This is a genomic window from Mycobacterium sp. 3519A, from assembly GCF_900240945.1.
Taxonomy (GTDB): Bacteria; Actinomycetota; Actinomycetes; order Mycobacteriales; family Mycobacteriaceae; genus Mycobacterium.
This window is the reverse complement of sequence record NZ_OESG01000014.1, coordinates 574,094-631,153: the sequence shown is the minus strand read 5'-3', so window position 1 is coordinate 631,153 and position 57,060 is coordinate 574,094. Positions and strand designations below refer to the sequence as shown.

Here is a 57,060-nt window from a genome sequence, read left to right as displayed (position 1 = left end):
AGGTGGCCCGCGCGCAGATCGCCGACCAGGGCCCGCGGATCGTCGAGAAACTGCTCAGCTACGACGTCAACACGCTGCAGCAGGACTTCGCCAATGCGCAGTCGCTGACCACCGATGCGTACAAACCGCAGTTGATCGACCAGCAGCAGGCGGTGCAGAAGGCGGGCGCCACCAAGAACACCTACTACGCGGTCAGCAGCGCGGTGCTGTCCGCGACGCCCGACAAAGCGTCGATGCTGGTGGCGCTGCAGGGTCAGCGCGGCGCCGACCCCGCGACGTTGAAGTTCATCACCGCGACGCTGCGGGTCGATTTCGAGAAGTCGCGCGACGGGCAGTGGCGGGTCTCGAACCTGACGGTGCTGAAGAAGCCGCAACTGGGTCCTGGTGCCCCATGAGCCCACGGCGCAAGCTCGACGTCGACGAGCCCGACTACTTCTGGGCTTCTGGGGGCGGGGCCCCGGGCCGGCCGCGGCGCTGGGGTCTGCCCGTCGTCGCGACGCTGGCGGCGGTGCTGATCGCGGCGGCGCTCACCGGGGCCACGCTGATGCTGATCTCGCACGAGAAGGACCGCAGGCAGAACGTGAAGGAAGCCGCGGCGCTGGGCTATGTCCGGGAGTTCATGACCACCTACACCACACTGGATCCGTTCCACGCCAACGAATATGCCGACAAGATCATGGCGCAGGGCACCGGTGACTTCGTGAAGATGTTCAAGGAAAAGGAGAACGAGATCCTGGTGCAGGTCGCGCGGGCCGAACCGACCACGGGCGCGGTCGTCGACGCGGGCCTGCAGCGCTGGAATGACAACGGCAGCGTCGACGTGCTGGTGGCGACGAAGATCTCGTCGAAGTCGCCGGACGGAAAGACGACGATCGAGAGTGGAAACCGTTGGGTGGCAACGGCGATCAAGGAAGGGCAGCAGTGGAAGATCAGCAACCTGATCCAGGTGATCTGACCGACGCAGCCGATCAGCCCGCCGAGACCGCGAAGACGCCGACCGGCAAGGCCGCGCGTCGCCGCCATCGGATGCCGCTGCGCCAGGAGCTTGCCGCAAGCCAGGACGCTGCCGGTGAGCAGGACAGCGCCGCCGAAGAGCACACGGAGCTTCAGGCCGCGCAGGAAGCTGAAGCCCTCGCCGCGCCCCGCAGGCGCGGCCTGTTCCGCCGTCGCGCGAAAACTCCTGAGCCCGAACCAGATTCGACGGACACCGAGACGTCGGATGCGGTGGAGGACGTCGTTTTGGTGCCGCATCGGCCCGCGGGTAAGCGGTTGACCATCGCGGCGGTGGCCGCGGGGGTGGTGTTCGTCGGCGCCGCCGCATTCGCGGGCGCCACGCTGCAGCCGTATCTAGCCGACCGTGCGCTGGTGGACACCAAGCTGAACATCGCGAGGACCGCCGCCGAGGCGATCACCACGCTGTGGACCTACACCCCCGACAACATGGACAACCTGCCGGACCGCTCGGCCGGCTTCCTCGGCGGTGACTTCGCCAACGAGTACCGCAAGTACATCGACGCGATCGTTGCCTCCAACAAGCAGGCGCAGGTCACCAACACCACCCAGGTGATGGGGACGGCCGTCGAGTCGGTGACGCCAACCGAGGCAACCGCCCTGGTCTACACGAATTCCGTTGCCACCAGCCCGGTTTCGAAGAACATTCCGTCGCTGCGGTATCTGTCCTATCGGCTGACGCTGCAGCGCCATGACGCGAAATGGCTGATCACCCGCATGACGACGGTGACGTCCTTCGACCTGACCCCGCAGTTGTAGCCGACGGCCCCCGGCATGCCCGTCGTCTCACCCGTCACCGACCGGACGACGACCGTGTGCCTGCTGCTGTTGACATTCGCCACCGGTCTCGTCGACGCGGTCAGTGTGCTGGAGCTCGGCCACGTCTTCGTCGCCAACATGACCGGCAACATCATCTTCCTGGGCTTCTGGTTCGCGCCGCACACCGTCGTCGACATGACCGCGGTGGTCGTCGCGTTCGGCAGCTTCGTCACCGGCGCGATCGTCGGCGGACGGTTCTCGCGGCACCTCGACAGCGACGTCCGACGTTGGCTCACCGCCGCGCTCGGGTTCGAGGTGGTCATGCTCGCGACGCTGTCGGTTCTCGGCGGGACGGGGGTGCTCGACTATCACGACAACACCAAGCTGTACCTGATCGCCGGGCTGGCGGTGACGTTCGGCATCCAAGCCGCGACCGCGCGCCAGTTCGGCGTCCAGGAGTTGTCCACGACGGTGCTGACCACGACGATCGTCGGCATCGGCTTCGACAGTCGGCTCGCGGGCGGTCGAGGGCACCGAGAGCGACTGCGCTACTCCGTGGTGCTGACGATGTGCGCCGGCGCGTTGGTCGGCGCGACGCTGACCCGGTGGTTCGTCGCGCCGGTGATCGCCGTCGCCGCGGTCGTGGTAGCCGTCGCGGCGGTGGTGTTCCGGTTCGGGCCTGCCAGGACCGAGGCGGCGGCAGGCTAATCTCGTTTGATGCCATCAGTACTCGTCACCGGCGCAGGCCGGGGGATCGGTAAGTCGATCACGCGTCATCTCGCCGACCGTGGCTGGGACGTCATCGCAGGCGTGCGCAGTGAGGCGGACGCCGCGGCGGTGACCGCGATGAACAGCCAGCGCATCTCCTCGCTGATTCTCGACGTCACCAACGCGGACCACATCGCCGCGCTCGACACGTCGCTGCCGCCGCGGCTGGACGCGGTGGTCAACAACGCCGGAATCGTGGTGAGCGGTCCGATGGAGACAGTGACCTCGGACGAGTGGCGAAAACAGCTCGACGTCAACGTGATCGGCCAGCTGGCGGTCACCAGGGCGGTGCTGCCGCGACTGCGTGAATCCCGCGGCAGGGTGGTGTTCATCTCCAGTGTGAACGGCCGGTTGTCGTTCGCGCTGGTCGGCGCATACTGTGCCAGCAAGTTCGCCTTGGAAGCGGCTGCGGATGCGCTGCGAATGGAGTTGCGGCCGTGGCGCATTGCCGTCTCAGTCGTGGAGCCGGCCCAGACCGACACCGACATCTGGCGCTCCGCTGATGACATGGTCGAGCAGGCGGAGTCCACGATGACCGCCGAACACCGGCAGTTGTACGCCCGCCACATCTCAGGCTTCAAGAAGACGATTCCGCTGTCCCAGAAGCTGGCCGTGCCCTCGGAGAAGGTCTCCGCGGTCGTGGAGGAGGCGCTGACCGCGCGCAGGCCGCGCCCTCGTTACGTCGTCGGCGTCGGCCCCAAGCTGCAGGTGGCGCTGATGACCAAGCTGCCCGACCGCGCGCGCGACGCGGTGCTACGGCGAGTCGCCAGACAGCCGTAGTGTTCGTCAAGCGCAGCAGCACAGCACCGCCAGACTTCTTTGCCTGCGAAGCCGCTGGGCTGCAATGGCTTTCGTCCGCAGAGGGCGGTGTGCCCTGTGCGCCCGTGATCGCGTTCGACGGCACCAGCCTGACATTGCAGCGGCTGGCCGCCGCACAGCCGTCCGAAACGGCCGCCTATGAATTCGGCCGTCGGCTCGCCATCACCCACGACGCGGGCGCCGACGCGTTCGGGTCGCCGCCCGACGGTTGGACCGGTCCCGGATACTTCGGTCCGCTGCAGGAGCCGCTGCCGATGTCGTACTGCGCCGCCGACCGGTGGGGCAGCTTCTACGCCACCGAACGACTGGCGCCGATGGCCGCACGCGCCGCGAGCCTGCTGGACACCTCGACACGTACCGCCGTCGACGAGGTGATCGCCCGCTGCGAAGCAGGCGACTTCGACGATGACGACCCGCCCGCCCGGATCCACGGCGACCTGTGGAGCGGCAACGTGATGTGGACACCCGACGGCGCGGTGCTCATCGATCCGGCCGCGCACGGCGGACATGGGGAGACAGACCTCGCGATGCTGGCGCTGTTCGGCTGCCCGCATCTCGACGCGGTGCTCGCCGGCTACCAGTCCCGGCGACCGCTGCGGGACGCCTGGCAGGACCGTGTCGGACTGCATCAGCTCTACCCACTGCTGGCACACGTGGTGCTGTTCGGCGGCGGATACGTTCGGCGGACACACGCCGCGGCACACAGCGCATTGCGTACTGGCAAACACCGACATGCGTAGCCCGGCGGACTCGCAGGTATGACAGGTATGTCCCGAAGCTGGGACTTTTGACCCATTTCCACAGGTAGAGCGAACTGCGGATTTCGCAGCCTGCGATTGCTCTGCAATGGCCCAGCAACCTTCACTCAGCAACCGATCTGCGGCTCCAGCAACCTTTTCCGATGTTCACGATCGCAGTTGCGGAGCCCGGCGGCGGCGGTTCGGCCCCACCGCGACTGGCCTGGGACTTTGTCGGGCAACATTATTTACCCAGGCGTCAGTAAAAATTTGCGGCAGCGTTTGACCTGACGGCTGCGAAGATTCTTCAGCAATTTAGCTTCACGAGCCATATCGGATGCTACGGTCACCTTAGAAAAATCTAAGACGGGGGCGGGAAGGGCAGGTCGACGTTGCCGGGCAAGCATTTGAAGTCCGAGAGCCGCACCAAGAAGATCGCCGTCGTCGGCGTAGCGACCGCGACGGCGAGCGCATTGACCGTCGCCGCAGCACCGCCCCCACCGAAACCGGACCCGGCACCCGTCGCCGTCCACAAGGACGTCGATCTCGCCGCGGCGTTTCGGCCGTTCACCAATCCGGATCAGATCCCGGATCTCACCGGCGGTCTGGGCACCGCCGCGTACAACCTGTCCCAGACCGTCATCGACCAACTCCTGCGGGCAGTCGTCGAGCGGATCAACCTCAGCGCGCTCGGCGAGGCCGCGGGCCTGGATCTGCCCAATGTGCTTCAGCAGATCCCGGTTTCGCTGCTGACCGGCGTGCTCGGTGCGATCCCGATCAATCTCAACGGCATTCTCGAGGACGCGCTCGGCGGCCTGGTCGGTGGCTTGCTGAGCCAAGCGCTCGACCTGATCGGCGTCACTCACAACGGCAACACCACGATCATCGATCTGCTCGGGTTGCTCGGTCTCGATCTCAGCGACCCGCTGAACCTGGCCAACCTGGACCTGCCCGGTCTCAACGTCGTCACCGCCGGTCCGCCCTTCACGCTGGGCAAGCTGCTCGGCCTGGACCTGGGATGGGTTCCGGGACTGCCGAATTCGGTCGCGAGCGCAATCAACAACACCACCTATCTCGACGTCGGACTCAAAGGTCTGGTGACCACCGTCATCGACAGATTGGCCGATGAGGTGGGTCCGCTCAATCCGGTGCTGTTGGGCTTGCAGGGGCTGGTCGACACGTTGCCGATCGACGTCGACGTCACCCAGATTCGGGTCCCGATCGTGGCGGGCTTCGGTCTTGGTGCATTCGCCGCAGGCGCCGCCTACGACAAGGTGCGGGCGGACCTGGCGAACCAGCCGGGTGGCCTGAACTACCAGGGCACCGATCCGCTGCTGGGTAGCTTCACCGTGCTGCCAATGGTGTTGCTGCGCAACCCCGGTCGCGGTAACGGCGGCCTGTTCGCGCGGCTGTTCCCGCTGGCCGGCCTGTTCGGCATCGACACCGTCACCCCCGAGACAGAGGCGACGCACAGCGGCGGCATTCCGCTGCTGAACACCGGTTTGGCCCTTGGCGGCGCCAACCTGGTACCGGTCAAGATCGACGGCACCATCGAGTACGACATCCTGTCCGACTTCCCGGCATGGCCCAATCCGTTCTCACTGGCGAATTCGTTGGTGGGTGCGGTGCTTCCGACGTACCTGCTGCGCGGCATCGACACCTCGAACCTGACTCCGCAACTGTTGGATCAGGTGGAGGCGGCCGTCGCGCGAACCACCAACCTCAACGTGCCGCTGTCGCTGAACCTCTATCTGACGTTGCAGACGAACAGCTTGCCGATGCTGGAGCCGCTGTACCTGGCGGCCGATGTGGTGAACCTCGCGACGTTCGGCTCGGTGTTCAATCCCTTTGAGCGACTGGCGAATGCGCTCGCGCCCGCACTGACGAGCCTGACCAATCTCGGCTACACCGACGTGGTGCGAAACCCGGACGGCACGTACACCAGGACGCTCGACGAGGCAGGGGTGCCGACGCCGTTCATGTCCTTCCCGGGCGTCAACTGGAACCGGGTGCCTGGCGACATCATCAACTCGCTGATCAAGGGCTTCCAGAAGGAGTTCCTCAGCGGCCACCCGACCCCGGGCACGCCGAACGCGATCACCGGACTGCTCAAGCTGCTCACCGGCGCGCTGGATCCGCTTGGCGGTCTCGGCGGTGTCCTCAACGGACTGCCCGGCCTGATCACCGACACGATTTCGCCGTTGGCCGCCAACGCGGTGCCTGCGGCGGACAGCAAGAAGATGCTCACGTTGTCCACCGACCCCGACGGTGACACGTCGAAGGGCAGGCACGCCGCACCCGCAGATACGCCGGTGCCCGACGACACGGGTGCGACGCCGAAGCATGCTGCAGACGAAACCGCAACGCCGACAGTGGATTCCGCACAGGACGGCACGGCTGAGGAAAGCAAGCCGGTGACCAAGACGCCGAAGCCGAAGCCGCCGCGTAACCCGGTGGGCGACGTCGTCGGCGGGGCCGCCCACACGGTCGCGGGCGCGGTGGGGTCGGCGACGCACGAGGTCGCAACCGGCGTCGCGGGCGTCTTGAAGAGCCTGGCGCCGAAGAAGACCACCAAGAAGCCGACCACCGACAAGACCACCACGACCGAGAAGAAGGACGACGATAAGGACTCCGCGGCCGGCGGCACCGGCGGAGCGACGAAGACCGCCGCCAAACACGCTGCCTGAGGCGGCAAGTGAATAGCGACGGTGCACCATGTCACGCAAACACCGCAAGTCCGGGAATCGTCTGACACGGATCGCGGCGCTCGGCGTGGCTACGGCGACGGTGAGCGCGTTGACCGTCGCCGCCGCACCGCCGCCGCCGACGCCGGCGCCCGTGCCGGTGGTGCACCAGAACGTCGACCTGACCGCGGCGTTCCGGCCGTTCACGGATCCCGATCAGATCCCCGACCTGACCGGCGGCCTCGGCACCGCGGGCTACGACTTCGCGCAGCAGATCGGCGACATGCTGCTGCGCGCGCTGGTCACCCACCTCAACCTGCCTGCGCTGGGCAAGTCGGCGGGGCTTGATCTTCCGAGCCTGCTCGTGAAGATCCCGCCGGCGCTTCTCGAAGGTGTGCTCGGCGCGATCCCGATCAATCTCGGAGGCGTGCTGCTGGACAGCGTCGGGCCGATACTGACTCCTGTTCTGCTGTCGGCACTTTCGACGCTCGGTATCACCGATGCCGGTGGCAACACCACGCTGGTCAATTTGCTGGGGCTGCTCGGGCTCGACCTCAGTGATCCGCTCAACCTGTCGAATCTCGATCTCCCCGGCGTCAAGCTGATCACCTCCGGACCGCCGTTCACGCTGCTGAAGATGCTCGGCCTGGATCTGGGCTGGGTTCCGGGATTCCCGAATTCGGTCGCCAACGCCATCAACAGCACGACGTATCTGGATATCGGCCTCAAGGGTCTGGTCAACACGTTGATCGACCGCCTGGAAGGCAACGTCGACCTGCCGCTGGGCAACATCCTGGCCAACCCGCTGGGGTTGCCGATCGGGTTGCCGATCAACCTCCCGGTGAACGTTCCGGTCGGCGACCTGCTGTCCTCGCTGAAGAAGATCGTGAACAACCTGCCCGTCGATGTCGACGCGGCGAAGGTACGAGTACCGATCGTCGTCGGCTTCGGACTCGGCGCGTTCGCGGCCGGTTCCGCCTACCAGCAAGTCGTCGACCAACTGCCGTACCAACCGGGCGGCGCCAAGTCACCGACCAAGGCGACCGACCCGCTGCTCGGCAGCTACACGGTGTTGCCAATGATCTTGCTGCGCAACCCGGGTCGCGGCAACGGCGGGCTGTTCGCCCGGTTCTTCCCGATCGCAGGCCTGTTCGGCATCGACACCGTCACGCCCGACACCCACGTGCAGAGCAGCGGCGGCATCCCGATCCTGAACACCGGGCTGTCGTTGGGCGGCGCGAACCTGATTCCGGTGAAGGTCGACGCCACCGTCGAGTACGACATCATGTCCGACTTCCCTGCGTGGCCCAACCCGTTCTCGATGGCGAACTCGGTAGTGGGCGCCATGCTGCCGACGTATCTGCTGCGTGGCATCGACACCTCCAACATCAGTCCGCAACTGCTGGCGCAGGTGCAGGCGCTGCTGGCGGGCACGCTCAACCTGAACGACCCACTGGCGCTGAACCTGTACCTGACGCTGCCGACCAATAGCCTGCCGCTGCTGGAACCCCTTTATCTGGCAACGGATTTGACGAACTTGATGACGATGGGCGCGTTCGTCAACATGAATCCGCTCGGCATGCTGGCCAATGCGCTCGCCCCGGCGATGACCAGTCTGGTGAATCTCGGCTACACCGACGTGGTGCGCAACCCGGACGGCACGTACACTAGGACCCTGGACGAGGCGGGGGTACCGACTCCATTCATGTCCCTTCCCGACATCAACTGGGCCCAGGTGCCTGCCGACGTCGTCGGATCGTTGGTGCGGGGTTTCCAGAAGGAGTTCTTCAGCGGGCACCCGACGCCGGGGACGCCGAACGCGATCACCGGCCTGCTCAAGCTGCTGACCGGTGTGCTCGGCCCGCTCGGCGGCCTCGGCGATCTGCTCAACGGCCTGCCGGGCCTCATCACGCAACAGGTGGCGCCGGTGGCGGCCAACGCGTTGCCGGAGGCCGCCGCGAAGTCGGTGACGCTGTCGACCACGGCGGCCGCCGCGCCACCGCCGGCCGTCCCGGTCTGGCAGCCGCAGGCCGCCGCCGTCGAGCAGGCACCGGCCGAGGAGCCCGAGACCAAGACCACGTCGACGACGAAGCCGACCACCACCAGGAGCACCACCACGTCGGGTTCGACGAGTGCGACGGGCACCGTCAAGCCGGCAGGGCCGTCGGCGTCGCCGAAGCCGCCGAGCAATTCGGTGGGCAGTGTCGTCGGTGGCGTGACGAGACCAACGGGGTGGCTGGCACGGTCGGGGGTGTCACCGGCGGCGTGGCTGGCACCGTCGGCGGCGTCACCGGCGGGTTGACCGGCGCGCTCGGTGGGCTGACGAAGAAGCTGACCGGAGGCTAGTTGAACGCCAACCAGCTGGGTAGCGCACGTTCGCGGGAGTCGCACAACACCTGACGGGTGTCACAGTTGCCGTCCGGTACACCCGCGCCCGCCCACATGCCGCCGGTGTCGCGGCGCAGCACGATCGCCGATGACCCGCCGCCGTCCAGCAGGATCGCGGTATCGCTGCCGAGCCCGCGGAACAGATCCTGGATCTGGTCAGGCGTATAGCTGCCGCCCTGAAAGACGTACATCTCGTCTTTGGTTTTCGAATACGCCAGCGCCGTGCGCGCCGCGCTGGGACCACCGTCGTTGAGTTGCCCGGTGTCGCCGGGGGCGAGCAACCCGATGCCGCTGACCGCCACGAACCGGACACCCTTGTCGAGCAGACCCTGAATCACCGGCGTCGCGGCGTCGTAATCGCCAGGGCCCTTGGGCGGCACCACATATGGCGCGCCCGCCACCGGAAGGATCATGGTGGACAGCGCACTCCAGTGTTCGCCTCCCCCGGACAGACCCTGCTTGCCCGCGTAGGCGACGGTGCCCGTCACCGCGGTGTTGGCCCGGCCCTGGCCGCGGGTGTTGTCGACATATGCGCCGAGCGGGGAACTGCATCCGGTCGACTTCCACGAACCACCCTTCTGGCCGCGCACGTCGAAGAAGTTCGCGTTGATGGCGATCGTTGGTTGCCCGAGGGCTTGCCACGCCTGCAGTGGGGTGTAGATCTCCGACGCCTGCCACAGCCCCTCGCCGGTGCGGGCCCGCGGGTCGCGTTCACAGCGGCTCTGGTAGCCGGCGTGGGAGTCGACGAGCAGCCGCGGCGCGAGGCGTTGCGCGGCCGCCTTGATGATCATCAGGTGCCCGCCGTTGGTCATCTCGTACCAGCCGCCGCCGGCGTTGAGCATCGGCGCGGGCGCGCCGCCCCCGAAGTTGTAGACCAGGTAGGAGCCTCGGGTGGACGCGATCGCGTTGGCCAACAACGTGCGCCCATCGGCAGCGCGGGCGACGGGGGCCACCGTCGTCGCCACCGCGATGGCTACCGCCAGCGCGGCGGCACACGCGGCGAATAGCCGCAGGTATCCGGGTGCAGTCGGCACGGTCGCCCCTTTGCTGAAACCGCTACAACCCAGACAACATTAGTCACAGCTGACACACAGTCAACTTTGGTAACAGCTCAGCATCGGTTCGATCGCAGGTTTAGCTGAGTCAATTTCGCGAGATCGGGTAATCCGCGTTGGTCGGACTTCCAATGTGAGGAGCAGAAATGATCGGGACAATAATCAGCGCCATCGTGGTCGGATTGATCGTCGGCGCGCTCGCGCGGCTCATCATGCCGGGCAAGCAGAACATCGGCGTGATCATGACGATCGTGTTGGGCGTGCTCGGCTCCCTGATCGGGTCATGGGTGACCTATCAGATCGGCTACTCGAACTCCAACGGCGGGTTCGCGATTATCCCGTTCCTTGTCGGCGTCGTCGTCGCGATCGTGTTGATCGCGCTGTATCTCGCGATCACCGGCAAGCGCGGCGCGGGTCCCCGCACCGGGGCAGCGCACTAGCGCGGCGCAAGCCGGTAGACGGCGTCCGCGTAGTCGTCGGTGATGTAGACGGCGCCGTCCGGTCCCGCCACTGCGGCGACCGGGCGGCCCCAGCGCGTCCCGTCATCGGATTGGAATCCGCCGACCAACGTCTGCTTGTTGCCGAGTCTGCCGCCCTGCCAAGGGAAAAACGCCACCTCCGGTGCATACGGCGGTTGCCGGTTCCATGACCCGTGCACACCCATCAGCGCGCCGGAAGAGTACGGAGCGGGCAGGACGTTCTCGGTGAAGCTCATGCCGAGTGGCGCGGCGTGCGCGCCGAGGCTCTGCTCGATCGGCGGCAGCGATGCGCAGTCCAGTTTGGCCCCGTCGGCGTTGGTCTGGACGTCGCGGATCAGGGGCAAGTTAGCCGGGCCGCCGTCGGGATTGCAGTAGGGCCAACCCAATTCGCGTCCGGGCCTAAGCCGGGCGACAGCTTCCGGTGGGTGCTCGCTGACGTATCCGGCGTCCACCTGCCCGGTCGCGGGGTCTGCCACATTGTCGCGGTTGTTCACCGCCGTCCACACCGAACCGTCGGGAGCGACCGCCAGGCCGGTGCCGTTGCGCACGCCCGTCGCGAACGGCGCGGCGGGTCCGCCACCGGGCGGGATCCGCATGATGGTGGCGCGCGGTGGAGTGGCGGTGCGGTCGTCGGCGGTGATGTTGCCCGTCGAGCCGATGGAGAAGTACACCGCGCCGTCGCGCCCGACGGCGACGCTCTTCAGCGCATGGGCGTACGCGCCGCGCAGGTCGGGACTTTTGGCGTCGGGTAGCCCTGCTGCCACGGTGCGGCGGTTGCCGGCGGCGCCGTCGGTGTAGTCGTACGCGTCGACCTGATCGCTTTCCGCGACGTAGAGCGTGTTGCCCGCGAAGGCCATCCCGTGCGGTTGGTCGAGCCCGTCGAGTAGCACGGTGTCGCGGCCTGCGTCCAGCTTGACGATCTGCCCGCGGCTCGGCACCGAGATCAGCAGTTTGCCGTCGGGGGTCCACGCGGCCAGGCGGGCCTTGGGGATACGGGCGAACACCGACAGCGTCCAGCCCGGCGGCACAAGCGCCCGGCGCGGTTGGTCGAACGGGGCCTGGGCCAGACGGGGATCGACCTGCACGGCGACGGGCACCAATCCGGCGGCGGTCGGTGTCGAGGTCACGGCGGGCGGGCTGGGTGCCGGCTGCTCCGACGAGCACCCCGCGATCAGCGCGACACCGAGCAGCGCCGCGCCGATTCGCTTATGCCGCAGCCAAACTCGCATGCATCTCCCAGACGAGAATCTCGGCGGGGGCGGTGGCGGTGACGCGTTGGCCACCGGACGCGGTGAACCGCACCGCATCGCCCTCGTGCAACTGGCCCGCGCCTTCCAGGGTCACCTCACCGCGTGGCACGAACAGATGCAGATACGGCGCCTCGGGCAGCTCGACGGATTGCCCCGGTTGTAGGCGCGCGCCGTGCAGCGCGGCATAGCGGTTGCGGATGGTGATGGCGGTGTCGTCGCTATGCTCGGGCATGCCCGAGGCGATGGTGACGAGGCCGCCGCGCAGCAGTTCGTCGTCGATCTCGAGCTGTTGGTAGCCGGGCGTGATGCCGGATTCGTCGGGCACCACCCACATCTGCACGAAATGCACTGGCTCGTCGTGGGTTTCGGATCCGGTCAGCGTCCACGAGTCGTTCTTCTCCGAATGCAGGATGCCGCTACCTGCCGACATCCGTTGGGCCAGGCCGGGATAGATGACTCCGGAGTGGCCGGTGGAGTCCTGGTGCACCAGCGATCCGCGCAGCACCCACGTGACGATCTCCATATCGCGGTGGGGGTGGGTGTCAAACCCGGTGCCGGGCTTGACGATGTCGTCGTTGTTCACCAGCAGCAGGCCGTGATGGGTGTTGTCGGGCTCGTAGTGGCTGCCGAACGAGAACGAGTGCTTGGAGTCCAGCCAGGCGATCTTGGTCTTCGCGCGATCGTCGGCGCGCCGGATATCGATGGTCATGGCTTGCTCCTGTGGTCTCGGCCAGCCTAGGCGGCCGGCGTTGACTGCGACAACATAGATGATGTGTCATGTATTCCGTGTGGCTGACAGGTGAGCAACAGCGGATCTGGCGAGGGTATCTGGAGATGACCAGTCGCCTGCAAACCGCGATGCACCGCCAACTGCAGCAGGACTGCGAGCTGTCGCTGGCGGACTACGACGTCCTGGTGGCGTTGTCGGAGCGCGGGCCGCAACGGATCAACGAACTGGCCGAGGTGCTGGGCTGGGAGCAGAGCAGGCTGTCACATCAGCTGCGGCGGATGCGCGGGCGCGACCTGGTGGACCGCCACGGCAGCGGCGAGGATCGTCGCGGCGCAACGGTCTCGCTCACCGTCGCCGGAACTGCGGCGCTGGAGGCCGCGGCGCCCGGGCACGCCGAACTGGTGCGGTCGGTGGTGTTCGACGGCCTGACCGCCACGCAGTTGCGGGCGTTGGAGTCGGTGGTCGAGCTGGTTACCAGTCGGCTCGCTAGCCGAGCTACCAATCAGACTCCGTGAACTTGATGACGCCGCGGATGTTCTTGCCGTCCAGCATGTCCTGGTAGCCGTCGTTGATGTTCTCCAGCGAGTAGGTCTGGGTGATCATCTCGTCGATCTTCAGCTGCCCGGACTTGTAGAGGCCGACGAGCTTCGGCGTCTCGATGTGCGAGCTGCCGCCGCCGAAGATGTTGCCCTTCAACGTCTTCTGCAACATGGTGAACAGGAACAAGTTGAGCTTGACGTCGACGTCCATCATCGAGCCCATGCCCGTCACCACGCAGGTGCCGGTCTTGGCGGTCAGGATCATCGCCTCTTCGAGGTACTCGCCCTTCATCTCGCCGACCGCGATGATGGTCTTGTCGGCCATCAGCCCGTGGGTGACGTCGATCATCGGCGCGATGGCCTCCGCCATCGACGGGTAGACATGCGTCGCGCCGAACTTGATGGCCTGGTCGCGCTTCCACTCGTTCGGGTCGATGGCGATGACGTTGCGGGCGCCGGAGAGGACAGCGCCCTGCAGCGCGCTCATGCCGATGCCGCCGACACCGACGATCGCGACCGTCTCACCCGGCTGCACCTGGGCGACGTTGGTCGCCGAGCCGAAGCCCGTCGGCACCGCGCAGCCCATGATCGCGGCGGTCTCGAACGGGATGTCCTTGTCGATCTTGACGACGGAATCCTTGTGCACGGTCATGTACGGGGCGAAGGTGCCGAGCAGGTTCATCGGCGACACTTCGGTGCCGCCTGCGTGCACGCGGTTGGTGCCGTCGGCGATGGCCTTGCCGCCGAGCAGCACGGCGCCGCGGTCGCACAGCGAGCGGTAGCCCTTCAGGCATGGCGGGCATTCGCCGCAGGCCGGGATGAAGGCGAGGATGACGTGGTCGCCTTCCTCGATGCCGGTGACGTTGCGGCCGACCTTGGTGACGACGCCCGCGCCCTCGTGGCCGCCGAGCGCGGGCAGGCCGATCGGGGTGGCGCCGGTGGTCAGGTGGTAGTCCGAGTGGCACATGCCCGCGGCGTGCATCCGGATCTGCACCTCATCGGCGACCGGGTCGCCGAGCTCGATCTCGTCGATGCGGAACGGAGAGTTGAGCTCCCACAGCAGGGCCCCTTTGGTCTTCATGAGTCGCGATCATAGAACACGTTCCAAAACACGTGTCAATTAACCAGCTGGCCAGCGGTGATGGCAGCCTAGACAGAGTCATGCGCCGAGTGGCCAGTTATGGCACGGATTTTCGGCTCAGGTTCAAGGGGTGATTGCAACGGCTCCTAGCTGAGGAGTTGTTGATGCGTCCGTCGCGTTATGCCTGTGTTGGTCGTCAGTTCTGGGGTCATGTCGGCGATGGCACGTCGGTGGTGGAGGCGGCGCAGGCAGTCGGTGTGTCGGTGCGCACCGGCTGGCGCTGGTTTGCCGATGCTGGCGGGGTGAGACCCAAATTTCCTGATGAGACCGGTGTGCGGAAGTGGTCGCGGCTGGGCGAAGACGAACGTAACGAAATTCAAGACGGCATTGCCAGAGGGGAAAGCATTCGGCAGATCGGCAGGCGGCTGGGCCGCCCGGCCTCGACGGTCATGCGTGAGATCGACCGAAACGCGTTCTGCCGTGGACGATATCGTTCGCGGTACCGGTTCGGGGCGCAACGGCACGGCGGCTGGGATGCCACGCCGAGGTATCGGGCCGGCGTCGCACAGGCGCGTGCTCACGCGCGGGCTCGACGCCCGAAACCGCGCAAGCTGGCCACCAATGAACGGTTGCACCTTGAGGTGCAGAATCGGCTGCTAGACGACCACAGTCCTCAACAGATCGCCAACCGGCTGCCGATCGAATTTCCCGACGATGCGGAGATGCGGGTGTCCCACGAGACCATCTATCAGTCGATCTACGTGCAGGGTAAAGGAAATCTGCGCCGTGAGCTGCACAAATGTCTACGCACTGGGCGGGCGTTGCGCAAGCCTCAACGACGCGGTAACCAGCGCCGAGGGCAAATCCGCGACATGGTCAACATCAGCGAGCGTCCACCGGAGGTCGAAGACCGTGCCGTACCCGGCCACTGGGAAGGTGACCTGATCATGGGTAGCACCGCATCGGGTTCGGCGATCGGCACCGTGGTCGAACGCATGACTCGGTTCGTGCTGCTGCTGCATCTGCCTGACGACCACGGTGCCCTGGCAGTGCAAGAGGCCATCGTCGCGAAAATGGCTCAGCTGCCGGCGATTCTGCGTAAGACACTGACCTGGGATCAAGGCAAAGAGATGGCCAATCACGCCGCTATCGCCGCAGCGACGGAATTAGATATCTACTTCTGTGATCCGCACTCACCATGGCAGCGCGGGACCAACGAGAACACCAACGGACTGCTGCGCCAATACTTTGCTAAAGGCACCGACTTGTCGATCTTCCCGGCAGACTATCTGGACTACGTCGCCGCCAAGCTCAACAACCGGCCCCGGCAAACCCTGAGCTGGAAGACCCCAGCCGAAACCCTCGACGAACTACTCTCAAACCCGTCAAAACCACCCGCTGTTGCAATCACAGCGTGAAACCGCCCGGTCGAACGCGTGGCATAAGTGGCCACTGGGCGGGTCAGGGAGCGCGTTACCGGTGCGCCGCGTCCTACTTGCATGCCGGATGAGTGGCCTTTTCTCGGAACCGAAGCAGTTGCGCGCGGCATGGCGACACGGCGCACGCTGCGCAGTCGGCACCGTCAGGTCTACCGCAACGTCTACATCCCGAATGGTGCCGAGCTCACGCCGGTGACTCGCGCCGTGGCGGCGTGGCTCTGGTCTGGCCGACAGGCGACGGTCGCGGGGATCTCGGCCGCGGCGCTGTGGGGCACCAACGCGAAGTGGATCGATCCACTACTGCCTGCGGAGTTGTATCGCCGCAACGGAAAACCGGTCGAGGGCATCGTGATTCACCGGGACACGCTTTTGGACGACGAGACCGGCCTCGCTCGCGGCATTGAAGTGACCACTCCTGCGAGGACAGCGTTCGATCTCGGCCGGCGTGGCCATCGGGTTACTGCGCTCGTCGCTGTCGACGCCCTGGCGAACGCGACGATGCTCGAGCCGTCGGAGGTTTCGCCGTTGGTCGAGCGCCACCCCGGCGTACGCGGGCTGGTCCAACTGCGCGAAGTCGTCGGCCTGATGGACAACGGCGCCGAATCGCCGCAGGAAACCCGCACCCGGCTGGTGCTCGTCGATGCGGGGCTGCCGCGCCCGACGACGCAGATCCGCGTCTACGGAAACTTCGCGGGTCGTCGGTACGCGAAGGTCGACATGGGCTACGAGCAGTTCAAGGTCGGTGTCGAGTACGACGGCGAGCACCATTGGACCAACCCGTCGCAATATGCGTACGACATCGAGCGGCACGCGGAGTTGCTCGCGCGCGGCTGGGTGATCGTCCGCGTCAGCGCCGAGATGCTGCGATACCGGCCGCAGGTGATCGTGGCCCGGGTATGCGAAGCGCTCAGGGCCGCCGGCGCCGAGTGGCCAGTTATCGCACGGATTTTGGCCGGACGCGTTGCATAAGTGGCCATTGGACGCCTACAGCGACGCGGGCAGGCCGAACTTCTCGAACAGCGCGGTGTCGAGGAACGCCACCACATGCGACACCCCACCCGGCTTGATGTCGAGCACATGCAACTGGAATGCCTCGTGCTTGCCGGTCTCCTTGTTGCGCATGTACAGCGCCGCCGCCGGCTGACCATTGGCCGTCGTGCGGAGAAACCGCATATCGCCCGGCCCCTCCGCGGGGCAGTGCACCCGGGTGAGCGTGACGATCGACTCCGGCCCCTGATACCAGCCGTCGAACGGAGGCATCTCCCAGATCGCGTCGTCGGTGAACATCTTCACCAGCTCGTCGATGTCGTACGCCTCGAACGCCGCGATGTAGCGGTCGAGCAGATCCTTGCTCTCCGGCGACTCCGGCTCGGCGATCTGGTCGTCCTCGCTGGGCCCGACCTCATCGAGCTGGGCCCTGGCCCGCTGCAGCAGGCTGTTGACCGCCGCCGTCGACGAACCGATCGCCTCAGCCACCTCCGCCGCCCGCCACTGCAACACGTCGCGCAACACCAGCACCGCCCGCTGCCGCGGCGACAGATGCTGCAGCGCCGCCACGAACGCCAACCGCACCGACTCCCGCGAACCGACGATGTTCGACGGGTCAGCCGAGTCGTCCGGCAACGGTTCCAGCCACGGCACCTCATGCCGCTCGGTGAGTTCCGCGTTGGCATCCGAACTGGGCTGGCCCAACCCCGTCGGCAACGGGCGGCGTTGCCGCGAATCCAGCGCCGTCAGGCACGTGTTGGTGGCGATCCGGTACAGCCAGGTCCGCAACGACGACTGGCCCTTGAAGCCGCCGTAAGCCTTCCAGGCACGCAGATACGTCTCCTGGACCAGGTCCTCAGCGTCATGCAGCGAGCCGGTCATCCGGTAGCAGTGCGCGAGCAGTTCACGCCGGTGCGGCTCGGCTTTGAGCAGGAACTCGTCATCGGTTTCGTGCGCGAGGACGGTCACCTGGCCGAGCTTACGCAGCCCCAGGGACAAGGCGGGCCAGGCACTCATTAATCTTTCGCTGATGGCCACTACCCGCAAAGAACGCAGCTTCGACGGCGTCGGCGGCGTGCGCATCGTCTACGACGTATGGACGCCGGACACCGAACCCACCGGGGTCGTCGTGCTGGCCCACGGCTACGGCGAACACGCCCGCCGCTACGACCACGTCGCGCAGCGGTTCGGCGAATCGGGTCTGATCACCTACGCGCTCGACCACCGCGGGCACGGCCGGTCCGGCGGCAAGCGGGTGTACTTGCGCGACATCTCCGAATACACCGACGACTTCCACACCCTGGTCGGCATCGCGGCCGCCGACCACCCGGGGCTCAAGCGCATCGTGCTCGGCCACAGCATGGGCGGCGGCATCGTGTTCGCCTACGGCGTCGAGCACCCGACCGACTACGCCGCGATGGTGCTGTCCGGTCCGGCGGTCGACGCCTCCGACGCGGTGTCCCCGGTGATGGTGTTCGCTGCCAAACTGCTCGGCAAGATCGCGCCAGGACTGCCCGTCGAACAACTGCCCACCGACGCGGTGTCCCGCGACCCCGAGGTGGTGGCCGCCTACAACGCCGACCCGATGGTTCATCACGGCAAGCTGCCCGCAGGCATCGCCCGCGCGCTGATCGGCGTCGGCGAGACCATGCCGCAACGGGCGGGCGCGCTGACCGCGCCGCTGCTCGTCGTGCACGGCGAACAGGACAAGCTGATCCCCGTCGCAGGCAGCAAACGTCTGGTCGAATGCGTTGGTTCGACCGACGTGCACCTGAAGATCTACCCCGAGCTGTACCACGAGGTGTTCAATGAGCCCGAACGCGCCGTGGTGCTCGACGATGTCACGTCCTGGATCGAGGTTCGCCTTTGAAAGGCTTTCTAGTCCTTGTTGTTTCGCTGGTCGTGGTGCTCGCCGGCTGTTCGTCTGACGAGCACCCCTGGGTCGACGACGACGTCACCTTCGAGGTGGCCGACGGGCTGACCATCCACGGCACCTACCGCCACCAGCAGGGCGCCGCGGCGGCACCGGCGGTGCTGCTGATCTCGGAGAGCGGGCCGACGGACCGCAACGGCGACAACGCGGTCGTCGGGCAGATCGGCAACATGCGCCAACTCGCCGAACTGCTGTCCGACCACGGCGTCGCCAGCCTGCGCTATGACAAGGTCGGCACCGGCAAAACCGGGTTGGGCCCCTACAAAGGCAGGCCCAACGACGTCGTCAGCGCCGTTTACACCAGAGGCGCTGAGGCGGCGATCCGCTATCTGACCGACCAACCCGGCATCGACAAGGACAAGCTCTCCGTCTACGGCGTCGGCGAAGGCGCCATTCATGCGATGACGCTGGCCGACGACACCACCCCCGGCGCACCAAAGATCCACTCGCTGGGCCTGTTTCAACCGCTGCCGGGCCGCTATCTCGACATCATCACCAGCCGGGTACGCGGCGACGCCAGCGCGCAGACGCTCGGGGCGTGGTTGGCCGCCGTCGACCAGATCCGGACCAAGGGCACCGTGCCCGACAAGCTGCCCGAGGGGTTGGGCGCGATCGTCAACGCGGGCAACGTGAAGGCCGTCGTCGAGACCGACAAGATCGATCCGCTGGCGTTGGCGGCGAAGATCCCCGCGGGCACACCGGTCCTGCTGACCTGTTCTGACACCGACAGCCAAGCCAAGTGCGACGCCGAACAACCGTTGGTCGACGCGCTCAAGCACACCGCACTGACCGAGGTGCAACTGCAGGGCGTCAACCATGTGCTGCGCGACGATCCCAGCGACAGCGTCGCCAACCTGACCAAACAGGGCCCACTTTCTCCACAGGTGGTCGGCGCGCTCGATGTGTTTGTCAGTAAGTAGAAATAACCTGATGCACATGACTTGCGAGCGAGAAGTGGAACGGATCGCGCATGGCTGACGACAAGATGCTGGCGCGGATCGCCGCGCTGCTCCGCCAGGCCGAGGGGACCGACAACCAGCACGAGGCCGACGCGTTCATGGCCGCTGCCCAACGGCTCGCCACGGCGACGTCCATCGATTTGGCGGTCGCCCGCGCGCACTCCGATCAGCGCGCCAAGGCGCAGACCCCGGTGCAGCGCACCATCACCATCGGCAATGCCGGCACCCGCGGGCTGCGCACCTATGTGCAGCTGTTCACGGTGATCGCGCACGCCAACGACGTGAAATGCGATGTGGCGTCGAACTCCACGTTCGTCTACGCATACGGCTTCGCCGAGGACATTGACGCCAGCCATGCGCTGTACGCCAGCCTGGTCATGCAGATGGTGCGGGCGTCCGAGGCCTACATCTCGTCGGGGGCGCACCGGCCGACTCCGACGATCACCGCGCGGATCAACTTTCAACTGGCGTTCGGCGCCCGCATCGGTCAGCGTCTGGTGGAGGCGCGCGAACAAGCTCAGCGTGAGGCCACCAACGGCCGCGACAGCCGACCTGGCACCGCAATCGCGTTGCGCAACAAGGACATCGAGCTCAAGGACTTCTACAAAGAGACCTCCCAGGCGCGCGGCACCTGGCGGGCGTCCAGCGCCACGGCAGGCTACTCGTCGGCCGCGCGGCGTGCCGGTGACCGGGCGGGCCGCAGGGCGCGCCTCGGTGGCAGCCCCGAATTGGCCGGGGCACGGTCCGCATTGGAGAAGTGACGCCACGCGATACCCAGCGGGCGAAGGTCTATGCCGCTGAGGAATTCGTCCGGACGCTGTTCGATCGCGCGGCCGAGCGCGGCAATCGCGTCGTCGAATTCTTCGGCACCCAGCTGACGCTGCCTCCCGAAGGGCGGTTCGCGTCGGTGGCGGCGGTCCAGCGCTACGTCGACGAGGTGCTGACGCACATGGGCGTCCAGCGGCCGCTGACCGTGCGGGCCCGGCGCGGCGCCACCGCGGCGCACTACGAGCACTCCGACGACGGCGCCACCATCGCGGTGCCCGATCGGCGCTCGACGTGGGCGCTGCGCGAACTCGTCGTGCTGCACGAGATCGCGCACCACCTCTGCGACGCGGAGCCGCCGCACGGACCGGAGTTCGTCGCGACGTTCTGCGACCTCGCCGCGGCGGTGATGGGGCCGGAAGTCGCGCACATCCTGCGTGTGGTCTACGCCAAAGAGGGTGTCCGGTAGCGTTTGTCAGGTGGCTGAGCCGGATCCCAAGGCGCTGGACGAACTGTTCAACCGCGTGTTGCGCACCGAGGACGACGCGCTGCGAGCGGCGCGTGAAGCCGGTGACGCCGCGGGCATGCCGCCGATCGAGGTGTCCGCCCAACACGGCAAGCTGCTGTTCCTGCTCGCGACGGCGATGCGGGCCGCCCGTGTACTCGAGATCGGCACGCTGGCCGGCTACAGCACCATCCAACTGGCCCGCGCCGTCGGGCCCGACGGCTACGTCGTCACCCTCGAGTTCGAACCCAAGCACGCCGAGGTGGCGCGAAAAAACCTGGCGCACGCCCAGGTGGGCGACCGGGTGGAGGTGATCGTCGGCGCCGCACTGGACACGCTGCCGACGCTCGCCGACCGCGGCGAGACGTTCGACCTGATCTTCATCGACGCCGACAAGGAGAACAACGTCGGCTATGTCGAGTGGGCGATCAAGCTCGGCGCGCCGGGCTCAGTCATCGTGGTGGACAACATCGCTCGCTTCGGACGTGTCCTCGACCCTGCGCCCGACGACATGCAGGCCCGCGGGGTACGAGACATGCTCGACATGATGGGCGCACACCCTCGACTCGACGCGGCGGCCATCCAGACCGTCGGGACCAAAGGCTGGGACGGCTTCGCGGTCGCTGTGATCACGTAACCGGTTTACGGGCGTAGCCTTGATGTTGATGGATGGGGTGCGGTGAGCCTAAACCGGCTGCCGCATAACGGAAAGGAGTCGAAATGACAACAGCCCATGCATCAATAGATCAGCATCCTGACATCCTGGCTCTGCGCGCAAGTTACGACCGCGCGGCTGAGTCGATGGCCGCGCAGGCCACCTTCGGCCTGACGTTGCTGACGGCGATATTCGTTGCCCTGCTGCCACATATCGTCGGTTACGACGCCTTCACGCGGCTACCCGCCAGCGATCTGATCGTAGGAATAACTGTCGCTGTTCTGGCCATGTGTTTCGGCTCGGCACTGGACCGTACCCACGGCATGACGTGGACGCTGCCGGTCTTCGGTCTGTGGATCTTCTTCTCACCGTGGATCTTCGTCGCGTCGCCGACCGCCGGCATGGTCTGGTCACATGTGATCTGCGGTGCGCTGATCACCGTGTGCGGCCTGTACGCCGTGTACTTCGGCATGCGGGTACGCGGGTCCGAGCACTAGTCGGGCAACGACAAGACCGGCCGGGGCGACCCGGCCGGCCGCCCGCTCCGTCGAGTCGCCCATTCGCCGACGGATGGCGCCTCTGTGTGCTATTCCGGCAGCATGGTGTCGAAAGCATTGCCTGTAGCCGTCTTTGCGACTTGTGCCGCGCTCGTCGCGCCGGTCGCTCACGCGGATCGGCCCGAACCGCCGCCGCTGTACGGAACGTACGACTTGTTGATCGACTTCTCGAAGCAGACCTTCAACGGCAAGCCGACGCCGATGAATGCACTGACGGTGCCGGCGGACTTCACCACCCACTGTGACGCCGGTGGCTGCATTGCGCGGATGGACAACAAGGACGACCACGCACGCAATCCCGGCGCTCCGCTGGCTTACGAATACCGTTGGAACACCGACCGTTGGGAGACCAGCGGCGAGTACCCCTACTTCTGCGATCGCAGCGACCCCGGCAGCGCAGTGCAAGCCCGCCGCTCCGATTTCTGGATTCCCAACCCGGATGGAAGCTTCTTCGGCGAGCGCACCCTCGTCATCGACGGTGCGGGCTGCCCCGGTGAAGGGCCGGGCACACATTGGTTGCCGATCACGCTGACGCCGGTCGGGAAAACCGGCTGATTGACAGATGCGTTGATTTGCCCGTGAACCGGTGTTGAACCGCATAAGCTGCGCCGATGTACCCTCAATGGAGTAGGCGAAGTTTCCTCGGCGCGGCTGGCATGGCCGGACTGGCGCTCGCTGCGGGCCGTGCGTCGGCGGCCCCCGCCGCTGGCCCGGTCACCGTGACGCATGCCTTCGGGCAGACGGTCGTGCCCGCGCCGCCCAAGCGTGTCGTCAGCGCGGGCTTCACCGGACAGGACGACCTGCTGGCGGTCGGCGTTGTGCCGATCGCCACGACGAAGTGGTTCGGCGACCAACCGTACGCGGTGTGGCCGTGGGCCCAAGCCAAACTCGGCAATGCCCAACCGACGGTGTTGAGCATCTACGACGGCATCCAGGTCGACCGGATCGCGGCGCTGACACCGGATCTCATCGTCGCGACCAACGCAGGCGTGAATGCTGATACCTACCAACAACTCTCGGCGATCGCCCCGACCATCCCGCAGTCCGGTCCGGAACCGTTCTTCGAGCCGTGGAAGACCCAGGCCGACACGATCGGCCAGGCAGTGTTCCAGGCGGACAGGATGCGGTCGCTGATCGCCGGCGTCGACGGGCGGTTCGCGGACGTCGCAAGGACGCATCCGCAATTCGCGGGGAAGAAGGTATTCCTGCTGTCGGGCAACACCTTCTGGCAGGACAGCATCATCGCGTCGATCCCGAGCTGGAAGACGGAGTTCCTCACTCAGATGGGCTTCGTCATCCCCGACGGCATCGCCGCATACGGCCGCGGCGACGACCGCGCATACATCGATCCGAACAACCCCGCGCCGTTGGATGAGGCCGATGTGTTGATCTGGACGACGGAGAGCCAGGCCGATATCGACGCGCTGCTGGCCATCCCGGGCATCGCCAACCTGCGGGCTACCCGGGAGAACCGCAACGTCTTCACGAACCGCGAGCAGGCGGGCGCCATCGCCTTCCATTCGCCGCTATCGCTACCGCTGGTCGCCGACCAGTTGCCTCCGCTGTTGGCGAAGGCAGTGCACTAACCGCAGACCGCGCCGCCTGCCGCCGAGCCCACCAGCTTGGTGTACTTGGCCAGCACGCCGGTGGTGTAGCGCGGGGGCAGCGGTTCGAAACCCGCCTTGCGGGCCTCGAATTCGGCCGGGTCGACGAGCACGTCGAGCGTGCCCTTGGCCACGTCAAGGCGGATCCGGTCGCCGTCGCGCAGGAACGCGATCGGCCCGCCGTCGACCGCCTCCGGTGCGATGTGTCCCACGCACAGGCCGGTGGTGCCGCCGGAGAACCGGCCGTCGGTCATCAGCAGCACGTCCTTGCCGAGGCCCGCGCCCTTGATCGCGCCGGTGATCGCGAGCATCTCACGCATACCCGGCCCGCCCTTGGGGCCCTCGTAGCGGATCACCACGACGTCACCCGCGGTGATGGTGCCATCCTCGAGTGCATCGAGAGCCGCCCGCTCACGCTCGAAAACCCTTGCGGTGCCTTCGAACACGTCGGAGTCGAAGCCCGCCGACTTCACCACGGCGCCCTCAGGGGCGAGCGAACCGTGCAGGATCGTGATGCCGCCGGTCGGATGGATCGGCTCGGAGAGGGCCCGCAGCACCTTGCCGTCGGGATCGGGCGGGGCGATGTGCGCCAGGTTCTGCGCCATGGTCTGGCCGGTCACCGTCAGGCAATCACCGTGCAGCAGACCGGCATCCAGCAACGCCTTCATCACGACGGGCACTCCGCCGATCCGGTCGACGTCCGTCATCACGTGGCTGCCAAAGGGTTTCACGTCAGCCAGGTGCGGCACCTTGTTGCCGACGCGGGTGAAGTCCTCCAGCGTCAGTTTGACGTTCGCCTCATGCGCGATGGCCAGCAGGTGCAGCACCGCGTTGGTCGAGCCGCCGAAGGCCATCACCACGGCGATGGCGTTCTCGAACGCCTCCTTGGTCAGGATGTCGCGCGCGGTGATGCCGCGGCGCAGCAGTTCGACGACGGCCTGACCGGACTGGCGCGCGAAGCCGTCGCGTCTGCGGTCGGTGGCGGGCGGGGCGGCCGACCCGGGCAGCGACATGCCCAGCGCCTCCGCCGCGGAGGCCATGGTGTTGGCGGTGTACATGCCGCCGCACGCGCCCTCGCCGGGGCAGATGGCGCGTTCGATCGCGTCGACGTCCTCGCGCGACATCAGGCCGCGCGCGCACGCGCCGACGGCCTCGAACGCGTCGATGATCGTCACTTCCTTCTCGGAGCCGTCGGACAGCTTCGCGATGCCGGGCAGGATCGACCCTGCGTAGAGGAACACCGACGCCAGGTCCAGTCGGGCGGCGGCCATCAGCATGCCTGGCAGCGATTTGTCGCATCCGGCCAGCAGCACCGAACCGTCCAGTCGTTCGGCCTGCATGACGGTCTCGACGCTGTCGGCGATCACCTCGCGGGACACCAGCGAGAAGTGCATGCCTTCGTGGCCCATCGAGATGCCGTCGGACACCGAGATGGTGCCGAACTCCAGCGGATAGCCACCCGCCGCGTGCACGCCGTCCTTGACGGCCTTGGCCAGTCGGTCCAGCGACAGGTTGCACGGGGTGATCTCGTTCCACGACGACCCGACACCGATCTGCGGCTTGGCGAAGTCGTCGTCACCCATGCCTACCGCGCGCAGCATCCCGCGGGCTGCGGTCTTCTCCAGACCGTCGGTGACGTCACGACTGCGGGGTTTGATATCGGGGGAGTCTGAGGGCATGCGCTTCAGTATGCCGTCGGCGTTTCGACAGGCCAAACCGTTATCCATACCCCCACGGGGTACCCTTGAGGCATGTCGCTGATGACCCGTCTGTTGGTTGCCCTCGCCGCCGGGCTGCTGCTCACGTCGTGCAGCAACTCGGCGCCGGACACCCACGCCGAGCATTCGAAGACCGACGAGCCCGTCATCACCGGGCAACCGGCGGGCTACAACGCCGACGACGTCGCGTTCGCCACCAACATGATTCCGCATCACCAACAGGCCGTCGACCTGTCGGCGCTGGTGCCCGAGCGTTCGACGAACCCGCAAGTTGTCGACCTGGCCAAGCAGATCTCCGCCGCGCAGCAACCGGAGATCGAAGTCATGAAGGTGCTCCTGGTGCAGTGGAAGGAGAACCCTGACGCCGATTCGGGGCACGGCGGGCACGGCGGGGCGATGCAGGGCATGGTCGATGACGCGACCATGGCGAAGTTGCGGTCGCTGAACGGCGCGGAATTCGACAAACTGTGGCTGGACTCGATGATCAGCCACCACCAGGGCGCGATCGAAATGGCCAAGGCCGAGATCGCGAACGGCGACAACGCGGACGCCAAGAACCTGGCCGGCAAGATCGTCGCAGCCCAAGAAGCCGAGATCGGCCAGATGAAGCAGATGCTGGGAGGCTGACATGACTGCCGCACATGGTTATTCGCAGCAGAAAGAGAATTACGCCAAGCGGCTGCGCCGAATCGAGGGTCAGGTCCGCGGCATCGCGAAGATGATCGACGAGGACAAGTACTGCATCGACGTGCTCACCCAGATCAGCGCCGTCAACAGTGCGCTGCAGTCGGTGGCCCTCGGCTTGCTCGACGAGCATCTCGGCCATTGCGTGACGCAGGCCGTCGCCGAGGGCGGCGACGAGGCCGAGGCCAAGCTGGCCGAGGCGTCGGCGGCCATCGCCCGGTTGGTCCGCTCCTAGCCTTCGCCGGTGCTGCCCGAACGTTCCTTACCGCTCGAAAAATCGCGGATTTTTCGAGCGGTAAGGAACGTTCGGCGAAAAGAAATCAGCCCAGCGCGTCCTCGATGCGCTGCACTTTCGCGGTCAACTGGCCGGTGTAGCCGGGCCGGATGTCGGCCTTGAGCACCAGGCTGACCCGGTCGGAGACGGCGGCGACGGCCTCGACAGCCTGCTTCACCACCGCCATCACCTCATCTGTTTTTGGAGGCCCACGGCCTCCCGATGTTGGTGAACATCGCGTTCGTCTCGTTGGGCAGGCCTGATGCCCGCACCACCCGAATCGCCTCGGCGACCGCGGCGCCGACGCTGGCGTCGCCACCCGTCGGGCTGACGCTGAACGCGACGATCACTGCTTGCTGTATCCGGTCGGCCGCACCACGAGGATCACCCGGTCGGCCTTGTCCGCAGGAGGCTCCGTCAGCGGCCCGCTGTAGCGGTCGTTGAGGTGCATGTAGAACGCCCCGGTCGGGTCGGGCTCGATCTTCTCCACCACGCCCCGCACCTCGAGGAAGCGGTACGGGTTGTCGGGATCGACGATCGACATCGCCACATTCGGATTCGCCGCGATATTGCGGTACTTCTGGCGCTTGGACGTGTGGGTGAACCGCAGCAGCTCGCCGTCCCAGTCGAACCACATCGGGTTGACCTGGGCGTTTCCGTCGGGCCGCGTTGTGGCAAGGTGCCCGTACAGCGGACGTTCCAGCAGCGTCTCGTACCCCTCGGGGATGTCGGCCATCACAATCCTCTCTCGGTTCAGCGGCAATCCGCTACCAGCTGACAACTCGCTCTAGCGCGATATCCATCCTCGCTCGATACCGTGAGTGCTCGCGCCATGACCGTCCATACCCGCACATCCGACACTCACACGTGGACGCCGCGCGTCACCGTGCAACTCGGCGTGCTGGCCGCCGCGGCGTTCGTGTACGTGACGGCCGAGATGGTTCCGGTCGGCGCGCTGCCCGCCATCGCGACCGACCTGCGGGTCAGCGAGGCGCTGGTGGGCACGCTGCTCGCCAGCTATGCACTGGTCGCCGCGCTGACCACCGTTCCGCTCGTGCGGCTCACCGCGCACTGGCCGCGACGCACCACGCTGCTGCTGACGTTGCTGTGTTTGACTGCGTCGCAACTGATTTCAGCGTTAGCGCCCAACTTCGCAACATTGGCGGCCGGCCGGGTTCTGTGCGCCGTGACCCACGGACTGATGTGGTCGGTGATCGCGCCCATCGGCGCCCGGTTGGTCCCTGCCAGCCACGCGGGGCGTGCCACCACCGCGGTCTACGCCGGCACCGGCGTGGCGCTTGTGGTCGGCAATCCATTGACCGCGGCGATGAGCGCACTGTGGGGGTGGCGGGTGGCCGTCGTCGTGGTGACGGTGGCCGCCGCGGCCGTCACCGTCGCGGCATGGGTCGCGCTTCCCGCGATGGCGGTGCCCCGCGACGGCGCATCGACCGCCGGGAAAGCGCGCCACCACCGCAACAGCCGTCTGGTCACGTTGACCGTGCTGACCCTGATGGGCGTGACCGCGCACTTCATCTCCTACACGTTCATCGTCGTGATCATCCGCGACGTCGTCGGCGTCCGCGGCGCCAACCTCGCCTGGCTGCTCGCCGCGTTCGGCGTCGCAGGCCTGGCCGCGATGGCGGCGATGGCCCGCCCGCTGGACCGGTGGCCGCACGCCTCGGTGGTCGCGTGCCTGGCGGTGCTGGCCTCGGCGTTCGTGGTGCTGACGTCGTTGGCGTTCGACCGCTCGACCGGGTTGGTGGCGCTGCTCGTCGGCGGGTCGGCGATCGTGGCGTGGGGTGCGGCGTCCACCGCGCTGCCGCCGATGCTGCAGGCGGCCGCGATGCGCACCGCACCGGACGACCCCGACGGCGCGTCGGGCCTGTACGTCGCGGGTTTCCAGGTCGGCATCATGGCCGGTTCGCTGTCGGGTGGGCTGCTCTACGAGCACGCCGGGTTGGCGCCGATGATCGGGGTGTCGACCGTACTGGTGGTGGTCGCGTTGACCGGTGTCACCGCCACCCGCGCCCTGTTCGACGTCCCTCAGGCAATCAGCAGGAAGTAACATTCGCCACCCCGCGGCGATGGACTATGCAGGTCAGCGGCGTGGGCTGGGCGTTCGCACAGATGCGGCCAGCATTCTCGCGGCGGCAGCCGGTGTTTTCGTTGTGCGAGACTGGACGAAGTTTTTTGTGACTGGAGGTGACGTATGGGTACGCGGATCAGGGGGAGACTGGTCACCGCTCTGATGGCGGCTGGCCTTGTCGGTGGACTGGCGTTGGGCAGCCCGTCGGCGCTGGCCGACCCGGAGGTTCCGCCGCCACCGGCACCGATCGATCCGGCCGCAGCCCCAGCGCCGCCGCCGGATCCGTTCGCTCCCGCCGATCCCGCCCTGCCCCCGCCTGCGCCGTTCAATCCGTTCCCGGCGCAGCCGATGGCGATTCCCGAGGGCACGCCGGCCGGTCAAAACCCGACGCCGTACGTCGGCGACCCGGTGTTCGCGGCGCCGACGTTCAACCCGACGAACGGGTCCAAGGTCGGCGCCGCTAAACCGATCTACATCAACTTCGCCCGCCCGATCGCCGACCGGGCGATGGCGGAGCAGGCGATCCACATCTCGTCGGTCCCGCCGGTGCCCGGCCGCTTCTACTGGACCAGCGACACCCAGGTCCGCTGGCGGCCGCAGGACTTCTGGCCTGCAGGCACCGTCGTCAACATCGACGCCAGCGGCACCAAGTCGAGTTTCACCGTTCCTGAGCAATTGGTAGCGACCATCGATGACGCGACGCACCAGATGACCGTTGTGCGCAACGGAAAGGTGGAGAAGACGATCCCGGTGTCGATGGGTATGGCGGCCGGCGGCCACACGACCCCCAACGGCACGTATTACGTGCTCGAGAAGTTCCCGACCATTGTCATGGACTCCTCGACATACGGCGTTCCCGTCAACTCCCCCAACGGCTACAAGCTGAATGTGCAACTCGCCGTCCGGATCGACAACAGCGGGAACTTCGTGCACAGCGCGCCGTGGTCGGTCAGCGATCAAGGTAAACGCAACGTGAGCCACGGCTGCATCAACATCAGCCCTGAGAACGCGAAGTGGTTCTACGACAACTTCGGCAGTGGCGATCCGATCGTGATCAAGAACTCGAAGGGTTTGTACAACCAGCCCGACGGCGCGTCGGACTGGCAGATGTTCTAGAGAAACTGAAACGAAAAAACCCCCGACACGGCGTCGGGGTTTTTTCGTTTAGTTCCAGATTCGCACGCGCCGCTGCGGTTCGAGGTACAACGCGTCGGACTCGCTGACGTCGAACGCGTCGTAGAACGCGTCCATGTTGCGAATCACGCCGTTGCAGCGGAACTCCGGCGGTGAGTGCGGATCGATCGCGAGCCGTCGGATCGCCTCGGCGTCACGGGATTTGGTGCGCCACACCTGCGCCCAGCCGAAGAACACCCGCTGTTCGCCGGTCAAGCCGTCGATCACCGGCGCCTCCTTGCCCTTGAGCGAGAGCCGGTAGGCCAGCAGCGCGATCGAAAGGCCGCCGAGGTCGCCGATGTTCTCGCCGACGGTGAATGCGCCATTGACATGTCGGTCGTGGTGTGCGCTCAATTGGCGGGGTGTGTACTCCTCGTACTGCTCGATCAGAGCCTTTGTCCGAGCGCCGAATTCGGTTCGGTCGGCGTCGGTCCACCAGTCGACGAGATTGCCGTCGCCGTCGTACTTGGCGCCCTGATCGTCGAACCCGTGCCCGATCTCATGCCCGATCACCGCGCCGATGCCGCCGTAGTTGGCGGCGTCGTCGGCGTCGGCGTCGAAGAACGGCGGTTGCAGAATCGCTGCGGGGAAGACGATTTCATTCATCCCCGGGTTGTAGTAGGCGTTGACGGTCTGCGGCGTCATGAACCACTCGTCGCGGTCGACCGGTCCGCCGAGTTTCGCGAGTTCGCGGTCCGATTCGATCTCGTGTCCGCGGCGGTAGTTGCCGTAGAGGTCGTCGCGTTCGATGACGAGCTTCGAATAGTCCCGCCACTTGGCCGGATAGCCGATCTTCGGGGTGAACTTGTCGAGCTTGGCCAGCGCCTTCTCGCGGGTTTCCGGCGTCATCCACTCGAGTTCGTTGATGCTGACGCGGTAGGCCTCGCGCAGGTTGGCCACCAGTTCGTCCATGCGCGCCTTGGCTTCCGGCGGGAAATGCCGCTCGACATAGAGCTTGCCGACGGCGTCGCCCATCAGACCTTCGACCACCGACACCGCGCGCTTCCACCGGTCGCGGATCTGCTCGGTGCCGCTCAGCAGTCGGCCGTAGAACTCGAAGTCCTGCGCCACCAGGTCGTCGGTCAGCACCGATGCGCGCGCCCGGATCAGCCGCCAGCGGGCCCAGCTCTTCCAGTCCTCGAAGTCCTCAGCCGACCACGACTCGGAGAAGGCAGTCAGGTAATCCGGTTGACGCACAACGACTTCCGCGACCTGATCCAGGGTGGCACCCATCGCGGTGATCCAGCCCGCCCAGTCGAATCCCGGTGCTTCGGCGGGCAGATCGGCGAAGGTCCGCAGGTTGTAGGTGAGGTCGGCGTCGCGGCGCTTCACGACGTCCCAGTGCGCGGCCGCCAACTTGGTCTCCAGTGCGACGATGCGGGCGGCCGTCTCGGTGTGGTCGCCGCCGTAGACGAGCGCGAACATCGCGGCGATGTGCTTCGGGTACGCGGCGAGGATCTCGGCGTGCTGCTCCTCGCGGTAATACGACTCGTCGGGCAGGCCCAAGCCGGACTGGCTGAGGTGCACCAGATAGCGGGTCGAGTTCTTGGAGTCGGTGTCGACGTACACGCCGGTGCCGCCGCCGACGCCGCTGCGCTGCAGCGCGCCGATGACCGCCGCCAACGCATCCGGGGTCTGCGCGGCGTCGATCGCGGCCAGTTCGTCGAGCAGCGGTTGCACACCGCGCTCCGCCACCGTCTCCTCGTCCATGAAGCTGGCGTACAGATCGCCGATGCGCTGTTCGTCGGTGCCTTTCGCGGCGCCCGACGCCGCCGCCTCGGTGATGAGGTCGCGGACCTGTTCCTCGGCGCGGTCGTACAGCGACCGGAACGCGCCGTCGGTCGCGCGGTCGGCCGGGATGGCGTATTCGGCCAACCAGCGGCCGTTGACATGGCCGAACAGGTCATCTTGGGGGCGGGCATTGGAGTCGACGTGGCTCAGGTCGATTCCCGAGCGAATGGCTTCAACCGTCACCCCACCAGACTGCCAGAGCCGATACGGTCCGACGAATAGTTCCACAATCAACGACATCAGCCGCCCGGTCGCTGTACTTTGTCTGAGCGAACATGCCCGGTCACGCCTCGGGGCGCCGGTTCGCCTGCGCTAGGGAGGTTCGCACCATGGTCATGCGCCCGTACGTCACCGCGGGACTCGTTATCGCCGGCGCCGGTGTGCTGCTGGCCAACCCGCCGACGCCCGCGACGCCGACGACCGTCGAGCGTGTGGTGAATCCCCTTGTCGCACAGGACAAGACGATGCCAGCTAGCACCCCTGCGTCGAGTGTCCCCGCCGCGTTGGCCGGTGCCCTCGACGGGCCGACCGCGATCCCCTGGCTGCGCGACGTCCTGACCGGGCCCGGCTCCGACGGCTCGTCACCGGCGATCGCGGCGTCCACCACCCTTCGCAAACTCGGCGAGACGAACTCCGGCCGCGCCCGGCCGGTGGTGCTGGCGCGATCGGCGGCGCTGATCGGCGGTGGCGGCGCAGCCCCGAAGGCGGCCGCACAACCTGGCAGCTACCCGAACCTGTTCGGCGCGCTGATCGGCGACCGCTGCGGATTGGTGTGCAACGGCGCCGACGGCGGGGCGGGGGAAGACGGCCAAGCGGGTGGCCTGCTGTTCGGCCGCGGCGGCCGCGGCGGTGACGGCGTGGCAGGGGTCAACGGCGGGGCTGGTGGCAAGGGCGGCGCGGGCGGACTCATCGGCAACGGCGGGGCTGGCGGTGCCGGCCTCGCCGCGGACCTCAACGGCGGTGTGGCCGGAAACGGCGGCAACGGTGGTGCCGCGGGCTGGATCGGCAACGGCGGCGCAGGCGGCGCCGGGGGCAAGGGCGCGACGGGCGCCGACGGCGTCAACCCGGGTCTCGCACCGCCTGTCGCCCCGGCGGCCAACGGCGGGAACGGCGCCAACTCGGTGGTGACAACCGGCGACGCCACCGGAGGCCCCGGCCAACCGGGGCACGACGGAACCGCCGCCGGACAAGCGGGCGGCAATGGCGGTGATGGTGGCGCGGGCGTAATCAATTTTGGCGGCGTCGGCGTCGGCAACGGCACTGGCGGCGCTGGTGGGGATGGCGGCGCCGGTGGACCGGGCGCGCCCGGCGGCAACGGTGGGAACGGTGGCGAGGGCGACGTGGACCTGGGCGCCTCGGTGGGCGGTGACGGAGGGCGCGGCGGTGACGGCGGTGCGGGCGCGCGCGGTGGCGACGGCGGCGACGGCGGCCGCGTCCTCATTGACCAACCCTCCTCTACCTCCTCCGCCACCCCGGGGACAGGTGGCGCCGGAGGAACCGGCGGCACAGGCGCCGCGGGAGGCAACGGGGGCACCGGCGGCCAGATTTCAAGTGTGGCGTCGGACCTCGCGGCGGCCGGCACCGGCGGCGCCGGTGGCACGGGAGGCACTGGCGCCGTTGGCGGGACCGGCGGAAGCGGCGGGACCGGCGGCGCGGGCGGCCGCGGCGGTGTCCTGCTGGGCAGCGGCGGTAAGGGCGGCGCCGGCGGACAGGGCGGCGCTGGCGGCACCGGCGCCACCGGCGGCACGGGTGGTCAAGGTGGAGTCGGTGGAGTCGGAAGCAGTTCGACGAACGTCGGGGGCACCGGTGGGGTCGGCGGTGACGGCGGCGCAGGTGGCACCGGCGGCACCGGCGGAACGGGAGGCACTCCAGGTACCGGCGGCGGCCACGGATTGATCGGTAGCACCGGTGGTTCAGGTAGCGGCGGCGCGGGCGGTATCGGCGGTGCGGGCGGCACCGGAGGCACGCACGGCACCGGAGGAGCAGGTGGTGACGGCTTCGACGGCCCGGGCAAAGCCGGCGCCGACGGCAACGACGGTTCGAAGGGCGCAACAGGCGCTACCGGCGCCGCGGGCAACCCGGGGTAACCGGTCGCCAAAGTCACGACCGGTACCCTCACGCGCATGCCCGACGACGACAATCGCGTCTTCACCGGTTTCGGTATCGCGTCGGCGGCGTTGGGTGCCGTCGCGGTCGCAGCCGTCGTCCTCGTCGGCCTGATCTGGACGCAGCATCGCGGCGACGTCGACGAACTGCGCTACCGGGCGCGCATCATGCAGGCCGCCGCGGACTGGACCAGCGTGCTGATCAACATGAACAAGGACAGCGTCGACGCCGATCTGAACAAACTGCACGAGGGCACCGTCGGTCAGCTCAACGCCGACTTCGACGCCACCGTGCAGCCGTACCGCGCGCTGGTGACCAAACTGCAAGCCAAGACGACGGGCCAGGTGGACTCGGTGGCCGTGGAATCCATCCATCACGCGCCGCCGGGGCCGAACGGCGCACCGCCGCCGCAACAGCAGCCCGAACTGATGGACGCCGCGTCCCGCACCGACACGGTGATGGTGGTGGCGACGTCGGTCAGCCAGAACGCAGGCACCGACAAGCCGCAGACCGTGCGCTGGAATCTGCGGCTCGACGTCTCCGACGTCGACGGCAAGCTGCTCATCTCGCGGCTGGAGCCGATCCGATGAGAAACCTCTGGCGCGTACTGGCTTTCGACATCCTGGCCCCGCTCGCCGCGATCGTCGCACTGATCTTCATCGGCATCGCGCTGGCCTGGCCGGTGTGGTGGGTGTCGGTCTGCTCGGTGTTGTGCCTGCTCATCGTCGAGGGCGTTGTCGTGAACATCGTTCTGGCGCGCCGTGATTCGGTCACCGTCGGCACCGACGACGACGGACCGGGGCTGCGGTTGGCGGTCGTCGCCGTTGCGACCGCTGCGCTGGCGGCCGCCGTCGTGATCGGCTACCTGCGGTGGACGGTGTCCGACCGCACGCTGGCCAACGACACCGAAGAGGTGGTCGGCATTGCCAGCAGCGTGGCGGAGGCGTCCGCGACGTTCACACCGCAGGACCCCACCGGGTCGATCGACCGGGCCGTGGCAAAGATGGCACCGAAGAGTGCCGAGGCGTTCAAGAACGAATTCGCCAAAGTCGCACAGGATTTGACGAGTAAGAGCATCTCCGCACAAGCCAGCACCGTGTCGGCGGGCGTCGAGGCGATCGGACCTGACGCGGCGAGCGTCGCGGTGATCATGCGCGCAACGCAGAGCTCACCGGGTAAGCCGAACGACACCGCGGTGCTTGCGCTTCGCGTGCAGTTGTCGAAGACCGACGGGCACTGGCTGGTCGACGACGTGAGCCCGATCCACTCGCGCTAGCGAAGCCACCTGGCGTAGTCGACCTTCAGGCAGCGGTCCATCACCACCTGCAGGCCCGCCGCCTCGCCGTCGCGGGCCACCTGCTCGTGCCACAAACCCTGTTGCAACCACAGGGTTTTCGCGCCGACCGCGATGGTTTCCTGCAGCACCGACGGCAGGAATTCGTGGCGGCGGAACACGTCGACCAGATCCGGTACGACGGGCAGGTCGGCGAGCGACGGATACACAGGAGTGCCGGCCACTTCGCTGATCGTCGGATTCACCAGATACAGCTCGTAGTCGCTGGCCGACTTCAGGTAGCTCCACACCTCGTGGCTGGGCCGTAGCGGGTTGTCCGAGACGCCGACGATCGCGACCGTTCTTGTGTCGCGGAGGATCTGCCCGATGTTCGGCGTGCGTGTCATGCCTAGTGGCGTTGGTCGCGCATCTTGGCGAACCGGTCGGACAGTCGGCGCATCCGGATCATCAGCGACGCGGGTGGACACGTCGCGCCGTCGATGTATGCCGCGAAGTCCTTGCTGGGCACGCCGATACGCGATGCGAACTCGTCCTGGCCGAGGCCCGACCGTTCCAGCAGGCTCCGGATGTGCCGACTCACTTCGGCGCGCTCGTTGGCCTCGAGGTGCTCGCGGGTGCGGGTCAACACCTCGGCGAGCGCCTTGGAAACGCCGTACGGCCGCGCGGTTTCCAGCACCTCTTCGACCTGGCGTGCGGTCCTGCCGTAGGGATCGCGTTTGATCGCGACCACGATCCGCTGCCAGACCGTCAGGTCGTCTGTTTCCAGTGCCGCCCGGATCGCAGATGTCGGCCAGAACTCGACCGGTCGATCGTCGGGCGGTGGCCTGCGTCCGTTCGTCGGCGCCGCGGCTCGCTTCGGTGCGGCGACCGCGTCGCGGCGCGCATCCCGAGTCTCCGGTGCCAACGTCACCTCGCCTCCTCAAGCATCGCCACTGCCACCGATAGGCAGCGCTCCCTGACCTTGGCCCAATCGGCCTCCGCCTCAGGGCCCGACATTCTGGCGTCGTGCTCATCCGACGGTTGTGGATCGGCCAGGCGGCGTACCAACTGGGTGGCGACCCATTGTTTACGTGAGCGGTCCCCACAGTAGTACCGATCCATTGATGCCAGCACCACTGCAGCAGTGTGAGTTTCCATGGAGTCCACCAATTCGGCAAACTCAGCGAAATCCCTGGTGGTGTTCCGGCACATCAGCAGGTAGCTCTTCAGCCGCAGCGTCTCCGCGCCGGTCGGCACCTGGAGTCGATCGCCGGTGGGCAGTTGCACATTGGTGGTCTCCACCGGGCTGCGGCGCTCCACCGGGGTCTGGTCGAAGTCGGCTTCGGTCTCCAGCGCGTCCAGTGCCACCGAGAGCCTGCCGCGCCAGATGGTCACCGGATGCACTCCCGGCAGGCCCACCGGTCCGGTGTTGCCGTTCTTCACGCCGTTGCGGTGCGAGCGGCCGTTGGCGTGCCCGTTGACCACCGCGGCCATCGGTTGGGTCGCGGGAGCAACGCCGAGTGCCAGCGGATCGGCGACCGTAATCGTATCGGGGGCAAGGCTTTTCAGCTTCGCCGCCGACTTGACCACCATGCGTAGGTCGGAGCCGGTCGGGCCAAGCGACGAGATGTCGTCGGGGATGATGACCAGGTCGGGCAGGTCGACCTTCGGTATCGGTTTCTCGAAGTCCACCGACGGCAGCACGCGCGCCAGCCAGCGCGGTAGCCACCAGTTCCATTCGTCGAACATCGCCATCAGCGCGGGCACCAGCACCAACCGCACGACGGTCGCGTCGACGGCGATGGCGACCGCGCAGGCGACACCCAACTGGGCCACCAGCGGCATGCCCGCGAACGCGAACCCGATGAACACAGCGATCATGATCAGCGCGGCGCTGGTGATGGTGCGGGCGCTGGTGCTGACACCCCAGGCGACGGCGTCGCGGGTGTTCTTGGTCTGCAGGAACCGCTCGCGGATGCGGGTCAGCAGGAAGATCTCGTAGTCCATCGACAAGCCGAACGTCATTGCCAGCACCAGCGGCGGGATGGTGCTGTCCAGCGACGAGATCGGTTTGAAGCCCAGGTCCTGCAGCCAGCCCCACTGGAAGACGATGACCAGGCTGCCGTAGGCCGCGGCCACCGACAGCACCGTCATCAGCACGCCCTTGAACGCCAGGAACACCGACCGGATCGAGATCAGCAGCATCACGAACGCGATCAGCGCGACGAACCCGAACACCAGTGGCTGCGTCGAGGCCACCCGGTCGTCGAAGTCCTTGATCAGCGCCGTCGGCCCGCCGACGTCGATGCGCGCCCGCGCATCGGAGACGCCCGGCGTCTTCGGCAGTTGCGCCCGCATCCAGTCGACGGTGTCGCGGGCCCCCATGTCCTCGGGGTCGACCGACAACACGGCCGACAGCAGCACCCGCCGATAGTCGTCGCCGAACACCGGCGGCGACACCGTCACCACGTTGGGGCCCTGCGCCATCTTCTGCCGCACCGCGTCGATCGCGGGCTGCTTGGCGTCGGCGGACGCCGCGTTGCCGTCGGGGAACGTCACCAGCACCCGCACCGGACCCAGCGCCCCCGGGCCCAACGCCTGTGCCGCCGCGTTGACACCGCCGCGGATCTCGTGGGTCGGGTCGAACTGGCGCTGCATGCTGTTGCCCAGCACCATCGAGAAGGCCGGCGCGGCCAGGGTCAGCAGGAACGCCGCCGCCACCAGTGCCGAGAGCCACGGCCGCCGCATCACCCAACCGGTCCACCGGCTCCAGAACCGCGACTGTGTGCTCTCCACCCGCCGCGACCAATGCAGATAGGACGACCGCTTGGCGGCCGCCCTGCCGAAGGTGGCGAGCACCGCGGGGGTCAGCGTGGTCGACGTCAGCACCGCGACCGCCACCGCGAGGATCGCGCCGGTGGCCATCGATTTCAGCACCGGGGTGTTGATCAGGTAGATGCCGGTGACCGACGCGATCACGGTGAGCCCCGACAGCAGCACCGCCAGACCGGACGTGGCCATCGCCGCGTCGGCGGCCTGTTGCGGATCACGGCCGGCGCGCAGTTCCTCGCGGAACCGCATGAGAATAAAGAGTGAATAGTCGATGGCCAGTGCGATGCCGAACATCGACACCGTCGATGTGACGAACACCGACATTGCGGTGTACATCGACAGCAGGTAGACCAGTCCCATCGTCACCACCACGGTGGTGATTCCCAACACCAGCGGCATCGCGGCGGCCGCCAGCGAGCCGAACACCGCGAGCAGAACAATCAGGACGATCGGAAGGTTCCACTGCTCGGCCTGTGCGATGTCGTGTTTGGTGGCCAGCGTCGCGGCCGCGCCGAGCGCGCCCTGCCCGATGACGTAGAGCTTGACCTTCCCGTTCTCGGTCTCGCCGGGTTGGTCGCTGTTGATGCCGACCTTCTGGCGCAGTTGTTTAGCCAGGTCGACCACGCCGGTGTTGTTGAAGTCGGGTTGCAGGGTCAGCACGTAGGGGCGGTCGGGTTGCGGCGGCGGCTGCTGGGGGTTCGGTACCACCTTGACGCTGGGCACCTCGGCGGCGATGCGTTGGAGTTGGGCCACCGCGGCGTTCATGTCGTCGAAGGAGGCATCCGCGCGCGGGGCCGCGACCAGGGCCAGCGGCGAGGCGCCCTGGTCGGGGAAGTGCTGCTCGAGTTCGCGCTGCACGTGCAGCGACTGGGAGCCCTCGACCTCGAAGCCACCGCCGGTGAGATTGCCGGACTGGTTGACGGCCAGGTAGACCGAGGGCACCAGGAGAAGCAGCCAAACAGCGAACACCGCCCAGCGATATCTGCGCAGGTTGCTGCTCAAGCGCATCATGAACTGCTGGATAGCGAACTCCCCGCTTTCTGCCCGGCGTTGCGAAGCTGAGCCTATATCAGCGTCGGGTAGGGTATCGGCCCCTGAGCAACGCCTTAAGCAGCTCTAACCCACCTCTCGTGATTGGCCCGTTAAGCGTTACGCACGCTGCGGGCTTCCTGTCCGTCGGCTGCGCGTCCATTCGCCGGATTGGCAACCGCAGCGACACCAGTGGCACTATGTGGCCGAGGACTGCGGGGTCGGGGAAGCCCAATCGTCCGATCGCATGACGTTTGCGGAAGCGTCAAAAGCGTTCGCAACCGTGAGGAGTAATCCATGATTTCGACCGCGAAAGCGTTGCGTCGCAGCCTGTATGCGGTGTTCGCTGCATCGGCGGCCGGTGGCGCGACGGTCGCGGCGCTGGCGGTTCCGTCAGCAACGGCGGCCACCGATCCCTGCGCTGCCAGTGAGCTGGCCAAGACGATCGGTTCGGTGGCGACCTCCATGGGCGCCTACCTCGACACCCACCCGCAGACCAACCAGGCGCTGACGACGATCTCGCAGCGGCAGGCCGGCCCGCAGTCGCTGGCGGCGGTCAAGGCATACTTCGACGCCAACCCGGCGGCCGCCAAGGACATGCAGCAGTTGCAGCAGCCCCTGATCAGCCTTTCCACCCGCTGCCAGTTGCCGATCAGCCTGCCCCAGCTGATGGGCCTGATGCAGGCCACCCAGCAGGGTGCGGGGTCGTTGCAGACCGCGCAGACGATGGGCGTGCCCAGCGCGGTGCTGCCCAGCACGCCGTCGCCGGCGTCGGTGGTCACCCAGGGCACCGGGCCGTTACCGGGTCCGTCGCTGGCCACCAGTCGTTAGCCACGCTGCCTTTCCGCGACGGCGGGTGAGCTGCGGTTTCGCGAGTTTCTCACGATTGGTTAACCGCAAGGCAAGAAAGTCGGCTCCCTTTCTGCTTAGCTTCTTATTGTCGGAACCGCCAATGGTTACGGCCTCTCCACTTCGTCTGAAGGAGCCTGTCCATGTTGCTCTCGGCCCGTACCGCGCGTCGTGCGGTAGCTGGCGCGGTCGGCACCGGTGCGATCGCCGGTGCGATGTTGTTTGGTGCCCTGCCCTCGGCCATGGCCGACGACCCGGCGAATAACCCGCCCAACTGCACCGCTGCCGACCTGGCAGGCGTGGCATCGGGTGTCTCGGCGGCGACGTCGGCATACCTGTTCACCCACCCCGACGTGAACTGGTTCTTCACCAGCCTCGAAGGGCTCCCCCGCGATCAGGTCCGCAGCCAGGTCACCGACTACCTGAACCAGAACCCGCAGACCAAGGCTGATCTGACCGGGATCCGGCAGCCGCTGGTCGATCTGAAGAACCGCTGCGGTACAGCCCCTGCGCCGAACATTCCGTAATTCGCGTGCGGGTTGGTGAATCACCCGCGCAGGAGAGCGCGAGCCGCACGGTGCTGATGGTCGACGACGACCCGGACGTCAGAACCTCCGTTGCCCGCGGACTGCGGCATTCGGGTTTCGACGTTCGGGTCGCGGCGACCGGTAAAGAGGCGCTGCGGCTGTTGTCCAGCGAGTCGCACGACGCGCTGGTTCTCGATGTGCAGATGCCGGAACTCGACGGCGTCGCGGTGGTGACCGCGTTGCGCGCGTTGGGTAACGACATCCCGATCTGTGTGCTCTCCGCGCGTGACACGGTCAACGACCGGATCGCCGGGCTGGAAGCCGGCGCCGACGACTACCTGACCAAGCCGTTCGACCTCGGCGAGTTGGTGGCACGGTTGCACGCGCTGCTGCGCAGGGCGACCAGTTCGGATCGCGCGTCCGACACCATGACCGTCGGACCGTTGACCATCGACACCGCGCGCCGGTTGGTGTTCGTCGGCGGCGAGCGGGTGGAACTGACCAAGCGTGAGTTCGATCTGCTGGCGGTGCTCGCCGAGAACGCCGGTGTGGTGTTGTCGCGGCAACGGCTGCTTGAACTGGTGTGGGGCTATGACTTCGACGTCGACACCAACGTGGCCGACGTGTTCATTTCGTATCTGCGGCGCAAGCTCGAACGCGACGGGCTGCCGAGGGTGATCCACACGGTTCGCGGGATCGGGTACGTGTTGCGAGACGAGCCGTAGGTGAGTCGAGCCTCAGGGAGCCGTAGGTGAGGTTGCCGCGGTCGCTGCGGTCAGCGTCGCTGCGTACCCGGGTGGCGATCGCGTCGGCTGCCGCCGCGGCGGCGGTCGTCGCGGTGTTCACCATCCTCACCTCCGTAGTCCTTGCGAACAACGATGCGCTGCAACTGGATCGGCGGCTCGACTCCATCGTCGACGCGAGTATCAATCCCACGGAGCTCAACGATCCGCGGCGCGGTGTGCTGACCACCGGGCGGTCCAAGTCGACCGGCCAGGTGATGTTCCAGCGCGGCCTGCAGCTGCCGTCGCTACCGTTGGGCACCGCGACGGTCGAAGTGAACGGCGTGGAGTACCGGGTGCGCACGGTCGCCGTCGAACAACAGGGCGGGGTGCTGGTCTCCGTCGGCATCCGCGCCGACAGTATCCTGTTGAACCGCGCCAGGATTCCGCTCTACACGGCGATCGGTGTCGGCACCGTGCTGATCGCTGCGGGGCTCGGCTGGGTGCTGGCCGGCCCGGCGATCCGGCCGTTGCGCAGACTGACCGAGCACACCAAACGGCTGCGCGAGGGCACCGAGGAGATGCCGGAGGTGCGCGGCGTCAGGGAAGCCGAGGACCTGTCCGAGGCGATGAGCGAGATGCTGTACCGGCTGGCCGCCGCCCAGCGCGCGACCACGAATTCGCTTCAGGCGGCGCAGGATTTCGCCGCCAACGCCGCACACGAACTGCGCACCCCGCTCACCGCCATGCGCGCCGACCTGGACACCCTGCGCATCCACGACCTGCCCGCCGAGGAACGAGCCGAGGTGGTGCAGGACCTGTCGCGGGCGCAGCGCCGGGTGGAGGCGATCATCACCGCGCTCGGTCAACTCGCATCTGGTCAGCTGGCGCAGGCCGAGGACCGTGAACTCATCGACGTCACCGATATGCTCGACCGCGTCGCACGCGAAAACATGCGTACCGCAACCGGAGTCGAGATCGTGATCGAAGCCGCCGACGACCTCGGCGCGATTTGGGGCTGGCCCGGCGGCTTACGGCTTGCCGTCGACAACCTGGTGCGTAACGCGGTGACGCACGGGCAGGCGACACGAATTGTGCTGGCCGCCAACCGGTATCAGAATATCCTGACCATCGTCGTCGACGACAACGGCCGTGGACTGCCCGAGGAGGAACATCAGACGGTGCTGGGCCGGTTCTCCCGCGGCAGCAACGCAGCGCCTGGCGGATCGGGCCTCGGCCTGGCGTTGGTGGCGCAGCAAGCGACGTTGCACGGCGGCAGCATCAAGCTGTCCGATGGACCGCTCGGCGGTCTTCGAGCAACGCTGACTATCTCGACTTCGCCTGAGCCACCGGTGAATTCGGATTAGCGGCGAAGCATCGCCGCGACCGCCCGCCAGCCGAGCAGCAGCACCGCCGTCACCAATGAGGCCACCACGACGAAGCTGGTCTGCACCCCCGCCGACGTCGCCTTGCGCAGCAGCATGCCCACCACGACAGTGCATATCCACACGGCGAGCCCGGTGGGGATCACGGTGTACGGCCTGCGCCATCCGCGGATCAGCAACCAGCCGACGAGAGTGCCTGCCAGGAAAGGCCATGCGGTCTGCGCGATCCCGGTGACCGTGAGCCCCTCGGCGTGGCTGCGCCTGCCGATGGTGCAGAACACGATCACGCAGAGGATGTCCGCCAGCAGCGCGGTGGTCGTTCGCTTGCCCCGACCTTCGGTGTCAATCATTGGCGGAGTTCACGTTTCGGGTTCGGGCTCGTGTCGGACCTCGGGGTCGGGGCTGAACTGCGGCGCCCGGTCGTCGTCGAGGGCGGCGTCGGGGTCGATGTCCTTCTCGGTGCGGAACATGAAGAAGAACACCACCCAGCCGATCGCGGAGATGAAGATCCAGCTGACCAACCGGTAGATGAGCATCGCGGAGATCGACGCGGCCAACGTCATACCGGACGACACCAGGCCCGGCACCAGCACCGCCTCGACGACAAGCAGGCCGCCCGGCATCAACGGGATCGACCCGACCGCGCGGGCGGCCGCGTACGCCACCGTCACACCCGCGATCGACGGGTGCCCGCCGGTGGCGTAGCACGCGGCCAGCAGGCAGCCGACGTCGGCGACCCAGTTGAACAGCGACCAGCCGAACGCCTCGCTGAGATCGCGGCGCGACAAACTCACCGATTCCAGCTGGTTCAACGTCTCGCGCCACTTGTCCAGGCCGGCGTCGGACGGCTTGCCGCGCACCGAGTTGAACCACGACAGCAGCCGCACCCCGATGCCGTCGATCAATTCCGGACGGGTCGCCACGGCCTGCGCCAGAATGATCAACGCAATGAAGCCGCCAAGCGAAAAGATGAGCGACAGGGGGTTTTTGCTGGCGCCCAGCATGAAGGCGCCGCCGAGGCCGAGCAGCGCAAGCCCGACCACCTGCAGCGCCCCCGACATCACCAGCTGCCACGATGCCACGACGGGCGACGCGCCCCAGATCCGCTGCTGGCGGTAGATGAAGGTGGCCGACAGCACCGGGCCGCCGGGCAGCGTGGTGGACAGCGCATTGCCCGCGTAGAACGCCGCCTCCGAGCGCCACTGTTTGACCCTGACGCCCGCCGACCGCAGCAGCGTGCGTTGGATCTGCGCGAAGCTGTGCATGGAGCCCATCGCCGCGACGATGGCCACCAGCACCCACCACCAGTTGGCGGAGTAGACGCTGTGCCAGGCCTTGGCCAACTGGTCCCGCACCAACGTCAACTCGACCGCCAGCACGAGCGCGGCCACGCCGAGGATCACCCAGCGGAGCCACCAGTACTTGCCCCGGGTGGGGCGCTCCTGGCTGCGCGCGTCGCTCGCCGGCGCGTCGTGGGACACGTCAATAGGGTAACGGTGCAGTTCGCGCGGATAATGTCGGTGACGCAGGCGCGCCGAGGTCGATTCGCGAGATTCCCTGTAGCGCCGGGGCCTGCCGCTACGCTACCGGCATGCCAGCGGCCCCCTCTTTCGATTCCGTCGCCGATCAGTCGGTGTCTCCGCTAGTCCGCAAAACGGCGGCGTGGGCGTGGCGACTGCTGGTGATCGGCGGCTTCGTGGTGGCCCTGCTGTGGGTGGTGAAGAAGCTCGAAATCCTCGTCGTGCCCGTCGCGCTGGCGACCCTGCTGGCCGCGCTGCTGTTGCCGGTCGTCGATTTCCTGGACCGGCGCGGCGCCCCGCGCGGCGGTGCGGTGGCTCTGGTGCTGCTCGGCGGTTTCGCCGTCGTCGGCGGAATCCTGGCGTTCGTCGTCACCCAGTTCGTCGAGGGCGCGCCTGCCCTCGTCGACCAGATGAGCACCAGCATCAAGGGGGTGGGTGACTGGCTGACCCAGGGGCCGCTGCACGTCAACCAGCAACAGATCGACAGCGCCCGCAAATCCGCGATCGAGGCGCTGCAGAACAACCAGGAGAAGCTCACCAGCGGGGCGCTGTCCACGGCCAGCACGCTGACCGAGATCGTCACCGGCGCGTTGCTGGTCCTGTTCACGCTGATCTTCGTGCTGCACGGCGGGCGCAACATCTACGGGTTCGTCACGAAACTCTTCCCCGAGGATGTGCGGGAGCGGGTGCGCGACGCCGGCCGGGCCGGCTTCCGGTCGTTGGTCGGCTATGTGCGCGCGACATTTCTGGTGGCGCTTGTCGACGCCGTCGGCATCGGCACCGGGTTGGCGATCATGGGCGTGCCGCTGGCGTTGCCGCTGGCGTCGCTGGTGTTCCTGGGCGCGTTCATCCCGCTCGTCGGTGCGGTGATCGCCGGGTTCTTCGCCGTCGTGGTCGCGCTGATCGCCAAGGGCTGGATCTACGCGCTGATCACGCTGGGGCTGATCATCGCCGTCCAACAGCTGGAAGGCCATGTGCTGCAACCCCTTGTGATGGGCCGCGCGGTCTCCATCCATCCGCTGGCCGTGGTGCTGGCGATTGCGGGCGGCGGCGTACTGGCAGGCATCGTCGGCGCGCTGCTGGCCGTGCCGACGGTGGCGTTCCTCAACAGCGCGGTGCGCGTGCTGATGGCCAGAGACCCCGCAGCCGAAGAAGCCGCGCAGGACGCCGAAAGCGCCCCGGTGGTGGCGGCCGCAGCCGACGAGTTGGACGAGCCGCCTGCCGACTAGATCCGGCCCTCGCGCCGCAGCAGGTCCTGTGCGCTGACGCCGCCGCCGCGGCGCTTACGTTCCTCGTCGGGGGTGTTCAGCTTCTCGGTGGCCGCCTCGGCGTCGGATTTGCGCGCGGTCGGGATGGCCGTCGTCGCGGGCGCATCAGCGTTCCCCAGCCGCGGCTTCTGTGTCGGAATCGCGGTGGTCGGCTCATTGCCTGGCTGCGGCCGAGGCGGACGCGGACGTGGTCCGGTAGCGCCCGTGGGCATGGCCCTGGTGGCGTCGGCCGACGGCCGCGCCGGGGGCGCCACGGGTTGACCGGCCGACGGTCCGGTGCCCCGCAATTCGCCCAGCCACGACTCGATTTCACGTTCCTCGCGCGGCGGCGGGGGCGCGGGCCGGTGACCGGTCGCGTTGTTCACGACGTTACGGACCGCGTTCCTGGCCATCGACAGTCGCGTGGTCTGGGGCTCGTCGGCCTGAACACGCCCGGTCGGGATCCGCGTGGTGCCCGCGCCGGACGGCACGTTGGCGCGCGGCGGCGCCGCGATCCGCCCCGGTCGGGGCGAACCCTCCGGATGCGTGGGGTCGTGCGGCGGCCGAGGCCGCGGCGGCACAGGTGCACCGGCGCCGACCAAGGCCTCCGGATTTTCTGAGGGTTCACGCACCGCGGGCCGCTTGCGCTCGTCAGGCAGTTCGGTCTCGCCGAGGCCGAGGCGCTCCTGAATCCGCTTCATCCAGCGCGGCGCCCACCAGCAGTCGTCGCCGAGCAACTTCATCACGGCGGGCACCAGGAACATCCGGACCACGGTGGCGTCCAGCAGCAGCGCGATCAGCAGACCGAACGCCAGGTACTTCATCATCACCAGGTCGGAGAACACGAACGCGCCTGCGACGACGGCCAATACGAGTGCGGCGCCGGTGATCAGCCGGCCGGTGGTGGCGGTGCCGATGCGGATGGCCTCGGCGGTGGACATACCGCGTTCACGGGCCTCCACCATGCGGGACACCAGAAACACTTCGTAGTCGGTGGACAGACCCCAGATCACCGCGATGATCAGACCGATCATCGGTGCCATCAACGGCTGCGGCGTGTAGTTCATCAACCCGGATCCGTGCCCGTCGACGAACATCCATGTCAGCACGCCCATCGTCGATCCGAGCGTGAGCGCGCTCATCACCGCGGCCTTGATGGGCAACACCACCGATCCGAACGCCAGGAACATCAGGATCGTGGTCGTGGTGATCAGCAGCACCACCATCAACGGCAGCTTGTCGAACAGGCTGTGGATGCTGTCCTGTTCCAGCGCGGGCGTCCCGCCGACCGACACCGTGACGCCCCGCGGAGGCGTCAGCGCCCGCAGTTCTGCGATCTTCTTGGCCGCGTCGTTGCGGTTCACCAGACCGTTCTGGATCACCCGAATCGACGGATCCTTCGACGCGCCATCGAGATACGGCCGCGCCTGCCACATCTTCGTCGGGTCGTTGTCCGGGTCGGTGAACCCGGAGATCTGCATCGCCTTGTTGCGGACCTCGGCGACCTGCTGATCGGTGATGGGTTGCCCGTTGTCGCTTTCCATCACGATCGTCAGCGGTTCGGTGCGGAAGCCGGGGAAGATCTTGTCGAACTCCTCCTGCGCGAGGCGCACGGAGTTGTCCGGCGGCAGGTATTTCTCGCTGATGCCGCCGAGAGACAGTGCGCCCAACGGAATGATCAGCGCGATCATCACGATGATGATCGGCACGGCGAACGCGGCGGGCCGCTTCATCACCCGGTTGACCAGCTTGCCCCAGAAGCCCTTCTCGACTTCTTCGCGTGTCTTGGTCTTCTGCGTCTTCTCCGACAGCCACTCCAGGTAGACCCGCATCGGCTTCCAGTTACGGAAGAACGGCACCCGCAGCAGGGTGCGCACCCCGAGGGCGTCGACGCGGGGACCGAGAATGGCGAGCGCGGCGGCCAGCACGGTGATCGACAACGTCGCCGCGAGCATGACCGAGGCGATGATCGCGTAGGTGATGGACTTCAGGAAGCCCTGCGGGAACAGCAGCAGCGGCACCGACGAGGCGACCAGGATCACCGCGGAGAACATGATGGTGCGGCCCGAGGTCATCACGGTTCGCCGGACGGCGGCCTCGGTGTCGTAGCCCTCGGCGATCTCCTCACGGAACCGGCTGACCATGAACAGGCCGTAGTCGACGGCGATGCCAAGGCCCATCAGGGTCACCACCGGTTGGGCGAAGAAGTGCACCGGCATGAACTCGGCGACCAGTCGCATGATGCCCAGCGCACCCGCGATGGTCAGGCCGCCGATGATGCCGGGCAACGCGGCCGCGACGACGCCGCCGAACACGAAGAACAGCACCACGCACACCAGCGGGATGGCGGCGACCTCGGCGCGCCTCTGGTCGTCGCCGATGGTGCCGGTCAGTTCGGCGGCCAGCGGTTGCAGGCCGGCCATCCTGAAGTCGACGCCCTCGTCCTTGACGCTGAGCAGGTCGTCCTTGACCTTCTTGTAGTTGTTCAGGATCGCGTCGTCGTTGTCGCCCTTGAGCTGGATCGACATGAACGCGTGCTGTTTGTCGGCGTCGGCCATGGTCTTGAGCACATCGGGGCTCTTGAAGTAGCCGATCGACCGCAGAATCTCGTCGGGGTGATCCTTTTCGACCTTGTCCAGGTTGTCGAGGATCTTCTTCTTGAACTCAGGGTCGTCGACGGTCTTGCCCTCGGGCGCCGTATAGATCCCGATGATGTGGCCCGACGTATCGCGTCCGTAGGCCTTGTCGGCGACCACCGACGCGTGCACGGACTGACTGCCGTCGTCGTAGAAGCCGCTCTGGGTGACGTGGCTGCCGAGGCTGATGCCGAATACGCCGCCCCCCAGGCAGAGTGCGACCATGACACCGATCACTATGTATCGGTATCGGTACACCGTTCGACCCCACCAGGCGAACACGTGAACTCCTTCTAAGTCTGTGGCTACCCGCGCATTTCCAGTTGTCTACACGCGCGAGGCCAGTAGGGAGGACAGCGGCCGGAATGGCTGCAGCCAAGCCCCCTGCTCGGGCAGCGAATCAAGGCCGATTCGCGGTAACGGCTCCCGGAAAACACCAGGTATGTCTTCCAGATCGACGAACTCCAAGGTATCCGACGCTAACGCCCAACTGGCATGTTCGCGAAATCCCAGCACCGCCACAGGCACGCCCTCGCGGGCGATTTCCTCCAGTGGCGCTTTGAACGCTTGACCATCGGCGGAAGCCACCAACACGCCGGCCAGCCCCTCGCTGCGCCGGAGTGCGATGTGGTCGAGCATGTCGCTGTCGACGTCGCTGTCTTCATCGATCTTCGGTTTTGCGAAGACCGCGAAACCCACGTTACGCAATGCCTCCACCCACGGTCGAACAACATCGGCACTACCTGGGGCGATGTTGGTGAACACCGTCGCCTCCGGCTCGAGTGTGAGGTCCGGACGGGTGGACGACAACTCGGCGGTGCGGGACAGCAGCCAACGGCCGAGGGCGTCGAATCGGGGCCGGTGTGCGGCGGTGGGTCTGCCGCCGAGGATCGAGCCGAGGCCCATGTCCAGGTTGGGCGCGTCCCAGACCAGCAGCACGCGGGCGGTCGCATCGGTCGGCATCGGCTGCGGCGGCGCCACGTCGTCTGTCTGCGGATCTACGTGCCGGATGTCTTCGGTCAGACTCATGGCTGCTTCTCCCAGAGCAGTTCGGCAACGGCACTGCCCGCATGCTGGGCCTTGCCTTCGTATTTGGTCACAGGTCGCTGTACCGAGATCGGCAGTGCCTGCTGCTCGGTGACGCGGCGGAACCGCGGTTCGGCGTCCCCCACCTGGGCGATCTGTTCGGCGTAGCCGGCGTGGTCGGTGGCGGCGTGCAGCACGCCGCCGGGCCGCAGGCGATCGGCGATCAGCGCGACCGTCGCAGGCTGCAGCAGCCTGCGTTTGTGGTGGCGCGCCTTCGGCCAGGGGTCGGGGAAGAAGACTCGGACGCCGGTCAGTGAGTCCGGTCCGAACATGTGCTCGAGCACGTCGACGCCGTCGCCGCGGATCAAGCGGATGTTGGTGACGCCCTCGCGGTCGATCGCGGACAGCAGCTGGGCCAGGCCGCGCTTGTAGACCTCGACCGCCACCACGTCGAGATGCGGTTCGGCCTTGGCCATCGCCAGTGTCGAGATGCCGGTGCCGCTGCCGATCTCCAGGACGACCGGCGCCGAGCGGCCGAACCAGGCTTCGGTGTCCAACAGCGGGGCGGGTCCGTCGGCGTCGCGCGCCTGCATGCCCATAACGGGCCACAGCCGCTCCCAGGTGGCCTGCTGGCCGCCGGACAGGGTCGACCGCCTGGCCCGGAAGCTGGTGACCCGACGATGCAAATGCGGCCCGGGGACGTCGGACCCCGGAGCCGGGCAGCCGGCGACATCGGACCCCGGAGCCGGGCAGCCGGCGACATCGGACCCCGGAGCCGGACAGCCGGCGACATCGGACCCCGGAGCCGGACAGCCGGCGACATCGGACCCGGGCGCTTGCATCCGTCCATGGTCGCTCATAACAAGCTGAGTACCCGCATCGTGGTGCAGATTGATACGCAACAGTTGCCTTCGACTGGTACTGGGGACAACCGTTCGCGACCCGGGCCCGAAGGTGCCACGATGACGGCACCACTCGGGAAGGCCGCCAGATTTTCGTCGATACGCTGCTGCGATTCGCTGAGCACCGCAACGATCCGCGGTTATCTCGTGTCATAGCACGTCTGACGGATCCGCTGCGGGTTGCTGTGCTGGGTCGCGACGGCGTCGGACGTAGCACTGCGGCGGCAGCACTGGCGGCCGCCGGCGTCGCCGTCACGGCCGATGCAACGGGTGCCGATGTGCACGTGTTGGTGATCGCGGAGACCCTCAAACCCGAGGACCGCGCCGCGTTGGCAGCCGCCGCCCGGCCGGTGGTGACGGTGCTCAACAAGGCCGACCTGACCGGCCTCGGTGACGGCGGCCCGCTGCCGCGGGCAAATCGGCGCGCCGCCGACCTGCGGGCGCAGACGGGGGTGCCGACGGTGCCGATGGTCGCACTGCTGGCCACCGCCGAACTGGACGACGAGTTGATGCGGGCATTGCACACGCTGCTCGCCGAGCCCGCGGACATGACGTCGACGGACGGGTTCGTCTCGTGTCGGCATTCGCTGACGCCCGTGCTGCGCCGACGACTGCTCGCGTCGCTGGACCGGTTCGGCATCGCCCGCGCGCTGCTCACGCTCGATGAAGGCGGCGACGTGTCAGCGGCGCTGCGGCGCGCCAGCCAGATCGACCGGGTGGTTGCACACATCCACGCCGCGGGCGCGCAGGTGCGGTATCTCCGGTTGCGGGCCGCGATCATTGAATTGCATGCTCTGGCTGTGCAATTCGGGGACGACGGGCTCAGCCGACTGCTCACCGCCGACGCGGCTGTGCTGGCCGCGATGACGGCGGCGGTCGACGTGCTGGAGGCCGCGGGAGTCGGTGTGGACCGCAGCCAGGACGCGGCGGCGCATCTGCGTCGCGCGGTGCATTGGCGGCGCTACAGCCTGGGACCGGTCAGCGCGCTGCACCGGCAATGCGGCGCCGATATCGCGCGGGGCTCACTGCGTCTGCTCGGGCAGGTCCATGTCTGATCCGGTGGCCAAGGCCGATGCCGTGGTCGCGGCCGTCAATCCGGGGCTGACGTCGCCCGGCGTGCAGACCAGGGACGTGGTGCTCGTGACGGGCCCGTGGCTGGCGGGTACCAGCAGCCTGATCGCCGCGCTGCGCGAGCGGATGCCGGAGCACACGTTCGTCGAATCAGACGAGCTGGGCCCCGCGCATGCGCCGACCGCGGTGGTGTTCGCGGTGTCAGCGATCGCCTCGTTGACCGAATCCGATTGCGCTCTACTGGATCTCGCCGCGAACTACACCGACCTGATCGTCGGTGTGGTGACCAAGATCGACGCGCACCGCAATTGGCGCGACGTGCTGGCCGCCGATCGCGCGTTGCTCGCGGCGCGTGCGCCACGCTACGAGCATGTCCGATGGGTGGGCGCGGCGGCCGCGCCGGATCTCGGCGAACCGAGGCTCGACGACCTCGTCGGCGTGCTGCGCCAGCGGCTCGGCGATCCTGACGTGCCACGGCGGAATAGGTTGCGCGCGTGGGAAGTCCGGCTCACCGCGGTGATCGACCGCTATCAGGCCGAGGCCGAGGGCGCGGACCGCCAGGCGCGAGTGACGTCGCTGCGAAAGAGCCGCGACGACATCCTGAGAGGCAGGCGCCTCTCGAAGTCCGAACACACCATCGCGCTGCGCAGCCAGATCCAGCAGGCCCGAGTGCAGCTGACCTACTTCGCGCGCAACCGCTGCACATCGGTGCGGGCCGAACTGCAGGAGGACGCCGCCGACGTCAACCGGCGAAAGCTCGGCGCCTTCGAGTCCTACGTGCACACCCGCGTCGACGAGGTGATCGATGAGGTGGACGAGGGCATCACCACACACCTCGGCGACGTCGCGACCGAACTCGGACTGTCGGCGCCCGAACCGCCCCCGCCTGCGGTCAAACCAGAGGTGACCCGCCCACCGGTGAAGTCCCGGCGGCTGGAGACGCAGCTGACGATGGTCCTGGGTGCAGGCTTCGGCTTCGGGGTCGCGCTCGCGACCACCCGCCTGTTCGCGGGGCTCGCGCCAGGGCTGACGATCGCGGGATTGGCGGCGGGCGGCCTGGTCGGATTGCTCCTGACGGTCTGGGTGGTCGGGATCCGTGGCCTGCTGCAGGACCGGGCGGTGTTGGACCGCTGGGTCACCGACGTGACCGCCGCGCTGCGCGCGACGGTCGAGGAGCGGGTGGCCACCCGGGTGCTGTCGGCGGAGACCACGCTCGCCACGGCGCTCGCGGCTCGCGACGAGATGGAGAGCACGGCCGCGGCCGACCGGATCGCCGAGATCGACGCCGAACTGCGCGAACATGCGGCGGCCACCGCCAAGGCGGCGGTGGCGCGGGACCGCAGGCTGCCGCCGCTGCGGCAGGCCCTCGATGCGGTGCGCAATGAGCTGTACGGCGCGGCGGTCCGGACGGACTAGCTACCTATATATGTAGTCAGTTGAGAACTGAATCGGTACAACGCCACGGATTGCGCATCTGAATCGTTCCTGTGAGTGATCGGACATGCTCCCAATTAACCGCGGGAATGTGACCCACGTTAACCTCGGTACAGGGACGACCGGATGTGCCGCCGTTCCCACTTGATCGGCGCATCGGGGCCTGCGTCCTGGCAAAAACCTACGCAGGAGAGTTTTGATGACAGCAGCGACCATTCCAGGTCTGGACACCGCCCCGACTAAGCACAAGGAGTTGCTCGCCTGGGTCTCCGAGGTCGCGGAGCTCACCCAGCCGGACCGCGTGGTGTTCGCCGACGGATCTGACGAGGAGAACGCGCGGCTGTGCGAACAGCTGGTGGCGGCAGGAACCTTCAAGAAACTCAACGAAGAAAAGAAGCCGAACTCGTACCTGGCGTTGTCGGACCCGTCCGACGTAGCGCGGGTGGAGTCGCGCACCTTCATCTGTACCGAGCGTGAGATCGACGCCGGCCCGACCAACAACTGGATGGACCCGGCCGAGATGCGCGGCATCATGACCGACCTCTACCGCGGCTGCATGCGTGGTCGCACCATGTATGTGGTGCCGTTCTGCATGGGCCCGCTCGGTGCCGAGGACCCCAAACTCGGTGTCGAGATCACCGACTCCGAATATGTCGTCGTGTCGATGCGGACCATGACCCGGATGGGTCAGGCCGCGCTGGACAAGATGGGCACCGACGGCTTCTTCGTCAAGGCGCTGCATTCGGTGGGCGCACCGCTCGAGCCCGGACAAAAGGATGTGCCGTGGCCGTGCAACGACACGAAGTACATCACCCACTTCCCGGAGACCCGCGAGATCTGGAGCTACGGCTCGGGTTACGGCGGCAACGCGCTGCTCGGCAAGAAGTGCTACTCGCTGCGCATCGCCTCGGCGATGGCCCACGACGAGGGCTGGCTCGCCGAGCACATGCTGATCCTGAAGCTGATCAGCCCGGAGAACAAGGCGTACTTCGTCGCCGCGGCGTTCCCGTCGGCGTGCGGCAAGACCAACCTCGCGATGCTGCAGCCGACCATTCCTGGCTGGCGCGCCGAGACCATCGGTGACGACATCGCCTGGATGCGGTTCGGCAAGGACGGCCGGCTGTACGCGGTCAACCCCGAGTTCGGCTTCTTCGGCGTCGCACCCGGCACCAACTGGAAGTCCAACCCGAACGCGATGAAGACCATCGACGCGGGCAACACCGTCTTCACCAACGTCGCGCTGACCGACGACAACGACATCTGGTGGGAAGGCCTCGAGGGCGACCCGCAGCACCTGATCGACTGGAAGGGCCGCGACTGGACGCCCGACTCCGACGAGCCGGCCGCGCACCCGAACTCGCGTTACTGCACCCCGATGTCGCAGTGCCCGACGCTGGCTCCCGAGTGGGACGACCCGCAGGGTGTGCCGATCTCGGCGATCCTGTTCGGTGGCCGCCGCAAGACGACGGTGCCGCTGGTGACGCAGGCCCGCGACTGGCAGCACGGCGTCTTCATCGGTGCCACGCTCGGCTCCGAGCAGACCGCCGCCGCCGAAGGCAAGGTCGGCACCGTCCGGCGTGACCCGATGGCGATGCTGCCGTTCCTCGGCTACAACGTCGGCGACTACTTCGCCCACTGGATCGACATCGGCAAGAACGCCGACGAGTCGAAGATGCCGAAGATCTTCTTCGTCAACTGGTTCCGTCGCGGTGAGGACGGCCGCTTCCTGTGGCCGGGCTTCGGCGAGAACAGCCGCGTGATGAAGTGGATCATCGACCGCGTCGAGCACAAGGCGGACGGCAAGACCACGCCGATCGGCATCGTGCCGACCGCCGGGGATCTGGATTTGTCGGGGCTCGACGTCGACCCCGCCGACGTGGACGCCGCGCTGGCGGTCAACGTCGACGAGTGGCGCAAGGAGATCCCGCTGATCGAGGAGTGGTTCGAGTTCGTCGGCGAGAAGCTGCCGACCGGCATCAAGGACGAGTTCGACGCGCTGAAGCACCGGTTGGCCGAAGCCGACTAGTCTTCCGCGAAAAGACGCAAAAGTGCCCAAATCCGTTGGATTTTGGGCACTTTTGCGTCTGTTCGTCAGTTCGGAGCCACCTGGGTGACGGTCGGCGGGTTGGTCTTGCGGACGAAGGCGCTTCTGCGGACGTCCGGGGGTTGGCATGCTTCCATCACGCCCGGCAGCAGCGCGCACACGTTGATCGATCTTTGCGGTACGGGTGCGTTCAGCGCGACGACCGCCGCGGCGGCGGCCACAGCGGATGCACCGATCATCGCGAAGTACTTACGCACTCAAGCGAATTTACCGCCGTTGCTGCGCTGGAATCAGTCCGCACAGATGCTTGGGGGCAGATCCACAGGTCGCTTTACGTTTGCTGGAGGCGGGCGCGCGTGATCTCGATCTGCTCCAGCGCATATGTCGCCCTGCCGGCGTAGGTCATCTCCGCGCCCGCACGCGCGAGTGACAGATACGTCTGCTCGCCGAGCACCTCCCGTAGATGCGCTGTGGCCCTTGTGATTTCGGGAAACGTCGCCTGGGATATCGCCGAAGCGTCGAACGAGCTGATCTTGGCCGCCTGCTCATAACAGCCAAGCCGGTCGAAGACGACCGTGAGAAGGCCGAGCGGACCCGAGATGAACGTCAGACTGCCCGAGTCGTAATACGTCCGGATCGCCAGCGACAGGTATTCGAGAGCGTTCGCCGGGTCCGCGTGATCGAACGCCACGCTCGACAAGGTCGAGGCGAGAACGGATTCCATCTGCCGAACACCGACGGCCTGGGAGACCGCCAGCGCGCGCTGAAGCGCCTCGTACGCGGCCTCGGGGTTGCGTTTGCGCTCGATGTACCCATACGCGAACAGCGCTCCGGTGACCAGTGTCGGATTGTCGACGGTGTCGACGACGGCGAACAACTCCTTTGACGCCGCCTGCGCCTCCTCATGCGCTCCCGCGAAGGTATACGCGAAGACCAGGTGCGGGAGCATCCACAGGCGATGTTCCGGCCACCTCGAGAGCGACCGTCGGGCCCACTCGACACACCGTTCGGGGCTGGCTGAGTAGAGCCAACCGCCGCCGATCGCGGCATGGAGTCCGACGTGCACCGCGTCGAAGCGCCCGTCGTCGATGGCTTCCTCGGCGGCTGTCATATAGGCGAGGAAGTTGTCGTTTCGACCGGTCAGATAACACATGGCCGCCGTCATGTAGAGCTGCGCAAGGCGCGGGTGCGCCACGGCCCGTGCGGATTCCAGGAGTTCCTCCGCCCATCCGAACGGCTCGTACTGCTCGACGTAATAGCCGAGCAGCGCCGCGCAGACCGCGATCGGGGCTGCGACGTCCAGATTGTTTCTGTCCGCGGCGAAGCGGAACGCGGTGCGCAGGTTCGCCAGTTCGGTGGTGAACCATTCGTAAGCCTCGCGCTGTCGTGGACCAGCCCAGGTGGTCATCACGTCGGCCTCGCGTTCCGCGAAGTACCTCGCGTGCGCGAGACGGGCGGCGTCGGCCGCGTCAGTGGCGGTCAGCTGCTCCGCCGCGAACTGGCGGATGGTCTCCAGCATCAGGTACCTGGTCCGGGATGTGGATCGATCCGCGACGAGAAGCGACTTCCGCACCAGCGCGTCGAGAACATCGAGGGTCGCCAGTTCGTCGGCGGACTCGCCGACGGCGCATGCACCGCCCAGATCGAATCCGCAAGAGAACACCGAACACCTTGCCAGTAGGTCCCGTTCGGTGTCGTCGAGCAGGTCGTACGACCACTGCACCGCGTGCCGCAGCGTCTGGTGTCGTTCTAGCGCGCGCCGTGAGCCGACCAGCAGACGGAATCGATCGTCGAGTCGGTCGCGCACCTCGACCGCGGTCATGGAGACCATTCGCGATGCGGCGAGTTCGATGGCCAGTGGGATGCCGTCGAGTCGACGGCAGATCTCCACGACGGCGGTGGCCTCGTCGGGCGCCGACATCGAGGCGTTGGGTGAGACGGTCTGCGCGCGGTCCATGAACAGGGTCACCGCGGCCGAGTCGACGCCGTTGGCGACGTCGAGGGAGGGGACAGGCCATAGTTGTTCGTCGTTGAGCCCCAACCCTTCTCGGCTTGTCGCGAGAATCTGCACCGACTGCGACTTGGCGAAGATCGCGTCGATCACATCGGCCGTCGCATCGAGAACGTGCTCGCAGTTGTCGAAGACGAGCAATCGCGACCGGCCCTCCAGCGCCGCGGCGAGACTGTCGGACATGTTCTGGTCCGCCTGTTGCGTGATGCCCATCGCGGCGGCCACCGCCTCAGGCACAGCGGCCGGATCGTCGACGGCGGCCAGCTCGACGACGAACACACCGTCCGCGAAATCGGTTGCCGCACGTGACGCGACCTCCAACGCCAGTCGCGTCTTACCGACTCCGCCTACACCGGTCAGTGTCACCATGCGGTGCGCCTTCAACGCCGTCTCGACCTCCGCGACGTCGGCCTGGCGGCCGACAAAACTGGTTGGCGGCAGCCGCAGATTTCCCGGGACGGAGTCGACGGTCGCCAGCGGCGGGAAGTCGGTCCGCAGACCGGACGCCCGGACCTGGTACACGTCGACGGGGCCGGCGATGTCGCGCAACCGCTTTGAGCCGAGGGCAATCAGGTCCAGCCCGGAGACCAGGCCCGCCGTTGCGCCGTCGAGCAGGATCTGACCGCCGTGGCCGGCCGACATCATCCGCGCGGTTCGATTGAGGACGGTGCCGAAGTAGTCGCCGCCGCGGAGTTCCGCCTCTCCGGTGGCGATGCCCATCCGCACCGGAAGCTCCAGCAACCGCTGCGCGGCGACGGCCGCATCGACCGCCGAGCGCGGAGACGTGAACACCGCGCACATGCCGTCGCCGGTGTAGTTGAACACGGAACCGCCGTGGCCTTCGACCGCCCCGCGCAGGACCTCGTTGTGCGTTTCGAGCGCTGTCCGCATCGCCGCGGCGTCGGTCTCCCACCGCCGCGTCGAGCCTTCGATATCGGTGAAGAAGAAGGTCAACACGCCCGACGGCGGGCGCGGCTGACCTGCATCGGCCATCGCGCACCCCCGATCCCCCCGGT

The 57,060-nt window shown here is 67.2% G+C and carries 53 protein-coding genes and 1 pseudogene (1 of these 54 running past the window's edge); 35 read left to right on the top strand and 19 right to left on the bottom strand.

Going from position 1 to position 57,060, the window contains the following annotated elements:
* The 8 genes from C1A30_RS24140 to C1A30_RS24105 all read left to right on the top strand — a co-directional run.
* Positions 1-395, top strand: partial view of an RDD family protein gene (locus C1A30_RS24140; protein WP_101950872.1) — the 3' portion only. 580 nt of this gene lie to the left of the window's left edge; the window shows 395 of its 975 coding nt (coding positions 581-975); its start codon lies beyond the left edge, outside the window; it ends in the stop codon at positions 393-395.
* Positions 392-955, top strand: a complete 564-nt coding sequence (locus tag C1A30_RS24135; protein ID WP_101950871.1) for a mammalian cell entry protein — start codon at positions 392-394, stop codon at positions 953-955. Before C1A30_RS24140 ends, C1A30_RS24135 begins: the two co-directional genes overlap by 4 nt.
* A complete protein-coding gene (locus C1A30_RS24130; RefSeq protein ID WP_235010174.1) occupies positions 922-1,770 on the top strand; it encodes a mammalian cell entry protein in 849 nt (282 codons plus the stop codon). Before C1A30_RS24135 ends, C1A30_RS24130 begins: the two co-directional genes overlap by 34 nt.
* Positions 1,771-1,785: 15 nt before the next feature.
* Positions 1,786-2,478 carry a YoaK family protein gene (locus C1A30_RS24125; protein ID WP_101950870.1) on the top strand — a complete coding sequence of 231 codons (693 nt, stop codon included), beginning with the start codon at positions 1,786-1,788 and terminating at the stop codon, positions 2,476-2,478.
* A gap of 9 nt (positions 2,479-2,487) precedes the next feature.
* Positions 2,488-3,318: an SDR family NAD(P)-dependent oxidoreductase gene (locus tag C1A30_RS24120; protein WP_101950869.1), complete on the top strand. Its 831-nt coding sequence runs from the start codon at positions 2,488-2,490 to the stop codon at positions 3,316-3,318.
* On the top strand, positions 3,318-4,097 hold the full coding sequence (locus tag C1A30_RS24115; protein WP_101950868.1) for a fructosamine kinase family protein: 780 nt from the start codon (positions 3,318-3,320) through the stop codon (positions 4,095-4,097). The genes C1A30_RS24120 and C1A30_RS24115 overlap by 1 nt, the downstream gene beginning before the upstream one ends.
* Positions 4,098-4,486: 389 nt before the next feature.
* Positions 4,487-6,781 carry a PE-PPE domain-containing protein gene (locus C1A30_RS24110; protein WP_101950867.1) on the top strand — a complete coding sequence of 765 codons (2,295 nt, stop codon included), beginning with the start codon at positions 4,487-4,489 and terminating at the stop codon, positions 6,779-6,781.
* Between the two features lie 28 nt (positions 6,782-6,809).
* Entirely contained in the window at positions 6,810-9,080 is a 2,271-nt protein-coding gene (locus C1A30_RS24105; protein ID WP_101950866.1) for a PE-PPE domain-containing protein, read from the top strand.
* Between the two features lie 40 nt (positions 9,081-9,120).
* On the opposite strand, the gene C1A30_RS24100 is transcribed toward C1A30_RS24105, so the two are convergent.
* The gene (locus C1A30_RS24100) at positions 9,121-10,233 is read right to left on the bottom strand and encodes a phosphodiester glycosidase family protein (protein ID WP_369974206.1); all 1,113 of its coding nucleotides are present in this window, start codon (positions 10,231-10,233) and stop codon (positions 9,121-9,123) included.
* Between the two features lie 134 nt (positions 10,234-10,367).
* Between C1A30_RS24100 and C1A30_RS24095 the strand changes: the two genes are divergently transcribed.
* Positions 10,368-10,661, top strand: coding sequence for a GlsB/YeaQ/YmgE family stress response membrane protein (locus C1A30_RS24095; protein WP_101950865.1), 294 nt, complete (start codon positions 10,368-10,370; stop codon positions 10,659-10,661).
* Here C1A30_RS24095 and C1A30_RS24090 read toward each other — a convergent pair.
* Positions 10,658-11,929, bottom strand: coding sequence for a sorbosone dehydrogenase family protein (locus C1A30_RS24090; RefSeq protein WP_101950864.1), 1,272 nt, complete (start codon positions 11,927-11,929; stop codon positions 10,658-10,660). The genes C1A30_RS24095 and C1A30_RS24090 overlap by 4 nt on opposite strands.
* Positions 11,907-12,659, bottom strand: a complete 753-nt coding sequence (locus tag C1A30_RS24085) for a pirin-like bicupin family protein (protein WP_101950863.1) — start codon at positions 12,657-12,659, stop codon at positions 11,907-11,909. The genes C1A30_RS24090 and C1A30_RS24085 overlap by 23 nt, the downstream gene beginning before the upstream one ends.
* A 68-nt stretch (positions 12,660-12,727) precedes the next feature.
* On the opposite strand from C1A30_RS24085, the gene C1A30_RS24080 reads away from it, so the two are divergent.
* Positions 12,728-13,195, top strand: coding sequence for a MarR family winged helix-turn-helix transcriptional regulator (locus C1A30_RS24080; protein WP_101950862.1), 468 nt, complete (start codon positions 12,728-12,730; stop codon positions 13,193-13,195).
* On the opposite strand, the gene C1A30_RS24075 is transcribed toward C1A30_RS24080, so the two are convergent.
* Complete coding sequence (locus C1A30_RS24075; protein ID WP_101950861.1) at positions 13,176-14,300, bottom strand: NDMA-dependent alcohol dehydrogenase; 1,125 nt, start codon at positions 14,298-14,300, stop codon at positions 13,176-13,178. The two genes, C1A30_RS24080 and C1A30_RS24075, sit on opposite strands and share 20 nt — an antisense overlap.
* Before the next feature lie 164 nt (positions 14,301-14,464).
* Here C1A30_RS24075 and C1A30_RS24070 point away from each other — a divergent pair, with 164 nt between their 5' ends.
* Entirely contained in the window at positions 14,465-15,718 is a 1,254-nt protein-coding gene (locus C1A30_RS24070; RefSeq protein ID WP_235009817.1) for an IS30 family transposase, read from the top strand.
* 129 nt (positions 15,719-15,847) lie between these two features.
* Positions 15,848-16,708, top strand: a complete 861-nt coding sequence (locus C1A30_RS24065) for an endonuclease domain-containing protein (RefSeq protein WP_235010173.1) — start codon at positions 15,848-15,850, stop codon at positions 16,706-16,708.
* 15 nt (positions 16,709-16,723) lie between these two features.
* Here the strand turns inward: C1A30_RS24065 and C1A30_RS24060 are convergent, their stop codons facing one another.
* Positions 16,724-17,743 carry a sigma-70 family RNA polymerase sigma factor gene (locus C1A30_RS24060; protein ID WP_369974177.1) on the bottom strand — a complete coding sequence of 340 codons (1,020 nt, stop codon included), beginning with the start codon at positions 17,741-17,743 and terminating at the stop codon, positions 16,724-16,726.
* A gap of 13 nt (positions 17,744-17,756) precedes the next feature.
* Between C1A30_RS24060 and C1A30_RS24055 the strand changes: the two genes are divergently transcribed.
* The 8 genes from C1A30_RS24055 to C1A30_RS24020 all read left to right on the top strand — a co-directional run bounded on the left by C1A30_RS24055 (position 17,757) and on the right by C1A30_RS24020 (position 23,686).
* The gene (locus C1A30_RS24055; protein WP_101950859.1) at positions 17,757-18,596 is read left to right on the top strand and encodes an alpha/beta hydrolase; all 840 of its coding nucleotides are present in this window, start codon (positions 17,757-17,759) and stop codon (positions 18,594-18,596) included.
* Positions 18,593-19,579: a hypothetical protein gene (locus C1A30_RS24050; protein WP_101950858.1), complete on the top strand. Its 987-nt coding sequence runs from the start codon at positions 18,593-18,595 to the stop codon at positions 19,577-19,579. The genes C1A30_RS24055 and C1A30_RS24050 overlap by 4 nt, the downstream gene beginning before the upstream one ends.
* A gap of 50 nt (positions 19,580-19,629) precedes the next feature.
* Positions 19,630-20,379, top strand: coding sequence for a DUF2786 domain-containing protein (locus C1A30_RS24045; RefSeq protein WP_101950857.1), 750 nt, complete (start codon positions 19,630-19,632; stop codon positions 20,377-20,379).
* A complete protein-coding gene (locus C1A30_RS24040; protein WP_101950856.1) occupies positions 20,376-20,852 on the top strand; it encodes a TIGR04338 family metallohydrolase in 477 nt (158 codons plus the stop codon). The genes C1A30_RS24045 and C1A30_RS24040 overlap by 4 nt, the downstream gene beginning before the upstream one ends.
* 10 nt (positions 20,853-20,862) lie before the next feature.
* Positions 20,863-21,525 (top strand): O-methyltransferase, encoded by a 663-nt coding sequence (locus C1A30_RS24035; protein ID WP_101950855.1) that lies wholly within the window; start codon positions 20,863-20,865, stop codon positions 21,523-21,525.
* Between the two features lie 83 nt (positions 21,526-21,608).
* Complete coding sequence (locus C1A30_RS24030) at positions 21,609-22,040, top strand: SPW repeat protein (protein ID WP_101950854.1); 432 nt, start codon at positions 21,609-21,611, stop codon at positions 22,038-22,040.
* 102 nt (positions 22,041-22,142) lie between these two features.
* Positions 22,143-22,655, top strand: a complete 513-nt coding sequence (locus C1A30_RS24025) for a hypothetical protein (protein ID WP_101950853.1) — start codon at positions 22,143-22,145, stop codon at positions 22,653-22,655.
* Positions 22,656-22,711: 56 nt separating this feature from the next.
* The gene (locus tag C1A30_RS24020; RefSeq protein WP_101950852.1) at positions 22,712-23,686 is read left to right on the top strand and encodes an ABC transporter substrate-binding protein; all 975 of its coding nucleotides are present in this window, start codon (positions 22,712-22,714) and stop codon (positions 23,684-23,686) included.
* Here C1A30_RS24020 and ilvD read toward each other — a convergent pair.
* On the bottom strand, positions 23,683-25,383 hold the full coding sequence (ilvD, locus tag C1A30_RS24015) for a dihydroxy-acid dehydratase (protein WP_101950851.1): 1,701 nt from the start codon (positions 25,381-25,383) through the stop codon (positions 23,683-23,685). The genes C1A30_RS24020 and ilvD overlap by 4 nt on opposite strands.
* A gap of 81 nt (positions 25,384-25,464) precedes the next feature.
* Between ilvD and C1A30_RS24010 the strand changes: the two genes are divergently transcribed.
* Both C1A30_RS24010 and C1A30_RS24005 read left to right on the top strand, forming a co-directional pair.
* Complete coding sequence (locus tag C1A30_RS24010) at positions 25,465-26,049, top strand: DUF305 domain-containing protein (protein WP_101952844.1); 585 nt, start codon at positions 25,465-25,467, stop codon at positions 26,047-26,049.
* A gap of 1 nt (position 26,050) precedes the next feature.
* Positions 26,051-26,341 (top strand): metal-sensitive transcriptional regulator, encoded by a 291-nt coding sequence (locus tag C1A30_RS24005; protein ID WP_101950850.1) that lies wholly within the window; start codon positions 26,051-26,053, stop codon positions 26,339-26,341.
* 85 nt (positions 26,342-26,426) lie between these two features.
* Here C1A30_RS24005 and C1A30_RS24000 read toward each other — a convergent pair.
* Positions 26,427-26,730 (bottom strand): annotated as a pseudogene (locus C1A30_RS24000) (MTH1187 family thiamine-binding protein).
* Positions 26,727-27,116 (bottom strand): PPOX class F420-dependent oxidoreductase, encoded by a 390-nt coding sequence (locus C1A30_RS23995; RefSeq protein ID WP_101950849.1) that lies wholly within the window; start codon positions 27,114-27,116, stop codon positions 26,727-26,729. The pseudogene C1A30_RS24000 and the gene C1A30_RS23995 overlap by 4 nt, the downstream one beginning before the upstream one ends.
* Before the next feature lie 96 nt (positions 27,117-27,212).
* Between C1A30_RS23995 and C1A30_RS23990 the strand changes: the two genes are divergently transcribed.
* On the top strand, positions 27,213-28,445 hold the full coding sequence (locus C1A30_RS23990) for an MFS transporter (RefSeq protein WP_101950848.1): 1,233 nt from the start codon (positions 27,213-27,215) through the stop codon (positions 28,443-28,445).
* A 144-nt stretch (positions 28,446-28,589) separates the two neighbouring features.
* Positions 28,590-29,582 (top strand): L,D-transpeptidase family protein, encoded by a 993-nt coding sequence (locus tag C1A30_RS23985; RefSeq protein WP_101950847.1) that lies wholly within the window; start codon positions 28,590-28,592, stop codon positions 29,580-29,582.
* 48 nt (positions 29,583-29,630) lie between these two features.
* Here the strand turns inward: C1A30_RS23985 and C1A30_RS23980 are convergent, their stop codons facing one another.
* Complete coding sequence (locus tag C1A30_RS23980; protein ID WP_101952843.1) at positions 29,631-31,613, bottom strand: M13 family metallopeptidase; 1,983 nt, start codon at positions 31,611-31,613, stop codon at positions 29,631-29,633.
* 146 nt (positions 31,614-31,759) lie between these two features.
* Here C1A30_RS23980 and C1A30_RS35665 point away from each other — a divergent pair, with 146 nt between their 5' ends.
* From C1A30_RS35665 to C1A30_RS23965, 3 genes are read left to right on the top strand one after another with little or no spacing between them, the layout of a single operon-like run.
* A complete protein-coding gene (locus C1A30_RS35665; protein ID WP_235010172.1) occupies positions 31,760-33,517 on the top strand; it encodes a PE family protein in 1,758 nt (585 codons plus the stop codon).
* A gap of 36 nt (positions 33,518-33,553) precedes the next feature.
* On the top strand, positions 33,554-34,126 hold the full coding sequence (locus C1A30_RS23970; protein ID WP_101950845.1) for a hypothetical protein: 573 nt from the start codon (positions 33,554-33,556) through the stop codon (positions 34,124-34,126).
* Positions 34,123-34,812, top strand: a complete 690-nt coding sequence (locus C1A30_RS23965; protein WP_101950844.1) for a hypothetical protein — start codon at positions 34,123-34,125, stop codon at positions 34,810-34,812. The genes C1A30_RS23970 and C1A30_RS23965 overlap by 4 nt, the downstream gene beginning before the upstream one ends.
* Here the strand turns inward: C1A30_RS23965 and C1A30_RS23960 are convergent.
* Genes C1A30_RS23960 through C1A30_RS23950 form a run of 3 tightly spaced genes read right to left on the bottom strand, consistent with a single transcriptional unit; the run spans position 34,809 to position 38,652 of the window.
* The gene (locus tag C1A30_RS23960) at positions 34,809-35,216 is read right to left on the bottom strand and encodes a CoA-binding protein (protein WP_101950843.1); all 408 of its coding nucleotides are present in this window, start codon (positions 35,214-35,216) and stop codon (positions 34,809-34,811) included. The genes C1A30_RS23965 and C1A30_RS23960 overlap by 4 nt on opposite strands.
* A 2-nt stretch (positions 35,217-35,218) precedes the next feature.
* On the bottom strand, positions 35,219-35,740 hold the full coding sequence (locus C1A30_RS23955; protein ID WP_101950842.1) for a transcriptional regulator: 522 nt from the start codon (positions 35,738-35,740) through the stop codon (positions 35,219-35,221).
* Positions 35,737-38,652, bottom strand: a complete 2,916-nt coding sequence (locus C1A30_RS23950; protein WP_101950841.1) for an MMPL family transporter — start codon at positions 38,650-38,652, stop codon at positions 35,737-35,739. The genes C1A30_RS23955 and C1A30_RS23950 overlap by 4 nt, the downstream gene beginning before the upstream one ends.
* Positions 38,653-38,967: 315 nt before the next feature.
* Between C1A30_RS23950 and C1A30_RS23945 the strand changes: the two genes are divergently transcribed.
* The 4 genes from C1A30_RS23945 (at position 38,968) to C1A30_RS23930 (ending at position 42,135) form a co-directional block, all read left to right on the top strand.
* On the top strand, positions 38,968-39,501 hold the full coding sequence (locus C1A30_RS23945) for a hemophore (protein ID WP_101950840.1): 534 nt from the start codon (positions 38,968-38,970) through the stop codon (positions 39,499-39,501).
* 161 nt (positions 39,502-39,662) lie between these two features.
* Entirely contained in the window at positions 39,663-40,046 is a 384-nt protein-coding gene (locus C1A30_RS23940) for a heme-binding protein (RefSeq protein WP_101950839.1), read from the top strand.
* A gap of 56 nt (positions 40,047-40,102) precedes the next feature.
* Positions 40,103-40,771 carry a response regulator transcription factor gene (locus C1A30_RS23935; protein WP_200828526.1) on the top strand — a complete coding sequence of 223 codons (669 nt, stop codon included), beginning with the start codon at positions 40,103-40,105 and terminating at the stop codon, positions 40,769-40,771.
* Positions 40,772-40,797: 26 nt separating this feature from the next.
* Entirely contained in the window at positions 40,798-42,135 is a 1,338-nt protein-coding gene (locus tag C1A30_RS23930) for a HAMP domain-containing sensor histidine kinase (protein WP_101950837.1), read from the top strand.
* Here the strand turns inward: C1A30_RS23930 and C1A30_RS23925 are convergent.
* The gene (locus C1A30_RS23925; protein ID WP_101950836.1) at positions 42,132-42,503 is read right to left on the bottom strand and encodes a DUF3054 domain-containing protein; all 372 of its coding nucleotides are present in this window, start codon (positions 42,501-42,503) and stop codon (positions 42,132-42,134) included. The two genes, C1A30_RS23930 and C1A30_RS23925, sit on opposite strands and share 4 nt — an antisense overlap.
* Before the next feature lie 9 nt (positions 42,504-42,512).
* Positions 42,513-43,634: a YbhN family protein gene (locus tag C1A30_RS23920; RefSeq protein WP_101950835.1), complete on the bottom strand. Its 1,122-nt coding sequence runs from the start codon at positions 43,632-43,634 to the stop codon at positions 42,513-42,515.
* 110 nt (positions 43,635-43,744) lie between these two features.
* On the opposite strand from C1A30_RS23920, the gene C1A30_RS23915 reads away from it, so the two are divergent.
* Positions 43,745-44,902 carry an AI-2E family transporter gene (locus tag C1A30_RS23915; RefSeq protein ID WP_101950834.1) on the top strand — a complete coding sequence of 386 codons (1,158 nt, stop codon included), beginning with the start codon at positions 43,745-43,747 and terminating at the stop codon, positions 44,900-44,902.
* On the opposite strand, the gene C1A30_RS23910 is transcribed toward C1A30_RS23915, so the two are convergent.
* The 3 genes from C1A30_RS23910 to trmB form a co-directional block, all read right to left on the bottom strand.
* On the bottom strand, positions 44,899-47,838 hold the full coding sequence (locus C1A30_RS23910) for an MMPL family transporter (RefSeq protein ID WP_101950833.1): 2,940 nt from the start codon (positions 47,836-47,838) through the stop codon (positions 44,899-44,901). The genes C1A30_RS23915 and C1A30_RS23910 overlap by 4 nt on opposite strands.
* Positions 47,839-47,883: 45 nt before the next feature.
* Positions 47,884-48,519, bottom strand: a complete 636-nt coding sequence (locus C1A30_RS23905) for an NYN domain-containing protein (protein ID WP_235010361.1) — start codon at positions 48,517-48,519, stop codon at positions 47,884-47,886.
* A gap of 62 nt (positions 48,520-48,581) precedes the next feature.
* On the bottom strand, positions 48,582-49,442 hold the full coding sequence (trmB, locus tag C1A30_RS23900) for a tRNA (guanosine(46)-N7)-methyltransferase TrmB (RefSeq protein ID WP_101950831.1): 861 nt from the start codon (positions 49,440-49,442) through the stop codon (positions 48,582-48,584).
* 149 nt (positions 49,443-49,591) lie between these two features.
* On the opposite strand from trmB, the gene C1A30_RS23895 reads away from it, so the two are divergent.
* From C1A30_RS23895 to C1A30_RS23885, 3 genes are all read left to right on the top strand, one after another.
* A complete protein-coding gene (locus C1A30_RS23895) occupies positions 49,592-50,539 on the top strand; it encodes a hypothetical protein (protein ID WP_235010359.1) in 948 nt (315 codons plus the stop codon).
* Complete coding sequence (locus C1A30_RS23890) at positions 50,532-51,971, top strand: hypothetical protein (RefSeq protein WP_101950829.1); 1,440 nt, start codon at positions 50,532-50,534, stop codon at positions 51,969-51,971. The genes C1A30_RS23895 and C1A30_RS23890 overlap by 8 nt, the downstream gene beginning before the upstream one ends.
* 217 nt (positions 51,972-52,188) lie before the next feature.
* Positions 52,189-54,015, top strand: coding sequence for a phosphoenolpyruvate carboxykinase (GTP) (locus tag C1A30_RS23885; protein ID WP_101950828.1), 1,827 nt, complete (start codon positions 52,189-52,191; stop codon positions 54,013-54,015).
* 65 nt (positions 54,016-54,080) lie between these two features.
* Here the strand turns inward: C1A30_RS23885 and C1A30_RS23880 are convergent, their stop codons facing one another.
* A complete protein-coding gene (locus C1A30_RS23880) occupies positions 54,081-54,290 on the bottom strand; it encodes a hypothetical protein (RefSeq protein WP_101950827.1) in 210 nt (69 codons plus the stop codon).
* Between the two features lie 74 nt (positions 54,291-54,364).
* Complete coding sequence (locus tag C1A30_RS23875) at positions 54,365-57,037, bottom strand: NB-ARC domain-containing protein (protein WP_101950826.1); 2,673 nt, start codon at positions 57,035-57,037, stop codon at positions 54,365-54,367.
* Positions 57,038-57,060 lie beyond the last annotated feature (23 nt).

Coding starts and splice junctions, on each gene's coding strand:
- C1A30_RS23935 (WP_200828526.1), top strand. CDS start 40,103: ATGGTCGACGACGACCCGGACGTCAGAACCTCCGTTGCCCGCGGACTG.
- C1A30_RS24020 (WP_101950852.1), top strand. CDS start 22,712: ATGTACCCTCAATGGAGTAGGCGAAGTTTCCTCGGCGCGGCTGGCATG.
- C1A30_RS23960 (WP_101950843.1), bottom strand. CDS start 35,216: ATGACACGCACGCCGAACATCGGGCAGATCCTCCGCGACACAAGAACG.
- C1A30_RS23885 (WP_101950828.1), top strand. CDS start 52,189: ATGACAGCAGCGACCATTCCAGGTCTGGACACCGCCCCGACTAAGCAC.
- C1A30_RS23985 (WP_101950847.1), top strand. CDS start 28,590: ATGGGTACGCGGATCAGGGGGAGACTGGTCACCGCTCTGATGGCGGCT.
- C1A30_RS24135 (WP_101950871.1), top strand. CDS start 392: ATGAGCCCACGGCGCAAGCTCGACGTCGACGAGCCCGACTACTTCTGG.
- C1A30_RS24125 (WP_101950870.1), top strand. CDS start 1,786: ATGCCCGTCGTCTCACCCGTCACCGACCGGACGACGACCGTGTGCCTG.
- C1A30_RS23990 (WP_101950848.1), top strand. CDS start 27,213: ATGACCGTCCATACCCGCACATCCGACACTCACACGTGGACGCCGCGC.
- C1A30_RS23875 (WP_101950826.1), bottom strand. CDS start 57,037: ATGGCCGATGCAGGTCAGCCGCGCCCGCCGTCGGGCGTGTTGACCTTC.
- C1A30_RS23915 (WP_101950834.1), top strand. CDS start 43,745: ATGCCAGCGGCCCCCTCTTTCGATTCCGTCGCCGATCAGTCGGTGTCT.
- C1A30_RS24085 (WP_101950863.1), bottom strand. CDS start 12,659: ATGACCATCGATATCCGGCGCGCCGACGATCGCGCGAAGACCAAGATC.
- C1A30_RS24080 (WP_101950862.1), top strand. CDS start 12,728: ATGTATTCCGTGTGGCTGACAGGTGAGCAACAGCGGATCTGGCGAGGG.
- C1A30_RS24105 (WP_101950866.1), top strand. CDS start 6,810: ATGTCACGCAAACACCGCAAGTCCGGGAATCGTCTGACACGGATCGCG.
- C1A30_RS23925 (WP_101950836.1), bottom strand. CDS start 42,503: ATGATTGACACCGAAGGTCGGGGCAAGCGAACGACCACCGCGCTGCTG.
- C1A30_RS24030 (WP_101950854.1), top strand. CDS start 21,609: ATGACAACAGCCCATGCATCAATAGATCAGCATCCTGACATCCTGGCT.
- C1A30_RS24095 (WP_101950865.1), top strand. CDS start 10,368: ATGATCGGGACAATAATCAGCGCCATCGTGGTCGGATTGATCGTCGGC.
- C1A30_RS24090 (WP_101950864.1), bottom strand. CDS start 11,929: ATGCGAGTTTGGCTGCGGCATAAGCGAATCGGCGCGGCGCTGCTCGGT.
- C1A30_RS23905 (WP_235010361.1), bottom strand. CDS start 48,519: ATGCCGACCGATGCGACCGCCCGCGTGCTGCTGGTCTGGGACGCGCCC.
- C1A30_RS23950 (WP_101950841.1), bottom strand. CDS start 38,652: ATGATGCGCTTGAGCAGCAACCTGCGCAGATATCGCTGGGCGGTGTTC.
- C1A30_RS24120 (WP_101950869.1), top strand. CDS start 2,488: ATGCCATCAGTACTCGTCACCGGCGCAGGCCGGGGGATCGGTAAGTCG.
- C1A30_RS23995 (WP_101950849.1), bottom strand. CDS start 27,116: ATGGCCGACATCCCCGAGGGGTACGAGACGCTGCTGGAACGTCCGCTG.
- C1A30_RS24025 (WP_101950853.1), top strand. CDS start 22,143: ATGGTGTCGAAAGCATTGCCTGTAGCCGTCTTTGCGACTTGTGCCGCG.
- C1A30_RS23890 (WP_101950829.1), top strand. CDS start 50,532: ATGTCTGATCCGGTGGCCAAGGCCGATGCCGTGGTCGCGGCCGTCAAT.
- ilvD (WP_101950851.1), bottom strand. CDS start 25,383: ATGCCCTCAGACTCCCCCGATATCAAACCCCGCAGTCGTGACGTCACC.
- C1A30_RS24010 (WP_101952844.1), top strand. CDS start 25,465: ATGACCCGTCTGTTGGTTGCCCTCGCCGCCGGGCTGCTGCTCACGTCG.
- trmB (WP_101950831.1), bottom strand. CDS start 49,442: ATGAGCGACCATGGACGGATGCAAGCGCCCGGGTCCGATGTCGCCGGC.
- C1A30_RS23940 (WP_101950839.1), top strand. CDS start 39,663: ATGTTGCTCTCGGCCCGTACCGCGCGTCGTGCGGTAGCTGGCGCGGTC.
- C1A30_RS24055 (WP_101950859.1), top strand. CDS start 17,757: ATGGCCACTACCCGCAAAGAACGCAGCTTCGACGGCGTCGGCGGCGTG.
- C1A30_RS23970 (WP_101950845.1), top strand. CDS start 33,554: ATGCCCGACGACGACAATCGCGTCTTCACCGGTTTCGGTATCGCGTCG.
- C1A30_RS24060 (WP_369974177.1), bottom strand. CDS start 17,743: ATGAGTGCCTGGCCCGCCTTGTCCCTGGGGCTGCGTAAGCTCGGCCAG.
- C1A30_RS24075 (WP_101950861.1), bottom strand. CDS start 14,300: ATGAAGACCAAAGGGGCCCTGCTGTGGGAGCTCAACTCTCCGTTCCGC.
- C1A30_RS24070 (WP_235009817.1), top strand. CDS start 14,465: ATGCGTCCGTCGCGTTATGCCTGTGTTGGTCGTCAGTTCTGGGGTCAT.
- C1A30_RS24005 (WP_101950850.1), top strand. CDS start 26,051: ATGACTGCCGCACATGGTTATTCGCAGCAGAAAGAGAATTACGCCAAG.
- C1A30_RS24045 (WP_101950857.1), top strand. CDS start 19,630: ATGGCTGACGACAAGATGCTGGCGCGGATCGCCGCGCTGCTCCGCCAG.
- C1A30_RS35665 (WP_235010172.1), top strand. CDS start 31,760: ATGGTCATGCGCCCGTACGTCACCGCGGGACTCGTTATCGCCGGCGCC.
- C1A30_RS24065 (WP_235010173.1), top strand. CDS start 15,848: ATGGCGACACGGCGCACGCTGCGCAGTCGGCACCGTCAGGTCTACCGC.
- C1A30_RS23945 (WP_101950840.1), top strand. CDS start 38,968: ATGATTTCGACCGCGAAAGCGTTGCGTCGCAGCCTGTATGCGGTGTTC.
- C1A30_RS23965 (WP_101950844.1), top strand. CDS start 34,123: ATGAGAAACCTCTGGCGCGTACTGGCTTTCGACATCCTGGCCCCGCTC.